We start from the raw sequence: 43351 nt of genomic DNA on the forward strand, positions 1-43351 counted from the left end.
TCGGCCAACGAGGCTTCCAGGCTCAGGCGCACCGAGGCGAGATCCGCCGCCGATGCCTGCATCGAAGCACGGCCCGCCGCGACGTTGTCGCGCACGCGACCCCACAGATCCACTTCGTACGACGCCTGCGCCGTCGCCGAGTACAGGTCGTAGTACTCCGGCGAGGTCGGGCCATGCAGCGGCGAATTCAACGACGCGCGATTGCGTTGCGCGCCCGCACCCACCGAGATCTGCGGAAACAGGTCCGCACGCACCTGCGCAAGGTAATCGCGCGACTGCTGATAGCTCGCGAAAGCCGCGGCGAGATCCGGGTTGTGGTCGATCAACTGCTGCTCGAGGCCGTTGAGGCGCTCGTCGCCGTACAAGGTCCACCAGCCTTCGCGCGGCAACTGGTCAGAAGGCTGCGCGGTGGTCCATGGGCCGGCCGACTGGTAATGCTCGGCGACCGGCGCTTCCGGCGGCTTGTACGTGGGCGCCATGGAACACGCGCCCAACACCAGCGTCGCCGCGATGATGGCTGCGAGGCTCTTAGGCTTTGTCATGGGGCTTGCCCGCCTGCGGGTTCTTGGCGATGCGTACTTCGTCGCCGTCGGCCAGGCCGTCCGGCGGGTTGATGATCACGCGGTCGTTCGCTTCCAGGCCCGAGCCGATCTCGATTGTCTTGCCATAGTCGCGGCGAATGGTGACCGTCTTGAAGTGCGCGTGGTCGCTGGCGTCGAGCGTGGCGACGTGCAAGCCCTTATCGTCGAAGATCAGCGCTTCGGCCGGCACGCGCAGGCCCAGCGCGCCGGAGCCGATCTTGAATTTCAGGCTCGCATAGCTGCTCGGCAACAGCTTGCCGTCGGGGTTGTCCACCAGCAGCTGCACCAGCGTGGTGCCGGACGTCGGCGTGATCGCGCGGGCATCCGCCTCCACCTTCGCGGTGAACGACTTGCCCGGATACTCCGGCACGGTCAGTTCGGCGTCGTCGCCCTTGTGGATGGCCGGCGCATACACCTGCGGCACGCGCACGTAGACGCGCAGCTTGCTGGTGTCGGACACCGTGAACAGCGGCGTGCCGGTGCCGCTGCTGTCGGCCGTGATCAGCGCACCCACGTCGGTGTTGCGCGCGGTCACGCGACCGTCGAACGGCGCGACCAGTTTCGCGTACGACTTCAGCGCCTTCAGCCGATCGAGATTGGCCTGCGATGCGTTGACCTGCGCCTGCTTGGCGGCAAGATCGCCGTTGTACTGGTCCACCGACTGCTGCGAGACCGAATCGGGGTCGGTCTGTCGCAGCACCTGCCAGCGCTTGGCGGTGGTCGCGGCGAGCGTTGCGTTGGCCTTGGCGGTCGCGAGGTCGGCCTGCGCCTGCAGCAGCTGCTGGTCGAGATCCGGCGTGTCGATGATGCCGAGCACGTCGCCGGCCTTCACCGGTGCACCGATGTCCTTCGCCCAGGACTTCAGGTAGCCGCTGGTGCGCGCATAGATCGGCGCGTTGGTGAACGCATCCATCTGCGCGGGCAATTCGAGCGGCGCTGAGCCATTCGCATTCTCGGGCTCGGAGATCAACACCGTGGGAATGGCCTGCTCGTCCGTCCACTGATGCAGGTTGCGCGCCTGCACGATGCGCGTCGTGGTGCCGATCACCGCGATCGAACCGAACACGAGGACGCCGATCACGGCAGCCAGGCGCAGGCGGCGCGGAGACAACTGGACCTCAGGGAGTTGAGTGTGTTCAGACATGGGCAGGTACTCCGGCATGGTCAGCCGAATCAGAGTCGGGCACGTGCTTGTGACGTGCGTGCACGATGGAGAAAACGACGGGAACGAAGATCAGCGTGGCCGTGGTGGCGAACAACAGGCCGCCGATCACGGCGCGGCCCAGCGGTGCGTTCTGTTCGCCGCCATCGCCGAGCCCAAGCGCCATCGGCACCATGCCGATGATCATGGCCAGCGCGGTCATCAGCACCGGACGGAAGCGCACGAAGCCGGCCTCGCGCGCCGCCAGCAGGGCGTCGCCGTGCAGCGCCAGCCGCTCGCGGCAGAAGCTCACCACCAGCACCGAGTTGGCGGTGGCCACGCCCATGCACATGATGGCGCCGGTCAGCGCCGGCACCGACAGCGTGGTGTGCGTGACGAACAGCATCCACAGGATGCCGGCCAGTGCGGCTGGCAACGCGGTGATGATCACGAACGGATCCGTCCACGACTGGAAGTTCACCACGATCAGCAGGTACACCAGCACGATCGAACCGAGCAGGCCGAACAGCAGGCCCGAATAGGCATCGTGCATGGTCTGCACCTGGCCGAGCAGCACGGCGTTCGCGCCCTTGGGCTTGTCCTTCGCCGTGTCGTCCAGCACTTTCTGGATGTCGCCGGCCACGGCGCCCAGGTCGCGCCCCTGCGTGGCGGCGAAGATCTCCACCATCGACTGGATGTTGTACTGGCTCACGATGGTGTTGCGGTGCGTGCGCGTGATGTTCGCCAGCGCGCCCAGCACCTGCGCATTGCCGCCCGACTTGGCGGTGATCGGCAAGTTGTTGAGCTGCGGCAGCGAGTCGAGCTGGTACTGCGGCACCTGCGCGGAGATCGGATAGGTGACGTTGTTGTCCGGATTGAGCCAGTACGTCGGCGCGACCTGCGCGGTGCCGGACAGGTCCGCGATCAGACTGCTGGTCACGTCCGCCTCGGTAAGGCCAAGCAGCTGCGCACGCGTGCGGTCCACGTCGATGCGGAAGGCCGGCTGCGCCTGCGACTGCTGCAGCCGCGCATCGACCACGCCCGGAATCTGGCGGACCTTGTTGAGCAGTTCGTTGGCGTACGCGAAATCCTGGCTGAGCTTGCCACCGCGGATCTGCAGGTCGATCGGCGCGGGCGAACCGAAGTTCAGGATCTGGCTGACGATGTCCGCCGGCGGGAACGAGAACGTGGAACCCGGGAACTCGCGCGGCAGTTTCTCGCGCAGCAGCTTCACGTATTCCGCGCTCGGGCGGTGGCCTTCCTTCAGCGAGATCTGGATGTCGCCGTCCGACTCGCCCACTTCGCCGGTGTTGTTGTAGATGGTGTTGATCGAACTGGAATACTGGCCGATGTTGTCCACCAGCGCTTCCAGCTCGTCACCCGGAATCACCTGGCGGATGGCCTTCTGGATGTCCGCGAACTCCGCCGCCGTGGTCTCCACGCGCGTACCCACCGGCACGCGCACGTGTACCAGGATCTGGCCGCCGTCCACGTCGGGGAAGAAGTTGCTGCCCAGTCCCGGCAACAGCAGGAACGACAGCAGCACGAAGCCCAGGAAGCCCGCCACGAACACCTTGCGATGCTCCAGCGCCAGGTGCAGCACGCCGCTGTAGCCGGCGCGGAACGTCTCGAAGCGGTTCACGAAGCCCTGCTGGAAGCGACCCAGCGCCGTCCTGGGCGCCGGCTGCTCGATGTGCTGGCCGTGCTCGTCCACCGTCGCCGGGTGCTCCTTCAAAAGATACTTCGCCATCGTCAGCACGAGCGTGCGCGACAGGATGAAGGAGAAGATCATGGCGAAGATCACCGCTTCCGCCATCGGCACGAACAGGTAGCGCGCCACGCCCGGCAGGAAGAACATCGGCACGAACACGATGCAGATGCAGCACAGCGACACGAAGGCCGGCACGATGATCTGCGCCGAGCCGTCCACGATCGCGGTGATGACGTCCTTGCCCTGCTCCAGGTGCCAGTTGATGTTCTCGATGGTCACCGTGGCTTCGTCCACCAGGATGCCCACCGCCAGCGCCAGGCCGCCCAGCGTCATGATGTTGAGCGTCTGCCCAATGGCCGACAGCGTGAACACCGAGCCGAGCACCGCTAGCGGAATCGAGGTGGTGATGATCAGCGTGGAGCGCCAGCTGCCGAGGAAGAGCAGGATCATCAAGCTGGTGAGCGCGGCGGCGATGATGCCCTCGCGCACCACGCCGTCGATGGACGCACGCACGAACACCGACTGGTCGCCGATCGGCGTCACGGTGAGGTTGTCGGGCAACGCGTCCTTCATCTGCGCGAGCTTCTCGCGCGCACCGGCCACGATGGCGAGCGTGGAGGTCGAGCCGTTCTTGAGGATGGAAAGCAGGGTCGAGCGCTTGCCGTCCACGTGCACGATATTGGTCTGCGGCGGGTTGCCGTCGCGCACGTGGGCCACGTCGCGCACGTAGATGGTGGTGCCGTTGACCTCCTTGACCGGCAGGTCTTCCAGCTCCTGCACGTGGATGGCGGCGTTGTTCAGCTCCATCACGTATTCGTACTTGCCGATCTTCTGCGTGCCGATCGGGCTGATCTGCTGCTGGTTGGCCAGCGCGTTGGCCACATCCTGCGTGGAAAGTCCACGCGCCTGCAGCGCGGCCGGATCCACGTCCAGCTGGATCTGGCGCGTCTTGCCGCCAAACGGATACGGAATGGCCGCGCCCGGCACCGTCACCAGCTGCGGGCGCAACTGGTTGAGGCCAAGGTCGCCCAGCTGCTGCTCCGACAAGCCCTGGCCCGACAGCGCAAGCTGCAGGATCGGCACGGTCGAGGCGTTGTAGTTGACGATCAGCGGCGGCGTGGCGCCGGCCGGCATCTGCTTGAGGATGGTCTGCGCAATGGCCGTGACCTGCGCGTTCGCCGTGGCGATGTTGACGCCGGGCTGGAAGAAGATCTTGGTGATGCCCATGCCATTGATCGACTCCGACTCGATGTGCTCGATGTCGTTGACGGTCGTGGTCAGCACGCGCTCGAACGGCGTGTTCATGCGGCCGGACATCTGGTCGGGCGTCATGCCGGTGAACTGCCAGGACACCGCGATCACCGGGATGTTGATCTCCGGAAAGATGTCGGTGGGCGTGCGCATGGCCGACATCACGCCGAAGATGAGGATGGCCAGTGCGAGAACAACAAAGGTGTAGGGCCGCGTGAGCGCGATCCGGACGATGCCAAGCATGCGGGGGATTTCCGTGCGCGAAATGATGCGTCGCGGCAAATTTTCGCATGCACCGGATACCCTCAGAAGAGTCCGATGGATGAAGATAATTTCATGTTGCGCGGAACGGGCGCGATGGACAGCAGCATGAAGATTTCTTCATGCCGCCGAACGCGCTCACACCGTCATGGGCGTGACTTCCGGCACGGTGCGCGACAGGCAGGTGCCTACCTTGTCGTCGGGGCCCGGCGTGTAGCAGTACAGCGTGAGCCGCGCGCCGCTGCTGCTCGCATCGGCGATATCGAGGCCGTAGCCGTGCAGGCGCACGATGGCGCTGACGATGCTGAGCCCCAGCCCGGAACCGCCCGTCGTGCGGCTGTTGTCGCCGCGATAGAAGCGGCGCGTCACCGCATCGCGTTCGCCGGCGGGAATGCCAGGGCCACTGTCGACCACGTCCACGCGCGGCCCGCGTTTGTCCATGCTCGCGCGCAGCATCACCTTGCCGCCCGTCGGCGTGAACTTGATCGCATTGCCCACGAGGTTGGCCAGCGCCTCGAACAGGAGGTGCGCATCGGCGCGCACCGGTGCGAGCGGCTGGATCTCGACGTCGAAGGTCTGCCCGCGATCCTCCGCCACCGGGGCGTAGAACTCATGCACCTGGCGCAACACCTGCCCGACGTCCACCTCGTCGAAACAGGCGACACGGTGGCGATCTTCCAGTTCGGACACGCGCAGCAAGGCACGGAAGCGCGTCAGCACTTCGTCGATGTCGACCACGCACGATTCCACCAGCGCAGCCTCCGGCTCGCCATCGAGCTGCTGCTGCGCGCGGTACAGGCGCGCACGCAGCCGCGTCAACGGCGTGCGCAGGTCGTGCGCGATGTTGTCGCACACGCCTTTCACTTCGTTCATCAGGCGCTCGATCTCGCCCAGCATGGTGTTGACGATGCTGGCGAGCTGATCGAGTTCGTCGCCGCGTCGGCTCACCGGCAGGCGCTTGGACAGGTCGCCCTGGCGGATGGGATCAGTCGCTTCCTGCAGTTCGCGGATGCGCTTCTGCGGACCACGCCGCAACAGGAAGCCGCCGAGCAGGCCGGGAATGATGGTCAGCGAAAGACCCCACAGCAGCGCGCGGCGGATGATCGCGCCGATGCCGTCGATGGTGCTGATGTCCTTGGCGATCACCAGGATGTCGCCGTTCGGCAGCGTGGTGGCGAGGCCACGCGCGCGCACGCGCTCCGCGTCGCGATCGGGGCGCGGCAGGCCGTGCCTGAGCAGGTGCACCTGCCCGTCGCGCAGCAGCGAGGTCGGCAGGTGGTCGATGTTGCCGGCCACCGGCTGGTGGTCCTTGTCGAACAGGCCCACGGACATGATGCCGTGCGGATCGATGGCCGCGGCATTGTCCACCGTGGTGGCAAGGCGCGCCGGGTCCGTGGAGGCGATGTAGTGCATGCGCTGCTGCAGCATCTGGTCGATGACCGTGTTGAGGTAGCGCGTGGTTTCCCACTGGATCACGCCGACCAGCACGGCGCCCCATACGACGAACAGGGCGCCGTAGATCAGGATCAGCCGCGACGTGGTGGAATGCCAGCTGTTTGGACGTCCGTTCATGACACCACCGGAGCGGTTTCGTTGGCGGCGGCGATCATGTAGCCGGTGCCGCGCACCGTGTGGATCAAGGCCGGTTGCCCGGCGCCGTCGATCTTGCGCCGCAGGCGCGCGATATGCACGTCGATCACGTTGGTGCCGGGATCGAAGTGAAAACCCCACACCGTCTCGAAGATCATCGTGCGCGTCAGCACCTGTCCGGAATTGCGCATCAGGAATTCGAGCAGGCGGTATTCGGTGGGCAGCAGGGTCAGCGGCTGGCCGCCGCGATAGGCCACGTGGCTCACCAGGTCCAGCTCGAGATCGGCCACACGCAGGCGCTGCACCATCGCCTGCGGCTGGCGACGCCGCAGCAGCACTTCGGCGCGCGCGGACATTTCATCGGGCGCGAACGGCTTGGTGAGGTAGTCGTCGCCGCCCGCGCGCAGGCCGCGCACACGTTCGTCGACATCGCTCAGCGCGCTGATCATCAGCACGGGCGTGTCGCGCCCTGCCCTGCGCAGTTCGGCCACCACGTCGATGCCATCCATGCCGGGCAGCATGCGATCGAGCGTGATCAGGTCGTAGTCGCGCTGCATGGCACGCTCCAGTCCTTCGCTGCCATTGGCTACCCACTCCGCCTGCATGCCGTGCGCACTCAACTCCGCCACGATCTCGCGCGCGGTGGTTTCGTCGTCTTCGATGACCAGCACCTGGGGCATGGCAGCCATAAACACCGGGAATCCCATGGGAGAACGCGGAGGCGGTCCTGTCCCCGCAAAGCCAAACGGCCCCGATGGGGGCCGTTTGTCATCTTACGCTGACATTGAAGATCAGGCAGCGAAGAGGCTGCGCATCTTCTTCATCGCGTTGGCCTCGACCTGGCGGATGCGCTCCGCGGAGACGCCGTACTCGTCCGCAAGATCCTGCAGCGTGGCCTTCTCTTCGTTGAGCCAGCGGCGCTGGATGATGTCGCGCGAGCGCTCATCCAGGTTGTTCAGCGCCGTGGACAGCGTGTCGAGCTGGTTGTCGGCCTGGTCGGCATCGGCAACGTTCTCGTACGGGTCCGCGCCTTCGTCGATCAGGAACGCTTCCGGCGCCGGCTTGGCGTCGTCCTCGGCGTCGGCCGGGGCCTCGAAGCCGATGTCACGGCCGGACAGGCGCGACTCCATCTCGCGCACCGTCGCTTCCGGCACGCCCAGATCCTGCGCGACCATGCGCACTTCCTCGGCGTTCATCCAGCCCAGGCGCTTCTTGCTCTTGCGCAGGTTGAAGAACAGCTTGCGCTGCGCCTTGGTGGTGGCGACCTTCACGATGCGCCAGTTGCGCAGGATGAACTCGTGCATTTCCGCACGGATCCAGTGCACCGCGAAGCTCACCAGGCGCACGCCCTGATCGGGATTGAAGCGCTTGACGGCCTTCATCAGGCCGATGTTGCCTTCCTGGATGAGGTCGGCCATCTGCAGGCCGTAGCCACTGTAGCCGCGGGCCACGTGCACCACGAAGCGCAGGTGCGACATCACCAGCTTGCGGGCCGACTCCAGGTCTTCTTGTTCGTTGTAGCGACGCGACAGCGTCTGCTCCTCGTCCTGGCTGAGCACCGGAATCCGGTGGACCGCCGAGATATAGGCATCCAGACTGCCGACGACACTCGGCACCGGCAGGTTGGCGGTCACCAAAGCTTGAGACATGTGTGGAACCTCCTGAATAGGGGATCAGCTTAGCACTCGGATAGTGAGAGTGCTAAAGGCCCCGAAAGGTTCCGGGACCTTTGATGAACTGAATAGTACAGGAATTTGAGGCACCTGTCCAGCGAGGCGCCCCGGGGAGGCTCCACTGTGCCCAGGCGGCGGTTCAGCGACCGTGAAAAGGCCGTTTCAGCCGAGTTCCGAGCGCATCGGCAGGGACCAGTCGATCGGGGCGACCCCGCGGCTTTCCAGGTATCGGTTCGCCGCCGAGAAGTGCCCGCAGCCGATGAAACCGCGATGCGCCGACAAGGGAGATGGGTGCACCGACCGCAAAATGCAATGGCGGCGGCCATCGATCAGCTGGCCCTTCTTCTGGGCATAGGAGCCCCAGAGCATGAAGACCAGCCCTTCCCGCTCCCGGTTGAGGGCATCGATGGCGGCGTCGGTGAAGCCTTCCCAGCCCTTGCCCTGGTGGGACCCGGCCATGCCCTGCTGGACGGTGAGCGTGGCGTTGAGCAGCAGCACGCCCCGATCCGCCCAGGGGGTCAGGCAGCCGTGGTCGGGCGCCGGGAAGCCCAGGTCGCGCTGGATCTCCTTGAAGATGTTCTGCAGCGAGGGCGGCGCCGGCACGCCGGGCCGGACGGAGAAGCACAGGCCATGGGCCTGGTTCGGGCCGTGGTAGGGGTCCTGCCCCAGGATCACCACCCGCACGGCGTCGAACGGGGTGTGGTCGAAGGCGGCGAAGATCTCGGCGCCAGGCGGATAGATCACCTTGCCGGCCTGCTTTTCGCTGCGCAGGAAGCCGCCCAGGGCCTGCATGTCGGGCCGGCTGAGGTAATCGCCGATGCGAGCCTTCCACGAAGGCTCGAGCTTCACGCGATCCTCGGTCACGCCGCGTCGCCCCGCTCGCGCAGGTGCTGCGACACGCGCAGCTGGAACAGCAACTTGGTCATCAGCAGTTTTTCCTCGATGGGTTTCTCGACCAAGTCGTTCGCGCCGGCACGCAGCAGCGCGGCCTGGTTGGCCGGGTTCTCGTCGCCCGTCATCACCAGCACGGGCAGGCGGCCCTTGCCGTAGCCGTAATCGCGGCGGATGCGTTCGAGCAGGTCGCCGCCGGTGAGTTCGCCCTTCAGGCTGACGTCGGTGAGCACGATGTCGGCGCCGACGCGGGACGCTTCCTTCGCCTTGTCGAGCAGCACCAGCGCATCTTCGACGCTCACCACGTGGTGCACGGTCAGGCCGTGCTTTTCCAGGATGCGCCGGGTCGCCAGCGCCACCACGCGGCTGTCTTCCACGTAGAGCACTTCGCCCTGGGCGGATTCGGGCGGCTTCACGTAGCCACGGATGAATTCCGCCAGCGCCTGGAAGCCCAGCGACTTGTCGAAATAGTCGGTGACGTGTTCGCCCAGCGTGCGGTTGTGCAGGCGGTCGTCCACGTCGCCGGACACCACCACGATGGGCACGTAGGCCTGCGCGGCGGATTCACGAACATGGCGCGCAAGCTCGAGCCCGTCCATGTCGGGCAGGCGCAAGGCGATGGTGATGAAGTCGAAGGCGCCGCCTTCCATCAGCTCCTTGGCTTCCGCGCCACTGCCGGCGCCGACCACGTCGCTGTCGGGCAGCTCGCCCTTCAGCACGCGCGCAATCAGCTGGCGTACCACCTTGGAACCATCCACCACCAGCACCCTGGGCGCCGTTCCCACCGCACGACTGCTGAAACTTCCACTCATCCCCTGTCACCCACGTGTAGGCCGGCGCTCCCTGCCGGCAACCTGTCGATGCACTGTCCCAGCGCCCGGAAACTTCGATCCGGGATGCTGCACCATCCCCACCAACCTTGCATGACAAGCTCGCCGTGGCGTGAGCCGGCGCACGCTTAGGCCGCCTTGCGCAACTGCCATGCACTGACCAGGCGGGCGCCCAGCCAGCCCAGCACCGCGGCGCCCACCGGCACGGCCGCCAGCAGCCACACCGGCAGCACGTCGACCTGCAGCTTGCCGGCATAGACCTGACCCAGCCGCTGCACGGGCTCGGCCAGCGCCAGCTCCACCAGCAGCGCGAAGCCGGCGGCAAGGATGCCGGCGAACAGGCCGTACCAGATGCCGGCATACAGATAGGGCCGACGCACGAAGGCACGGCTCGCGCCCACCAGCATCAGCACGCCGATTTCCTCGTGGCGGCTGGCGATATCCACGCGCACCGTGTTGCCGACCACCAGCAGCACGGCCACCGCCAGCAACGCGGCCAGAATCATCACGATGCGCTGGCCGACGCCGAGCAAGGCTTCCAGGCGCTGGCGCCACGTGCCGCCATCCTGCACCTGGTCCACGCCCTGCATGCCGCGCATGTCGGTGACGAGCTGGTCGACGCTGTCGGCGCTCACGCCGGCCTTGGGCTGCACTTCCAGCACGAACGGCAACGGATTGACGTCCAGCGTGTGCAAGGCGCCGGAAAAGCCCTGCATCTTGGCCAGCTCGTCCATGCCCTGGTCGGGCGATTTGACGGTGACGCCGGCGACTTCGGCGCGTTCGCGCAGCTTCTTGGCCATCATGTCCGCCGAGGACACGCTTTGCCCCGGCTGCAGGAACACGCTGATGGTCTGGTTCTGGCCCAGCGCGTCGCCCATCTTCTGCAGGTTGCCCAGCAGCAGATAGAAAGTGAGCGGCAAGGCCAGCGCGATGGCCATCACCGCCACGGTGAGCAAGGTGCCGACCGGGCGCGACATCAGGCGACGTAGGCTCGACGCCGCGCTCCAGCCGTGATGCTCGCGCCAGCTCGCCACCGGCCGGGGCTTGCTGCGAATGCCGCGCGACTGGTCGGACAGCAGCGGGCTTTCCATCGGGAATTCGGGTTGCGTGCTCATAGCACCTCCTGTGCGGCCACGTCGGCGACGAGGCGGCCGTGATCGAGCACGATCACGCGCTTCTTCATGCGCTTGATCAGCGGCAGGTCGTGGCTGGCGATCAGCACGGTGGTGCCCACGTTCTGGAATTCGGCGAACAGGCCCATGATCTCCACCGCCAGCGTCGGGTCGAGGTTGCCGGTGGGTTCGTCCGCGATCAGCAGCATGGGCTTGGCGACGATGGCGCGCGCGATGCCCACGCGCTGCTGCTCGCCGGCGGAAAGCGTGGCGGGCAGCTGGCGCTCGTAGGCGAGCAGGCCGACCTTCTCCAGCGCCGCGCGCACGCGCTTGCCGCGCTCGCCGGGCGCCATGCCGCCGATCATCAGCGGCAGCTCGACGTTGGCGAACACGGTGCGGTCCATCAGCAGGCGATGGTCCTGGAACACCATGCCCAGGCGGCGGCGCAGCTTGGGAATGCCGGCGCGGGCCACCTTGGCGAGGTTTTGCCCATCCAGCGTGATCACGCCGTGCGACGGCCGCTCGATCAGGCCCAGCAGTTTGAGCAAGGTGCTCTTGCCGGCGCCCGAATGGCCGGTCACGAAGGCCATTTCGCCCGTCGCCACTTCAAAGGAAAGTTGCGACAAGGCCTCGTGGCCGCCTTCATAGCGTTTGCTGACTTGATCGAAGCGGATCACCGCGCATCCCCGGTCCTGGATGACAGAAGGATAAGGGATGCACGCGCGAAGGTCAGTCGGTTTTGTCTCGCGGCGCTGCCGCGGATTCAGCCGCGACAGCGCTCGACAGGCGGATCGCTCAGCGCCCGGTGAAGAAGCGGCTCAGCCGGCGGAAGAAGCCGACCTTCTTGGGCGCTTCCTGCTCGGCCTGCTTGCCCGAGGTGATGGCGACGTGGCGCGACGGACGCGAGTGGTTGCTCTCGCCATTGCCGCGTTCGCGCGGCGGGCGGCGCTCGCCGCGCGGTTGACGATTGCCTTCGCCGGCCGGGTTGGCGGCGGCCTCCGCGACCGGTGCGTCACCCTCGCGGCGACGGTTGCGGCCACCGCGGCGGCGGCGACGCTTGCGCTCCGCGCCTTCCGTGTTCTCGCCCGCGGCGGGTGCCGGTGCGCGCTCGGGCTTCGCCGCTGCTTCGGCGCCCTCGGCTGCCTGCTCGGGGCGGGGCTTGCGCGGCTCACGCGGCTTGTCGCCGCGCGGACGATCGCCACTGCGGCCACCACGGCTGCGCGAACCCTTGCGCGGCGAGCCGTCCTTCTCGCGCTGCTCCACCTTGTCGCCGAAGGCGGCGCTGTCGGCGGCCACGTCGGCCATGTACTGCGCGTCCTGCTCGCGCGGCTGCGGCATCACCAGCATGTCCGCCTCGATGTTGGCCACGGGAATGCGCTGGCCGATATACGTCTCGATGTCCGGCAGGCTCATCGCGTACAGGTCGCAGGCGAAGCTGATCGCGTCGCCCTCGGCGCCCAGGCGCGCGGTGCGGCCGATGCGGTGCACGTAGTCTTCCGCGTCCTGCGGCAGGTCGTAGTTGAAGACGTGGCTGACGGCCGGGATATGCAGGCCGCGCGCGGCAACGTCGGTGCACACCAGGATGTCGAGCTGGCCTTCCTGGAAGCGCTGCAACAGCTTCTGTCGCTTGAGCTGCGGCACGTCGCCCGACAGCGCGCCCACGCGGTAGCCCTGGCGCTTGAGGCGGTCGGTGATCTTCTCGGCCGCGGCCTTGGTGTTGACGAAGATGATGCTGCGCGAGGGGTTGGTGCGATCGAGCAGGTTGAGCAGCAGCGGCATCTTCTCTTCCTTGGCGGGGAAGTAGACGACCTGGCGCACGCGGTCGGCAGTGACGTTGTCCGTCTCCACCTCCAGCTTTTCGGCGTTGTGCATGTGCTCGTAAGCCAGCTCCAGCACGCGGTGGCTGAGCGTGGCGGAGAACAGCAGCACCTGGCGCTGCTCGCGCGCCGGCAGGCGGCGGAAGATGAAGCGCACGTCCTTGATGAAGCCGAGGTCGAACATGCGGTCCGCCTCGTCGATCACCATCACTTCGACGGCGTCCAGGCTGAACACGTGCTGCTTGAAGTAGTCGAGCAGGCGGCCCGGCGTGGCGATGATGATGTCGCAGCCATCCTTGAGCTGCTGGCGCTGCTTGTCGTAGTCCACGCCGCCGTAGATGAGCGCGGTGCGCAGGCCGGTGTGGCGGCCGATGGACTTGGCGTCCTTCTCGATCTGGATGGCCAGTTCGCGGGTGGGCGCGATCACCAGGGCGCGCGGGTCGCTGTCCTTGCGCTCGGCCACGGCCGGCGTGGTCAACAGGCGATTCATCATCGCCACCAGGAAGGCGCAGGTCTTGCCGGTGCCCGTCTGGGCCTGGCCGGCGACGTCGCGGCCCGTCAGCGCGACCGGCAGGGTCAGCGCCTGGATCGGCGTGCAGCGGGTGAAGCCCGCCTCGTCGAGGCCTTTCTGAAGCAGCGGATGGAGATCGAAATTGGTGAAGAAGGTATCGGTGAGAACGGTTTGGGACATTGCTCTTGGGATATGAATGCAGGCAGCGCCCGGGGGCGGCCGCCTGGCTCCTTGCCGGTGAGACGCAAACAAGGAACGGGTGGATGGTCGGCGCGGCCGGGACATGGCGGCAGTGTCCCAGGCAGGACCGGCGGGAGCGGCGGCGTGCGACAGCTCCGCTGGCATAGGTCAAAGGACTACCGGCTTTAACCCTTTGGCAGTCAAGGGAAAACCCTTTCACCTATGTCAACGGAACCGTCCCTGGCCACCCGTGGGAGGCCAATGCATCCAAATAGGCCGGATGCACCGACAGCCTCCCTTGAATCGCTTGAATCGCGCCCCGAGTTACGTTGCAATGGAGGCCTGCCGCAATGGCACCAGACTTCCTTTTGGTACGACCCCGCGCTTCATGGGCGCCCCAGTGTAGCCGATGCTGGGCGCGCGGTCGTGAAACCCTACCCCGCCTATCTTCGGAGATCCCGGTGAGCGACCTGATTACCCATGTGAGCGATGACGCCTTCGAGCAGGAAGTGCTCCAGTCCGATACCCCTGTCCTGCTCGACTTCTGGGCGGAGTGGTGCGGCCCGTGCAAGGCCATCGCCCCGATCCTGGACGAGCTGGCCCAGCAGTACGAAGGCAAGCTGCGCATCGCCAAGATCAACATCGACCACAACCAGAAGACGCCCCGCAACTACGGCGTGCGCGGCATCCCGACCCTGATGGTCTTCAAGAACGGCAAGGTCGAAGCCACCCAGATCGGCGCGGTCAGCAAGGGCGCGCTGACCCAGCTGATCGACAAGGCCATCGCGCAGACGGCCGGCAACGCCGCCTGAGACAGCATCGCGCTTCACCTCGCTTCGGAAAATTTTTCTGAAGTTTTCCCGCCGCGGCGCTTTACGGCGCCGCGGGCCGGGTGCTAGATTTCCTGCGTCCGTCGGGACAGTCCTGTCCCCCGCGCCGTCCGCGCAACGCAACCTTCCCTCCTGTCATCAACGGCGCCCCGCAGAGGTTTGCCCGTGTCTGATATCGAAAGCAAAGAAACCAACGACGCCAAGAGCGCCGACGCCAAGCCTGTGGCTGAAACCCGCACGCGCGCGCCGCGCAAGTCCGCCGCCGCGGCAGCCGCTGCCGCCGAGAAGGCCGAGAAGCAGCCGCAGCTCGACATGCCGCCGCTGCCTCCCGTGGAGCGCGCCGCGCCGCCTGCCTCCGAACCGCCCGCCCCCGCTCCTGCCGCCGAATCGGCGCCGCAGAACGACGGTGGCCAGCGCCAGCCGCAGGAAGCCCGCGAGGGCGGCCAGCAGCAAGGTGGCGGCAACGGCGGCAACCAGCAGAATTTCAACCGCAACGACCGTGACGGTCGCGGCCGCCGCCGGCGCCACGAGCGCAACCAGCAGCGCGGCCAGGGCGGTGGCGGCGGCAACCAGCAGCATCCGCGCAACAACAACGGCCTGCCGGTGGACGACGAGTACGCCGACGCCGGCAGCAACGACCGCCTGATCAACCTGACCGAACTCAAGCGCAAGAACGCGTTCCAGCTGCTGGAATTCGCCGAGTCGCTGGGCATCCAGGAAGGCGTGGCGCGCGCCCGCAAGCAGGACGTGATCTTCTCCATCCTCAAGGCCCACGCCCGCTCCGGCGGCGGCATCTGGGCCGAGGGCGTGCTGGAAATCCTGCAGGACGGCTTCGGCTTCCTGCGCTCGGCGGACGAGTCCTACCTGGCCGGCCCCGACGACATCTACGTGTCGCCCAGCCAGATCCGCCGCTTCAACCTGCGCACCGGCGACTACATCACCGGACGCGTGCGCCATCCGAAGGAAGGCGAGCGTTACTTCGCGATGCTCAAGGTCGACGACATCAACGGCGATCCGCCGGAGGCGTCGAAGAACAAGATGCTGTTCGAGAACCTGACGCCGCTGTTCCCGCGCAAGGCATTCAAGCTCGAGCGCGGCAACGGCTCGACCGAGGACATCACCGGCCGCATCCTGGACCTCGTCGCGCCGATCGGCCGCGGCCAGCGCGGCCTGATCGTCTCGCAGCCGAAGTCCGGCAAGACGATGATGCTGCAGAACATCGCGCAGGCCATCCAGTACAACCATCCGGACGTCCATCTGATCATGCTGCTGATCGACGAGCGCCCGGAAGAAGTGACGGAAATCGCCCGCACCGTGCGTGCGGAAGTGATCTCCTCGACCTTCGACGAGCCGGCCGTGCGCCACGTGCAGGTCGCCGAAATGGTGATCGAGCGCGCCAAGCGCCTGGTCGAGCACAAGAAGGACGTGGTGATCCTGCTCGACTCCATCACGCGCCTGGCCCGCGCCTACAACACCGTGGTGCCGAGCTCCGGCAAGGTGCTCACCGGTGGTGTGGACGCCAACGCCCTGCAGCGCCCGAAGCGTTTCTTCGGCGCCGCGCGCAACGTGGAGGAAGGCGGCAGCCTGACCATCATCGCCACCGCGCTGACCGACACCGGCAGCAAGATGGACGAGGTGATCTACGAGGAGTTCAAGGGCACCGGCAACATGGAAGTGCACTTGTCCCGCCGCATCGCCGAGAAGCGCGTGTACCCGGCCATCGACATCAACCGCTCCGGCACCCGCCGCGAGGACCTGCTGATCGAGCCGGACCTGCTCTCCAAGATCTGGATCCTGCGCAAGCTGCTGCATCCGATGGACGAGCTGGCCGCGATGGAGTTCATGCTCGACAAGATGAAGAACACCAAGTCCAACGACGAGTTCTTCAACTCGATGAAGCGCTGATCCTCCGCGCCTTCGTCACCGCAAAGGCCGCCTCCGGGCGGCCTTTGCATGTCCGGCCTCAGGAACGCGGCGGATACACGCAGAGCGTGTTTCGCCCCGCCGCCTTCGCCGCATACAGCGCGCGGTCCGCGCAATGCAGCAAGGCTTCGCGCGGGCCCAGCTTGGAGGGTGGCAGGTCGTCCAGGCTGGTCACGCCGATGCTGATCGTCACGCAGTCGTACGGGCTGCCCGGATGCCAGATGGCCAGCGCGCGGATGTCCTGCAGGATGTGCCTGGCCACGACCTGCGCGCCCGAGGTATCGGTATCCGGCAGGATCGCGATGAATTCCTCGCCGCCATAACGCCCCACCAGATCGCTGTGGCGGCGGATGCTCTTGCGCAGCCGCGCGGCGATGGCGCGCAGGCATTCATCGCCCTTCTGATGCCCGGCGTGATCGTTGTAGGACTTGAAGTAATCGACGTCCATCATCAGCACCGACAACGCGGCGCCGCTGCGCATGCAGCGCCGTGCTTCCGCGGCGAGCGCGTCGTCGAGCCGGCGGCGGTTGGCCAGGCCGGTCAGGTGATCGTGGCTGGCGTGGAACTGCCACAGGCGGCGCGCCTCTTCCGAGGCGACTTCCATGCGCTTGCGGTTGGTGATGTCGACCAGGGCCGTGGTCATGCCCAGCACATTGCCGTCGCTGTCGCGCACGGCCTGCAAGGCCACCATGAAATGCCGGCCGTGGCAGGCCAGCTCGCGCTCCTTCAGGTCGAAGCCGGCATCGAAATCCGCGAAATCCTGTTGCAGCTGCTCGTCCGCGCCGGAGAGGTAATCGTTTACGCGACGACCCGTGAGATCCGCCGGAAGCAAGCCGTGAATGGCCGCATAGGCGCCATTGACGCCCGTGTAGCGGCCATCGCGGTCGATCACGCCCAGCGCCACGGGAATCGCGTCGTACAGAGACTGCAGCGACGTGGCCAGCGGGCCGATCAAGGTGTCGGCGTCGAAACGCGGCGACGCGTTGCTCATGCCCTGCTCCAGACCATAGGTGCGTGACGACCGTGCCCGGCCGTGCTGCGTGTCTTTGCCGAAAGCCCGGCGGCGCGAGCGCACGAGGGTCACGGCCCTGCGCGCGACTCGCGGCCAGCTTCTCTGCAGCTTGAAATTTCGCTTGACCATCTCATTCCTCCGGCCCACGCGAACGGAAGACGCTCGAGGGGAGAGCGCTCTGCGCCAGCGGGCGACGACCGCGGGGAATAGCCGGCGAACACGCCGGGAATGCGGATCGTCCAGTGACCATGGTGCTCAAGTGCTGCCTTGGCCGGAATCAGAAAAGTCCTACCGACGGGATAGTGCCGTCTCTTCTCCGCGCGCGGCCAGCAGACAATGCCGCAGGCCATCCATCGTCCCGGCCATGTGGCGTTCAAGCATGCGGCGGATGAAAGGCGACCACAGCCGGGCCAGCCAGCCTATCGGCGTGACCTGCACGGAATGGGTGAGGTAGGTTCCCTCGCCGCGCGGCGACAGTGAGAAGTCGAAAGCCACGCGCATGAAACGGCCCGCATAGACACAGGCCAGGCTGCGCGCAGGCTCGCGCGCCACGATGGCGCCGGTCAGCACGCCGTGGCGCGTCACGCCCTGGTAGACGCAGCGCAGCGCATCGCCCACGGCGTTTTCGCCGCCGTGGTATTTCTGCACGCGAATGCAGCGATCCAGCCAGCGATGCATCGAGGACACGTCATCGACCAGCGCGAACACCTCGCCCGGCTCGCGCGGCACGAACACACTCTGGCGTCGATAGAGCGCCGACAACCGTGAATCCTTCCGCATCAACCGCAAGGCACGGCTATCAATTCAGGCACTGCTTGAGCACGCGCAGCATCACCAGCAGCACGACCGCGCCCAATGTCGCCACCACCAGCGAAATGACGAAGCCGCCGCCCACGCTGAATCCGATGACGTGCGCAAGCCAGCCGCCGAGGCACGCGCCCAGCACGCCGATGAGAATGTCGATGAACAGGCCATAGCCGCTGCCCTTCACCATCAGGCCCGCGATCCATCCGGCGAGCGCGCCGATGACCAGCCACACCAGCAGACTGTGTTCCGCCATAAATCGAATGCTCCTGTGACATGACATAACGAGGGCGCGTCCCGTCCTGCGGAACGCGCCCTCATGGCTTGGCCTGTGTTGGGCCCGGATCGGACATTCCGCTGCCACGGCTTGCACCGCCTGGAACACAAGCCGTGGCGCGGACGCCCCGTACATAAATCCCGACAAACCGATCAGGGGTGGCGCGGTTTGTCGCCGGCGTGCTCACCGACACATGTCATCCATGGCATGCGGGAAACCTCATGCGGCCGGCGCACCTGCGCGGTGCGGCAACCCCATGTCGTGGGACGCATTGGACGATGTGCGGCGCGCCAGCGGAATCAGAACATTCCTACCCTGGTCACGAGACGAACGCGGTAAATCCAGGCGTTCAGAGCAAGCCGATGGAACGGGCGTAATCGTAGAGCTGCTTGTCGCTGTCCAGGTTCAGCTTGCGCATGGCGTCGCGCTTCTGCTGACTGATGGTTTTCACGCTGCGCTCCAGCCGCCGCGCGATTTCCGACACGGTCATGCCTTGCGCCAGGAACCGCACCACCTCGACCTCGCGCTTGGAGATCACCGGTTCCGCGCCGGTCGGGTACATGCCTTCGATCTGGCGGCGCATGCGCTCGCTGAGGTAGCTGCGTCCCGCGCGGATCATGTCGATGGCGAGTATCAGCTCCTTCGCCATCGCCATCTTGTCGACCACGCCGCGCACGCCGACGCTCACCATGTTCTGCACCAGCGCCGGATTGCGCAGCATGGTCAGCACCAGGATGGGCAGGGAGGGATAGGTTTCGCGCACATGCTGCAGCAGGGCCAGGCCGTCATGGCCTTCGATGTCCGCCGGCATGGAGAAATCCGTGATGAGCAGGTCGCAGGGCACCTGCGCCAGCCGTTCGAGCAATTCGCGACCGTTGCGCGCTTCGCCGACCACCTCCAGCTGGTTGCCGTAGTCGCGAAGCGAGGTCTTCAAGCCGATCAGGACGACCGGATGATCATCGGCAATTATGACCCGCACACTGCACTCCTGCTCTACCTGCACTGCAAACAGCACATAAGCTACGACATTCAAACAAAGGCGCTGACTTGATAGTGTCCATTGTTTGTGGCACCCGCGCTTCAAAGGTAGCATGAAGCCCTGACCATCCAGCCGCATGGATTCTTTCGCCGACCGGGCCTGCGCGATGCTTACCGTCGTTCGTTCCAGCCCGGAAACAGGGCCTGCCACCACCACCGCACCGGCCTGCCAGCGCCGCCTGGCCCTGGGCATGCTGGCCCTGCCCTGGCTCGGCAACGAAGCCACCGCGCTCTCGCCGATGGCCGTGGTCGTCACCGTGCTGCTGGTGGCAACGGCCATCCTTGCCTTTGTGTTGACCTGGCTGCTGCAGGCGCAGGTGCGCCGCAACCGGCAGCTGGCGCAACGGCTGCAGGCGGAGCGGGCGCTGCAGCAGGCCACGCTCGACGCCTTGCCGTTCCCGGTGTTGCTGCACGGGCTCGATGGCGAGCCCGTAGCCGGCAACCCGCCGGGAAAGGCGCTGCCCGATGGCGAGGGTGCCGTCGCCGCGCTCCGCAGCCCCGCGTTCGCGGAACAGAAGGACAGCGTGCTGCAAGGCGCGACGCTGCGGCGGGAAGTGACCATCACCACCGGGCAAGGCGACACGCACGCCGCCCAGTTGTGGATACGCGCCCTGCGCGAAGGCAAGGCCCCCGCGCAAGGCTACGCCAGCACCCTGCTAGACCTGGCCGAATTCGGCGATGCCGAGCAGGCCGCGCGGCAGACCGAGCAGCGCCTGGGCGACATGGCGCAGGGCATGCCGGTAGTGGTCATGGCCCTGCGCATCGAGCGGGGTGTGGCGCAGCTCTCCTTCATCACCGGCGATGCCCGCGCTCTCTTCAACCTGGACACGACCGAACTGCGCGATGCCGAAGGCACGCTGCGCCTCGATGCCTTGCGCGAACGCATCCACCCGGACGACCTGCCGGCACTGCTGCCGCTGTTGTTGCCCGCGGAACATGACGCCACCCCGCGCACGCTGGATTTCCGCGCTTTCGGCCAGGGCGGCCTGCGCTGGGTCCATGCCACCTTCGCCACCCGCACGATGGGCGACGGCGCGCTGGGCGCGATGAGCTGCTTCATCGACACCACCGAACAGAACCTGCGCAACGAAGCCTTGCGCATCGCCCGCGACGTGGCCGAACGCGCGTCCAAGGCCAAGGCGGATTTCCTCGCCGCCATGAGCCACGAGATCCGCACGCCCATGAACGGCGTGATCGGCATGCTGGAACTGCTCGGCCGCACGCCGGTGAATGGCGAACAGCGCGAGATGCTGCGCGCGGTAGAGGAATCCGCCGGCTCGCTGATGCAGATCCTCAACGACATCCTGGATTTCTCCAAGCTCGAAGCGGGCGACCTGCGCCTCGACGCTGCGGCGTTCGACACGCGGCAATGGCTGGACGGCGCGGTGGGCACCATGGCGATGGCGGCGCGCGCCAAAGGGCTAGGGCTGCACCTATGGGTGGACGCGGCGGCGGCCGGGCAACTGCGCGGCGACAGCCAGCGCCTGCGGCAGATCGCGATCAACCTGCTCAACAACGCGATCAAGTTCACCGACCGCGGCCATGTCGGCGCCACGCTTACCGTGCTTGGCGACAGCGGCGGGCAGCAGCAGCTTGCGCTGAGCATCACCGACACCGGCATCGGCATCGCGCCGGACAAGCAGGCCACGCTGTTCAAGCCGTTCGCGCAGGCGGAATCCTGGACCAGCCGGCGCTACGGTGGCACCGGCCTGGGCCTGGCCATCTGCCAGCAACTGGTGCAGCTGATGGATGGCAGCATCGAATTGCAAAGCGAGGAAGGCCAGGGCACCACCGTCACCGTGCAGGTGCGCCTGCCGGTGGTGAGCCGCGACGCCGACGCACCCGCCGCCCTGCACGGGCGCCACGCCATCGTGCGGCTGGCCGCGCCCGCCGTGGCGGGCGCGCTGGAACAATACCTGCGCGCCGCCGGCATGAGCGTCGAGCGCATCGAGCCCACCACGCCCATGCGTACCGGCATGGCCGCCAGCCTGCTGTTCATCGATGCGGGCGATCGCGAGAGCGCGGACCAGGTGCACGCACGCGTCGTCGTGGTGGGCGATGACGCCACCGCGGACACCGAAGCCACCTGGCTCGCCGCGCAGCCACTCACCTGGCGATCCGTCATCGGCGCCTGCCTGCGCGCGTTGGAGCTGGAAGCCCCGGGACACTGGAGCGAACCGCCGCCCACCGGCGACACGCCCGCCTTGCGCGGCCGCGTGCTGGTCGTGGAAGACCATCCGGTCAGCCAGCGCCTGATCGCCCGCCAGCTCGCCCTGCTCGGCATCGCCAGCGAAGTGGTGGACAACGGCGCGGACGCCTTGGAGATGCTCGCCGGCGGCGGCTACGCCCTGCTGCTGACCGACTGCAACATGCCGCACATGAGCGGCTACGAGCTGGCCACTGCGTGGCGCAGGCACGAGGCCGAATCGGGCGCCACGCAGCGGCTGCCCATCCTCGCCATGACGGCCAATGCGCTCAGCAGCGAAACGGTGCGGGCCAGGGACGCGGGCATGGACGACGTGCTCAGCAAGCCCCTGCAGCTGGCCACGCTCGGCCGCAAGCTGGGCGAGTGGCTGGGGGAACTGACGGTCGCCGACGGCGCCGGCCCCACGGACGACCTGCGGGACCTGCTGGTGCAGGAAACCGGACGCGACCTGGACGCCCTGCGCCACCACGCGGCCCGGCAGGATCTTGCGGCGGCCCGCCAGTCCCTGCATCGCCTGATGGGCGTGCTGCCCTTGCTGGGCGACGAGGCCCTCGCCCGGCAGGGCGAGCAGCTCGACGAGGCGCTGCATGGCGCCGAGGGGCTGGACGCCTTGCCGGAGGTGGCCTCGTTTACCGAACGGCTGGCCCGGCGGCTGTCAGCCCCGGCCCGTCCCGGCCCCATTTCGTGATGTAGTTGGCATTTCGTCGATTCGTCCACGACAATAGTCGGGCTGCAAGTCACTGCGTCGGCTCGGGAAAAAGGAATCCCGGCAGGCGGCGCGGGCGGAAGTGACGGCGGCGCGGGGGTGCTAAAGGAGTATCGACGCTTTATGTCTTACCGGACCTTCGGGCCTGGCCAGTGCTGGCGCTGGCTATGCATCACCGTGCTGTTCGCCTTTGCCGCTTACGCTCCCCTCGCCATCGCCGCCGCGCCGGCCGACTGGAATTACCGGGTCAGGCCCGGCGACAACCTCTGGGACCTCGCCGCGCGCTACCTCAAGCCCGACGTGCCCTGGCAGAAATTGCAGGACTACAACCACGTCGCCGATCCGCTGCACCTGCCGCCCGGCTCGACCATGCACTTCCCGGTCGGCTGGCTGCGCCAGGGTCCCGCGCCGGCCACCGTGGTCGCCGTGATCGGCAACGCCACCGCGAAGGCGCCCGGCAATGCCCCCGTCGTTCCCGTCACCACCGGCATGTCGGTGGGTTACGGCACCGAGCTGGATACGGAAGCGGACACCAGTCTTTCGCTGCAGCTGGCCGATGGTTCGCGCGTGCTGCTGCAGGCCAACAGCGCGCTCGTGCTCGATCGCCTGAGCGCCTATGGCCGCACCGGCATGGTGGACACGCGCATGCGCCTCAAGCGCGGTCGCCTCAACAGCGACGTGACGCCGCTCAACGGCAGTGCGGCGCGCTTCACCGTCGCCACGCCCAACACCATTTCCAGCGTGCGCGGCACGCATTTCCGCGTGGTGGCCGACGACAGCGACGGCAGCGCGCGCACCGAAGTGGTGGGCGGCCACGTCGACGTGGGCAACAACGCGCGCCACGTCATGGTGAATGGCGGCCACGGCGTCGCCACCGCCTCCGCCGGCAAGCCCGGCGAACCGCAGGCGCTGCTGGCCGCGCCGGCGGTGGATTGCCCGGTGCAGCCGCTCAGCCAGTCGCCCGCGCAGATCCAGTGGAAGCCGCTGGACCGCGCCACGCACTACCGCGTGCAGGTCGCGCCCAGCGAGCGCTTCGAGGCGCTGGTGCTCGATGCCATCGTGGACGGCACGCAGGCCACCCTGCCCTCGCTGCCCGACGGCGCGCATGCGTTCCGCGTGCGCGGCATCGACGGCGACCGCATGGAGGGCCTGGACACCACCTGCACCTTCGTCATCGCCGCGCATCCGCAGCCGCCGCTGATCATCGACCCGCAGCCGGGCGCGAAGGTCCGCGGCACGCGTCCGGAATTCCGCTGGACCGAGAGCGTCGAAGCGGAAAGCTATGCGTGGCAGCTCGCCGCCGATGCGGACTTTGGCCAGTTGCTCGGCAGCAACGACAACGTGCGCGGGGATCATGTCCGCGCGCCGCAGAACTTGCCCTACGGCCATTACGTGTGGCGCATCGCCAGCCGCGACAAGGACGGCAAGCTCGGCCCCTACACCAGCGCGATGCCGTTCGACCTCGTGCCCGAACCGCCGGCTCCCGCGCCGGGCGAACCGAAACGCCAGCACGGCGACTTCGTGCTGAGCTGGCCGGGTGGTGCGCCGGGACAGCGTTACCACATCCAGCTGGCGCGCAAGCCCGACTTCTCCGACGTCAAGGTGGACCAGACGCTCGACACGCCGGAACTGAGCCTGCGCAAACTGCCCCACGGCAAGTGGTACGCGCGCGTGCAGACCATCGACACCGACGGCTACGCCGGTCCGTGGGGCGCCATCCAGCGCACCCGTGTACCCTGCACGGCATGCCGCTGGGTGGCCGCCGGCGGTGGCGTGGTACTGCTGTGGCTCGTGCTGTGACGCATCCGTCGCGGAGGTTCTGGCGCCCGTGATCATCGCCGCGTTGCCCCTGCTCAAGCGTGCGCTCGCCTGGGTGGCGGGCTTCGCCGCGGCGTTGCTGCTGATCGCCAGCGGCGTCATGCAGCCGCTGGACAACGCGCTGTACGACGCGCACATGCGGCACTGGCCGTACGCCACCAGCGACCAGGTGGTGATCATCGCCATCGATCCGCAGAGTCTTGCCGGCCTGGGCAACTGGCCGCTGCCGCGCTCCGTGCATGCGCAGCTCATCCGCAAGCTCACCGCGGCCGGCGTGCGCGGCGTGGGCATGGACGTGACCATGGCCGAGGCCGACGTCGGCCATCCCGAAAACGATCTTGCCTACGCACAAGCCATCCACGACAACGGCCACGTGGTGATGCCGGTATTCGCCGAGGCGCCCGAACTCGGCGGCGTGCTGGAAGAAGTGCTGCCCACGCCGGACATCGCACGCAACGCCGCCGCCTTCGGCCACGTCGATGCCTCCAAGGATCCCGATGGCGTCACCCGCGGCGTGTATCTGAAGGCCGGCCTCGGGCAGCCGCAGTGGTCCGCCCTCGCGCTGGCGCTGTACGAGCTGGGCCAGTCCTCGCCGCTGCATCCGCTGCCCGGCCTGCACCAGCCCGAAGGCATGGCGAAATCGCCCTACGAGTGGATACGCGACGACTACGTGCTGATCCGCTTCGCCAGCAGCGCCGGCGCATTCAACCAGGTGTCGTACATCGACGTGCTGCAGGGCCGCGTGCCCGATGCGCTGCTTCGCGGACGCTGGGTCCTGATCGGCGCGACCGCGGCGGGGCTGGGCGACCAGCTGGCAACGTCGGCGTCGCGTCCCAACAGCCCGATGCCGGGCGTGGAATATCAGGCCAACATCCTCGAATCGCTGCGCGACGGGCGCCTGATCACGCCGCTCAATCTACCCGCGCAACTCCTGTTCGGCTCGCTGGTGCTCGCGCTGCCGCTGGCGTTTCATGGCGTGCCGGGCCTGCGCCGCACGCGCGTGCTGGCCGTGCTGAGCCTGGGCGTGATTCCGCTGATGAGCCTGCTGTTGCTGCGCGCAGGCAACCTGTGGTGGCCGCCGACGGGATGGATGGCGATCGTGGCGATCGGCCTTGCGCTGCACCTGCTGATGCAACGCCTGGAAGCGCGACACGAACGCCGCCTTGCGCCACTCGCGGATAGCGGCTGGTGGCAACCCGCCCCCCACGACGCGGCGACTCCACGCGCCACATGAAACGAAGGCCGCCCAGGGGCGGCCTTCGTGGTATCGCGCACCCATCGGGCGCAATCAGGAATTGCCGGCGAAATCCGTCACCAGCGACACGCGGCGGTTGGGCATGCCCTGGTCGCCGGTGGCGCCCTTCACCACCTGGCGGTTCCTGGCCTTGCCATAGCCCACCGCACGCACCTGGTCCGCGTTGAGGCCGCCGTTCTGCACCAGGTAGTCGCGCACCGCCTGCGCGCGCTTGAGCGCCAGCTGCTGGTTGTAGGCCGCGGAACCCGCGGGATCGGCAAAGCCTTCCGCGGTGATCACGGCCGTGGCGTGGTGATCGCGCATCACTTTCGCGAAGTCGTCCAGCCGCTGCCTGTCCTCGTCGCGCAACGTGCTCTGGTTGGTGTCGAAGTGCGCGATGGTGTCGACGCTGATGCGGCCCTGCATGGCCGTGATCTGCGTGTCGTACTGCGCGAACTTCTGGTGCATCTCCTGCGTGATCGCGTCGATCTCCTGCTGCTGCTTCTGATCGTTGCTACGCAGTTCCGCGATGGCTGCATCGAAATCGCCCTTCTTGACGTAGCCGGTGCAGCCGCAAAGCGCGACCACGAACAACCCGACGACGCCACGACCGATGCGAGAGCTGGTACTGGCCATGTGGTTTCTCCTCTCGTTGGCGGCGCGCAGACGCTGGCCGCGCCAGCGGCCCGCGAATTCGCCCAAGGAGTATGCACGGCAGGCGCCGGACCGGCGCCGGTGCGTTCAAGCCTGCATTTGGACGTCCATACGCCAAATGCGGACGCAGCAAACCCGCAGCCCGTTCATGACGCGCCGCGACCTCTTGCACCATGCGCCCAAAAGCCAAAACAACGCATGAACATGGACGCCAGCGCTGCACGGGAAAAACTCAGGATCGCGCGGCCACCTTGCGGAATCGGCGCTCCTGCACCATCCACATGCCGATGCCGTAGCCCGCGCCGGCCAGCACCCACCACAGGAAAACCGACTGCACGGCGCTCAGGCGCGGATGCGGAAGGACAAACGTCATCAGGACGAACATGGGCAGGCCGTAGCACAGCAGCCCGCGAAACAGCACATACCTGAGCATCCCCTGCTCACGGACCTTGGCCCAACGGTCGAATTCCTGGCTTTGCATGCGCCCCTCGGCGGCCTCTTTCCCTGGATGGAACACGCATGGAACGCGCGAGCGCTCCATGCGTTGATACGCCGGCCGCAAGATGTCGGAAATCAGAACTCCGTCCACATTTCCTCGGCCGTGGCCAGGGCCGGCGCCGGGCGCTGGCTAGCCGGCGGCCGCGCCGGAGCCGCCGCACGGGGCGGAACGGCCACGGCGGGCGGCGCGGACCGAGCCACCGCCGGCTCCCGGGCCGCCTCGCCCTGCAGGGTGAAGTAGGCGACCTCGTTCATCAGCACCTGCGACAGGTCCAGCGTGTTGCGGCTGGCGGCGCTCGCCTCTTCCACCAGCGCGGCGTTCTGCTGGGTCACTTCGTCCAGCGTGACCACCGCGTTGTTCACCTGCCCGATGCCCGCGGATTGTTCCTCCGAAGCCGCCGCGATCACCTCGATGATGGTGCTGACCTCGCGCACGTCGCCCGCGATGTCGTTCAAGGCCGTGCCTGTGCGCTGCACCAGCTCCGCACCCTCGGCCACCTTGTCGGTGGTGTCCTGGATCAGGGTCTTGATGTTCTTCGCCGCCGCGCCGCTGCGCTGGGCCAGGTTGCGCACCTCGGTCGCCACCACCGCGAAACCGCGGCCCTGTTCGCCCGCGCGCGCCGCTTCCACGGCGGCGTTGAGCGCCAGCAGGTTGGTCTGGAAGGCGATCTCATCGATCATCACCACGATCTCGCCCACCTCCTTGCTGGCCTGCGTGATGGCCTGCATCGCGCCCACCGCGGAGCCGGCGACGTCACGCCCTTCCTCGGCGCGCTTGCGCATGCGCAGCGCCATCTCGCGCGCCTGCACGGCACCCTCGGCGTTCTGCTTGACCGTGGCCGACAGCTCCTCCATGGAGGCGGCGGTTTCCTCCAGCGAACTGGCCTGTTCCTGCGTGCGCTGCGAAAGGTCGTCATTGCCTTGCGACAGGTCGCGCGCCGCCGACGTCACCTGCTCGGCCACGTCGCGTACCTGGGTGACGATACCGGCCAGCTGCTTGTCCATCTCGTCGAGCGAGCGCAGGGTGTCGCTCAGCTCGTCGTTGCCGGTGACCACCGTGGCGTTGTTGAGCCGGCCCTGCTGGATGGCGCCCGCCAGCGCACGCGCCTGTTCGAGCGGACGCGTCACCGCGCGGATCAGCGCCACGGCCACGCCGACGAGGATCGCGATGGCGATCACCAGCACGCCCAGCGCCACCTGCCAGGTGCGATGAAAGCTGGCCTCGGCGTGCTGCGCGGACTGCGCCGCCTGCTTCTCGTTGAGCACCATCAACTGGTCGATCGCGTCCGTGGCCTTGCCCATCGCATCGGCCACCTTGCTGATGTGCAGCTGCCGCGCTTCATCCGTCTTGCCCGCGTCGAGCAGTTCGGCTTCGTGGCTTACGTCCGATCCGGATGCCTTGATGAGATCGTCGAACTGCTTGGCGACCGCGCGCTCGTCATCGGCCGACACCATGCCGGGGTAATAGCGGTTCCACGCCGACATCAGGCTCTCGTGGCCCGCGTTGATGCGCTTCACCGCGTCGCGCCGCGACGGATCGATGATGGAGCGATTGAGCGCGAGGCGATCCTCGATGATGGCTGCGCGCGCCGCGCTGACCGAAGCCATCGCCTGCACGTTGTTCCGATACATGTCGTCGACCAAGGCATACGTGCTGCGCACGCCATACAGACCGACCAGGCCAATGATCGCGGCGAGCAGCAGGGCAAGGCCCATGGTCGCGACGATCTTCAAACGAATGGTGAAGCGCATGATGCTGTTTTCCCGGCAAAGGAGCGGCTGCTCCCCGTGTGGGAGGTATCGGCGCAGGAAAGGCTTCCTTGACAGGCAAATTCTTGCGTTCGGCGTGACGCGTTTGGCAATCCATCCACGGCGACGTCCCATTCGAAATGAGACGTCAGCCTGGCGTCATGTTGCGCCGCGCGCGGTCATTCGGTGTGTTCGATACCGTCCGGCAACACGACCCAGGGATGCATGCATTCCTCGAACACGGAAATGCTGGGCGCGGGAAAATCCGTGCGCGAAAACGCGCCCACCGGCACGCCGATGAGCCCTTCCACCGAATCCAGCCGGTAGTACACGGTAGCGCCGCACACAGGGCAGAAGTGGAACGTCGCGGACCGGCCGGTATCGCCCTTGCGCACGAACGCGGTGGACTGCCCGCGAATCACCACCGCCTGCTCACGGAATCGCGCCTGCACACCGAACACGCTGCCGGTACGGCGCTGGCAGGCATGGCAATGACAGATCGACACGCGCAACGGCTCCTCGGTGGTGCGAAGCATGAGTTGGCGGCAACTGCAGGTGGCGACGCGTTGAGGCATGAGTGGCGATATCGGCGTGAGTGACGTGAGGCGCGATCAAGAAGGCCGCACGCGAGGGCATGCGCGCTTCCAGAAGCAGGAGGCGCGCACTATACGCGCCTTGCTCCATCGCAACGCGGCGTTTGCCAAAACATCGGAGGCGCTCGCGTGTTACGGTCGGCGTACCGACATCAAGGAGCCCCCACCGTGTCTCGTCCCTGGCGCACCGCCCTGCTGTCCCTGGCACTGGCCTTTGCCAGCCTGCCGCTTGCCGCGCAGACACTGCGCGTGATGAGCTTCAACGTACGCGTTCCCGTGGAATCCGACGGCCCCAACCGCTGGGAAGCGCGGCGCGACATCATGGTACGCACCATCCGCGAACAGCATCCCGATCTGCTCGGCACGCAGGAGCTGCATCAGGAACAGGGCGACTACATCGTGGGCAAGCTGCCCGCGTATACCTGGTTCGGCATCGACCGGCGCGGCGGCCACAGCGACGAACACATGGGCGTGTTCTATCGCAAGGACCGGCTGACTCTCAAGGATTCGGGCAACTTCTGGCTGTCGGACACGCCCGATGTGCCGGGCAGCATCAGCTGGGGCCACCCGCTGCCGCGCATGGTGACGTGGGCGCTGTTCGAAGACAAAGCCACGCATCGCACGTTCTACTACTACAACACGCACCTGCCTTATCGCGAACAGGACGAACCCGCACGCACCAAGGGCGCGCAGGAGATCGTCGGCAAGCTCGCAAAGCTGCCCGCCAATGCACCCTTTATCCTCACCGGCGATCTCAACACCGAGCCGACCAGCCCGACCTATGCCGTACTGGCGAAGGCGCTGACCGATACGCGCACGGTCGCGCCGAAGGTGGAAGGCCCGGAGAAGACCTTTCACAACTTCACCGGCCAGCCGACGGATCACATCGACTTCATCTTCGAGCGTGGTTTTTCACCGACCTACTTCGCCACGGTGACCACGCAGCAGGATGGACGCTATCCGTCCGATCACTTTCCGGTGGTCACCGATCTGGAATGGAAATAAGGGCTCGACGTCCGCGCCGTTGAGGCGACGGACGTCGATGGACACACGCGGGGCGGCCGCTCACCGCCCCAGCCTCTCGCGCTTGGCGCGCATCGCTTCCTTGGTGAGGGCGCCGAACTGCCGACTGCGCTCACGCTGCTCGCGTTGCGTCTGCTGCGCATGCGATGCCTCGCGTTGCAGCTTGCGGTAGTTCGACAGGCGCCGCGCATCCAACGTGCCGTCCGCCACCGCCGCCTCCACCGCACAGCCCGCGTCGCCGTCGTGCTGGCAATCGCGGAAGCGGCAGCGTGCCGCCAGTGTGTCGATGTCGTCGAATACCGAGCCCAGTTCCAGCGACGTGGAAGCCAGGCGCAGCTCGCGCATGCCCGGCGTGTCGATCACCCAGGCACCCGATGGCGTGGGGAACATCTCGCGCGCCGTGGTGGTGTGGCGTCCTCGCGCATCGTCCTCGCGGATGCCGGAGGCGCGCTGCGATGCACTGTCCACCAGGCGGTTGGTCAGCGTGGACTTGCCCACGCCGGAGGAGCCCACGAACGCCACCGTCATGCCCGGCGCCAGCCAGGGCTGCAGTTGCGACACCGATGCCTCGTCCAGTGCATTCACGGCGATCACGGGAACGCCAGGCATCAGCTGTTCCGCCGCGGCGACGCAGGCTGCCACGTCTCCGCCCACGTCCGCCTTGGTGAGCACGATGACGGGAGCGACGCCGGCATCGGCCGCCAGCGCGAGATAGCGCTCCAGACGGGAAGGATTGAAATCCTCGTTGCACGAGGACACCACGAACAACACGTCGAGATTGGCGGCGATGGATTGCCGGCGGTGGTCGCCGCCGGCCGCGATGCGCACGAGGGCCGATCGCCGCTCGAGCAGGCGCAGCACGCGCCCGGCCTCATGCTCGACCAGCACCCAATCGCCCACCGCCACGCCATCGCCGGCGTCGGCCAGGTGGTGCGGCAACACCACGGCATCGTGTCCGCGCGATGACATCACCATCAATCCGCTGCGATGCGCGGCCATGACACGCGCGGGATAACCCGCCTCGAAATCGGCCAGCGCCAACTGTCGTGCGTACTCCGGCTGCCAGCCGAGCTGGTGCAGCGAAAACGTCTGAAAAGGCATGGAAGCACCCTGGAAACAAGGAAAGCGACGGCCACACGAAACGGGGCCGAGCGAATCGCCGGGGTGCGAAGCGGGGGATGTGAAGCGCGCCAGCGGGAGGCTGGCAGGACAATCAGAAGCGCGACGACCCGGCGGAGGCTGCTACGACAACAATCATGGTTCTATTCCTCCTCTTGGCTGGGTTGACGGGACGCGCAGAGTAGCCACGCATCGCATTGCTTGCAAGTGCTGATTTTCGTCAGTGGTAACGCATGAGCGCTGCGCATGGGCGAGCGTGCACGCTACCGCGCAACGAAAAAGGCCGGCGATATCGCCGGCCTTTCGCATGCAGTGAATCCGGAACGTCAGCCCGCGAGATTCGGCGGCAGGGTTCCGCCATTCGCCGCGAGCGCCTTCAGCACTTCCTTGTGCAGCCAGATGTTCATGGTGGCCGAATCGTTGGTGTCGCCTGTATAGCCCAGTTCGCCAGCGAGTTGCTTGCGGTGATCCAGGCTGCTGTCCAAGCCCAGCGCCTTCATCATGTCGACGATGGACACGCGCCAGTCCAGCTTCTGGCCGCTTTCGCTGACGAAGCGATCCATCACGGCCGCCACGTCCACGCCCGACAGCGGCGCCACGGCCGGCGGCGCTGCCGGTGCCGCGGCGGCAGGCTGGCTCGCGGCCGCATCGGGTTGTGCCGCCGCCGGCGCGGCGGCGCCCGTGTCCGTGTTCGCCGTGGCGTTGGCCTTGCCGAACAGCTTGTTGATGATGGTTCCAAAAATGCTCATGGCTATCGCTCTCCGTAGTGAGGTGACACGCTTGCGGACGCGGCCGGATGTTCGACCGGCCTAAGCTTGCTGATATTCGCGCAACTGGGCCAGCGCAACGGTCAATGCCGCGCCACCCAGTGTCTTGATGAGCGTCGCGTGTTGGGCATAGAAGTGGCCGACCTTGTCCACAACGCCCGGATTGGCGCGCTCGGCCTGACCCGCAATCTGCTCTACCTGCGTGACGCTGAGATGACCGGCCTGCTCCGCGGTGAGCTGGCTGGCGCCCGGCGACATCAGGCTACCGAGCACGCCGCCTGCCGACGACGACAGCAGCGCCGGGCCGGCGGAGGCCAGCAACTGGTTCAACAGCCCCGCGCGCTGGTCGGCGTTGGACTGTGCAAACAGCTGGCTGACCTGGCTGGCGAAGGGCGCCGTCTCGGTCGACCGAAACATGGAGGCCAGGCTTTGCCCCAGCGCCTCGCTGGACGTGGACTGCACCGCCGCGTCGAAGTGGTTGCCCACTTCGGGGCCGAGCATGGAGGCGGCCTGCTTTAACAAGGTATCCATCATGTTCATGCTACGCGCTCTTTTCAGCGCTTGCCGGCGAGCAAGCGGCCCAGCGCGAGCAGCACGACCGCACCGCAGACCGCGCCGACGAAACCGGTGGATTCCCCGGCCGAATACCAGTGCAGCGCCTGGCCAACATACGTGGCCAGCACCGCGCCCGCGACGCCCAGCGCGGCCGTCAGGAAGAAACCGAACGCATGGCGTCCGGGCGAGATCCAGCGCGCGATGACGCCAGCCAGAAAGCCGATACAGATCGTCCAGACAAGATGCATGGGTAAAAACCTGCCAAGGCAACAAAAAGTGCCGGCAGACTACGAGTGCCTGTCCTGCCGCGAAATCGGATCGCTCTGAACTACCGAATGCCGTCCCCGGCATCGAAGGACACGATGACGCCGTGGCGTGATCCAGCCTCGTCGCGTGTTCACGCACGCGCCGAATGGCGCGCAAACGCCATCGCTCCCTATTGCGGAATGGCCAGGCACTCCATGACTTCGATGGAATCGCCCGGAAAGATGCTGAAGTGCGGATGGCCTTCGAACAACCTGGCCGCGGCCTCATGCGATTCCGCCTTGACCACGGTGTACGCGGTGAGCTCGTTCCTGGCGTTCTCGACGCCCCGCGACGACACGCGCAAGGTCTTGCCCAAGGGCGTGCCCATCTCGACGATGGCGTCGCGGTGAGCGTTCACCCAAGCGTTCCACGCCTCGATGCCGGCGCGCTCCCGCTCCTTGCGCTCCGCCTCGTTCAGCGCAGCCCAGCCCGACGCCTTATAACTGGCCTCGTTACCGATGAATACCGCCAGGAAGTTCTTCATGATCCACTCCGACTTGGGTTGAGTGGCAGGAAGGTAGCGCGGCGCGCGTCAGCTCGCGGTGCACGCGGCGCGGTTCAACCCCGCTCGTTTCCGCGATGCAGGTGGATGCCCAGCTCGGTCGCCAGCTCCCGCATCGGCTCCACGTCGCGCGACAAGGTCATCCAGCCCGCGACGCTGTCGTCGTCGGTATCGAGCACCCACAAGGTGTAGCCGTGCGGCGCGAGATTGTCGTAGGCCGTGGTGAGCAGGTCGTCGGCGTCCACGCCGGCATGAAACTCATCGTCGTCCGCATCGCCGTCCCAGTCGATGGAAAGATTCCAGCGCGCGGCCAGCTCATCGATGGCCTGCACCAGGGCGCGGGTGTCCTCGGCATCGACATGGAAGGCCGAACGCCAATCGGCCACCTCGCCCACCGTGCGCGCCACGTCGATATCGTCATCGGCCGTGTCGCCCACCGCCTCGCGATAGGCGGCGAACTGCTGGAACGCGGCATCGTCGTCGCCAGGATTGATCAGCAGGAACAACTGCCAGACATACGCATCGAGCGAGTCGTCGTCACCGTCGAAGGCGTGCTCGTGGCTGTGATCGTCGCTGGAATAGCTCATGGCTGCGGCACCTGGGAACGGACAGGCCCCATTGTCGGCCTCAGCGACGACGAGCGGAAGAGCGGCCATCGGTGCATGCAAGTCGACACGGATAGCCCGTAAAGCTGCGGCCGCGCTAGCAGGCCGTGCCGCCCTCCACGCGCAGCGTCCGGGCCACACCCCGATAGGTGATGGTCAGCGATCCGCTCAATGCGGTGCTATCGGAGTTCTCGTTCGTTTCGCCGGCCTTGACCTCCTCGACCACGCGCAGCGTATGCGTGGCGTCTTCGAAGTCGAGGGTGACGCCATCGGCCTGGCTCTCGGCGTGCACCAGCGTCAAGCGGATAAGCTCACCGTCGACGCGGATAAAGCCCACGCCTTCGGTCGCGGAGCTGCTTTCGCGGAACGTGTCGCCCGCCGATGCGCCAGCGCCGATTTCCACGAGGCTGGTCGTGCACCCTTGAAGTTCCTTGTCTCCATCGTTCTCCGCAAGCGTGCCCACCACGAAGCTGTGCGTCGGCGCGGTGTTGGCCGATGCCGCGGGCGCGTGGCGCGCGTCTTGCGCGGCCCTGTGGTCGTCGCAGGCGGCGATGGACGCCACGCCCATACAAAGCATGATGAGCGGCGGCACACTCTTCATGATCAAGCCGGCTCCTTGCCGAAGATGACGGCCAGGGTGGCCAACAGCGAGACGACGCCGAGCAGCATGCACACGGGCCCGAAGAAATATTTAGTCAGCTTCATCGCGCGCTCCTTGCCGAGCAGCGAGATCCAGATGCGCGCACGCCCATGGCTGAGCCCCCACTCGGCAACCTTTTCCCGGGTCGACAGCAGGAAGCCGAGCACAAAGAAGGCGACGCCCACCAGCAGCATCACGATGTTCTGGGTAACCATGGTCCGAAGTCCTCACTTGAGCCTGCAGCGGCGCGCGATGACGGTGGATGTTCCACCGCCGGTGCATTCTAGGCGGGCCTTCCTGCCATCGGATGCACCTGACCCGGCATATCGGGCAGATCGGGGCATAGTCCGCCGAACGTTTCAGACTTTTCCTACATTCGCGTGAGGGGCGGTGGCCTGAAAGGAACATTCCAAGGCCCGCAGCTGACCTTGGGCAAGAAACTGCGACACTTCGCGGCTCGCCAACACAACGCCAGCAGGCATGGTGGAGATGCCGGCATGCTCGTGGCCGGCGCAGCCCCTTTTCACATGGAAGGCCCGCCATGACCCCAGCACGTTATGCCACGCCCCAACGCCTGCTCCACTGGCTTATCGCCGCGCTGGTGATCCTTGCGCTCGCGCTCATCGAGATCAAAGGATGGCTGCCCAAGGGCTCGCCCGAGCGAGCCGCGGTCAAGCTGGCCCATGCGCAGTTCGGCCTTGCCGTGCTCCTGCTTTCCCTGGTTCGCGTGGCGGCGCGCTGGCGTAGCACCGTGCCGCCGATCTCGCCGCCGCCTCCGCGCTGGCAGATGCTCGCGGCCCACCTGATGCACATCGCGCTTTACCTGCTCACCCTGCTGGTGCCGCTGCTCGGCGCATTCATGATGTTCTACGCGGGCAAGCCCTGGGGCTTCCTCGGCCTGTCGCTGCCCGTGGCGGGCACACCGGATGCGTCCCTCGCCCACGCCATCGAAAGCGCCCACGAAACCGCCGGCAATGTCCTGCTGTGGCTGGTGGTGGCCCATGCCGTTGCCGCGCTGTATCACCACGTGGTGCAGCGCGACGACACCTTGTTGCGCATGACCAAGGGCGGCCGCCCCCACGCGGATTGACACACCGTAGCCCCGTAGCCCGGATGAAGCCAACGGCGTAATCCGGGAATACCCGTGCACCACGCGGAACCCGGATTCCGCCGATGGCTCCATCCGGGCTACATGATTACGTTACGTGGAAGGCTCTCGCCCAAGCGGTTAGGATCGCTGGCGGGACGTCGAAGACTCACCAGGGCCGGCGTCGTCATTGCACCGGGAAGGATACTGAGTGAGCAAGCGAATCTTGTTGTTGAGCGTTTCCGCGGGAGCCGGCCACGTGCGCGCGGCCGAGGCTTTGCGTGCCAGCGCGGAAGACTACCCCGACGTGTCGACGCTGCATCTCGACGTGATGGATTTCGTGCCGGACAGCTTTCGCAAGCTCTACGCCGACTCCTACATCAAGATGGTCAACGCGCATCCGGCGCTGTGGGGCATGCTGTACAAGCGCAGCTCCAACATCAAGCCGACGGCGCTGGTGCAGAAGATCCGCCGCACCACCGAGCGGCTCAGCACGCGCGACCTGCTCAAGGCCATCAAGGAATTCCAGCCCGACGCCATCGTCTGCACGCATTTCCTTCCCGCCGAAATCCTGATGCATGAAATCCGCCGGCAGCGGCTGCATGTGCCGGTGTGGGTGCAGGTGACGGATTTCGACCTGCATCGCATGTGGGTGATCCCGTTGATGACGGGCTACTTCGCCGCCAACGACGAGATTGCCTACCGCATGCGGGCCAATGGCCTGCCCGCCGAGCAGATTCACGTCACCGGCATTCCGATCATGCCGGCGTTCTCGCAGCCCTTGTCGCGCGAAACCTGCGCGGCGCAGTTCGGGCTCGATCCGTCGCGGCAGACCTTTGTGCTGATGGGCGGCGGTGCCGGCGTGGGCGGGCTGGAAAGCGTGGCCGAGGCGCTGCTTGCGGCGGGCGATGATTTCCAGCTGATCGTGCTGGCCGGCAAGAACGCCAAGGCGCTCGCCACGCTGAAGACGCTGGCGGAAAAATACCCGACACGCCTGTTCCCGCAGGGCTTCACCAAGGAAGTGGAACGCCTGATGGCCTGCGCGGACGCGGTGATCACCAAACCCGGCGGCCTCACCACCTCCGAATGCCTGGCCATGGGCCTGCCCATGATCGTCAACGCGCCCATCCCCGGCCAGGAAGAACACAACGCCGACTATCTGCTGGAAGAAGGCGCCGCCCTGAAAGCCATCGACGAGACCGGCCTGGTGTATCGCGTTCGCCACCTGGTGCGGCAACCGGAGCAGCTCGCCACCATGGCGCGGCGAGCGAAGGCGCTGGGCCGTCCGCACGCCGCCAGGGCCGTGCTGGACGTGGTGCTGGCCGACCTCGCCGCCCGATGATCAAGGTCTTCCCACCCCGAGGGGCGCTTGTCCCCACCGTGCTCTGGACGCTGCTGCTCGCCTGTTTCTTCGCGAAGGTGGAAGTGCAGATCGAAGGCGCCGCCGGCTGGGCCGCCAACCTGCCCACGTGGCGCATCGAACACCACTGGGCGCTCGATCTGTTCTGGGGCGGCCGCCCGATGACGGGCTACCACGCCTGGGTGTTTCCGTTCATGGCGCTGTTCTTCCACTTTCCGATCCTGTTTGCCGGGCAGTGGTCCTGGCGCGCGGAGACGCGCGTCATCGGATGCATCATGCTGTTCTGGGTCAGCGAGGATTTCCTCTGGTTCGTGCTGAACCCGGCCTTCGGCCTGTCGCACTTCGCACCGCAATGGGTGCCCTGGCACAAGCACTGGTGGGGTCCGGCGCCCACGGATTACTGGGTGTACCTTGCCGTTTCCGTGGTCATGTTCGCGCTGTCCTGCCGACACAAGCGAACATCGTATTTCTGAGCACGCGGCGCGCCCGCACCGACATCGCCGCGAGCATCCCCACTCCGGCGATCTGTTCCTGCCGACGAGACATCCATGACAACCGAACGCAACCCCCGCTGGGCGTCCGTGGTCGATCAAAGCGGAAATCTGCACCGCATGACCGAACGGCTGTACCGCAGCGAGCAGCCCATCCAGGGCCATATCGAACTGCTGAAATCGCTGGGCATCCGCACCATCATCAGCTTCCGCGCCTTCCACTCCGACCGGCGCATGCTGCGCGAAGCCGACATCGGTTATTTCCGGATACCGATGCACACCTGGCACATCCGCGACCGCGACGTGGTCGAAGCCCTGCAACGCATCCGCGAGGGCGAAGCCTCGGGCGCCGTGCTCATCCACTGCCTGCATGGCGCCGACCGCACCGGCCTGATTTCCGCGGCCTACCGCATGATTCACCAGGGCTGGAGCAAGGAAGAGGCGCTGGACGAACTGCTGCACGGCGGCTACGGCTTCCACTCCATCTGGAAGAACATCCCCACCTACATCCACAAAGTGGATCTCGCCGCGCTGGCCTCGCAACTCAAATAGCCACGTAGCCTAACCATGTAGCCCGGATGCAGCGCAGCGAAATCCGGGACAACCTTGCGGCAACGTATGGGAAACCCGGATTCCGCTGCGCTCCATCCGGGCTACTGATCTACGCCGCATCCCTGGGCACATGGCCCTCGATCCATCCCACGATGAACGCGTCCAGCGGCATCCGCGCCGGCACCTCGATATCCGCCTCGCGCACAAAAACCGTCGCTGCCTGGATGAGCGACTGACGCGCAATACTCGTCGCCTGCCGCGCCGCCGCCTGCCGCTGCCGCAACTGCACGATATGCGCCGAGGGTTTCCCCGGCTTCGCGTACTTCTGATAACGCCGAAGCTCATCCGCCGCCAGCGTGGTATCGAACGCCGCCTGCAACGTCGCCTTATAGGCTTTCAGCAATGGAGCGAGCGAAGCCGAAGCCTTCGCGCCAACCAGCGTCGCACCGCCGGATCGCTCCAGCGCATCGAGAAAACCAGCGTACGGAAATGGCGCAGTCGTATTCATCGGAAAACCGGGCATGAAAGCAGGACCATGCTACCCGCAACCCACACATTGATCACCCCGTAAACCCGGAGCCCGGATGAAGCCAAAGGCGTATTCCGGGATCACCGCCACGCGCAAACGCCCCGGAACCCCAACGCCACGCCACCCCGGATTACGCTGCGCTCCATCCGGGCTACTTGGTTTCCGCTCGACCGTACGCGGTATATCGAAGCTCGCTGCCGGCCTTTATCCTGAGCGAATCAAGGGGGGAGCCATGGATGCAGCGAAACTGACCTTCAAGGCGCTGAACAAGCGCATCGACGAACTGCCGGCGCATGCGAGCATTCAGTTCACAACCAGCAAGCGCGAGTTGAGAGGCTACTTCATCGGACTTGGCGCTGGGTTTCTTGCATTTACGGCTGGGAAGTTGCTTCCCAGCAACATGACCACCGTAGTCATTACGGCAACGCTACTGGCCGTGGAGTTGATTGCCCTGGCTATCGCCATGATTCCGCCTCGGCCATGGCGGATTCCAGGTTTTTTATCGGAGCGAAGTGCTTATGCCGATCAGCTCGACCACGACATGCTGCACTACGAAGAACTTCTCGCATGGCTGCGGACGTTCCCGAAGGAACAGCTGGAGTTCATGGCGGGCTATGTCGCCGAGCGACGTGAGTTTCTCCAAACGAAGCAGCCGCTGCTAACCGGCAGCATCGACAAGCTGGGCGCGCTACCGATTGTCGTTGCCGTGTTTCTCCAGTTCAGCAATCTCCGTTGGCCACTTCAGATCACGTGGCCGGAACTTATCTTTGCCCTCGTGTTGGCCTGGATGTACTGGACCTGCCTGTTGACCGTGAGCCTGCAGTTTCGGGCGCGACTCTACGAACTTGTATTGAAGCGGGCGATCGAGCCGCCTGGCACATTGACGTAACTGGGCAGGGCAGGCGCGCTTTGGGATAGATGGAAGCCTCGCCTGGCCCTGCCCTTCGTGTTTCACGCTTATGGATGCGCATTCACCGTATGCATCGGATGGCACTTCCCGCCATCGCAATCGATCACCACGTCATACGAGCCACATGACGCAGTAAACGTGGTGTCGCCGTTCGGGCGAACCGCGTTGCAGTGCAGCTGGTTTGCAACACCCTGTGCAGCGGTCAGCATACCGGCATTGGCCGGCGCGGGCTGTGCGTCGGTGGCAGCCGGAGTTGTGGCTGCGGCGAGAGTGGCGGAGGTGGTGGCGCTTATCACGTTTGACTGCGTGGCACGGGATGCCGCCGTGCTGTTGCCATCGTAGTGGGCGAGGTGGTTCTTGATAGCCAGTTCCACGCCGTCCGCCAGCGGGTTTTGGTCGCCGTGCGGTTTCATGGAGGCTACGGTGCGGGTAAAGACTTTCTTGCCGTCGATGTCCGTGTCGATATAGATCACATACACCGAGGCGTTGTCCGGGTTTTCCCAGCCGTTGTACTGCCCGCGCAGGTATTCGTCGGATACGGAATTGAAGCTCATCTCATCGTAGAGATGGGTTTGCGAGGCGGCATCGTGGGATGCGATGGAATTGCCGACCACCGCGCCCAGCGCGCCACCCAGGCCCGCACCGATGGCGCCGGCGCGTAACTGCGTGCGCATGTTCTGGTAGATCACGAAGTGATACACCGTCACCGTGTGCGCGCTGCCGTCCGCGGCGAACTTCTGATAAGCCTCGTGTTGCAGCAGGCGGACGGGCGGCGGCGACAGGTGGACATCACCCGTGCGGATCACGCCGTACTCCTTGCTAGTGATCAGCAGGCTGAAGATCTTGTTTTCCTTTTCGGACGCCGGCCGCTTGTCGGTGACCTGCAGCGCATCGGACTTGGCAATGTCGGCCACGTTGAGCTTGGTCACGGCTGGCGTGCAGCCGGCGCACGCCAGCATAAGCAATGCAAAGAAATGACGTTTCATACTTCCCCTGTATGGTGCGGTGGTACATCCCCCGGCGACTTCCCATTGCGGGGCCGCCATTCAAGCCAGGGCGCCCAAGCGGGCACTCCCCTGCCCCTCATACCCTTGCTTGCTGACGCCCGAGTTTCAAAAGCGGCGGCGTGTATCTCCCCGCTAAACGAAACCGGCCCCGCTCTGCCTTTTTTGCGCCGTCGGCAATTTTTTACGACTTCTAAAGATTCCTCTGATGGGAAACCAACAAGTGCTCGCTTAATCTGGCTCTGCTCCCGAGAGATAAGCAGCACTCCCTGGAGCCAGCGACCGCCCTACTGGCGGAGCACCGCCAGCCTACTCACGATGGCTGGATGGACACAGATGGGCGGCCACGCGAGGGGCCGCCCATTTCCTTTTTGGGGGCCCGGTCACAGGGCATGGGCGCTGACTGCCCACTCTCCCCGGTCGCCATCAGGCGCACTTTCAGTACGGCACTTGGAACCCTTGATCCAGGGGCAGCTTGAGGCCTCTGCGAATCCGCAGATAGCGCAGGAAACGCACAAAGGATTGGGACTGACCCTATTGCCCGCCCGCATTTGTCGATGTGATCGTCGACTTTTCGGAAGGAGCGCGGCGCAATGACATGCGGCAACCCTGAGTGCATTCCATGCCGTCGAAAGAAGGAGCTTGCGGAAGAAGCTGCGCGCCCCAAGCCGATGCCGTCGCCGTACGATCCGAATCTCTATTACGCAAGACTTCGCCTTGTTTGCGAGGCGGATGGAAGCGCGGTAGTAAACGTCAACTACGCAGCGTTGCTGGATGATGGCTCGCGCCTATGCGGGACGACCGATGCGGATGGGCTGACAGAACTGTTCTGCACCACACGCCAGCAGGCTGTTGTCCGGCTTACCTTGACGCCGCGGGCAGACCCTCCTGCATGTTGTAGTGCTCCCGTGGGGGCGGGGGATAGCGACCGTGTCTATATTGGCGAGGGCATGCCCCTTGCCACGACAGTGCGAACCACCACGACGCTTTCGATTACGCCCATCGCAGTGCCTAAAGGAGGCGACCGCGGTTTGACGGCTGGCGAGGAAGCCATGGCACGAACCGTGTTTGGCGATGGCGTGGACTATAAAAGCATACGCATAAATCACCACGGCTATCGTTTGTTCTTCGGCTTTCAGGACCCAAATACAGCTGTCACGCCGAACGGAAGCATGTATATGCCGCACCCGATCTACCGGGATGACTACTCGCTGGGGGATGACGCCGATAGACGGCTATTCATGCATGAAATGGTGCATGTATGGCAAAACCAGATGAACTATCCGGTGAAGACGAAAGGCTTGACCGTGACCAGCCGTGGCGATTCGGCATATGCGTACACGCTGACGCCCACAAGTCGCCTGAGCGATTTCAACATGGAACAACAGGGCAACTTGATGTCGGATTACTACATGATCTGCATCTATGGTCATCCGCAAGGCGCTTATAGCCCACACATGCACCCGGTGTGGCTCCGCCACGTCATGTTGCCATTCGTGAATCCACGAGACCCTCAACATTTGCCGAATAAAGACCTATGAGAATCCGCGATTCGTGGTCACTCATCGTGGCGTTGTGCGCGGCAGGCGTGGCTTATGGGCAGGATGCGCCGATAGGGCTGCCGACCCTTGCCATTAAGGACATAGGAGGCCAGCCAGCCGCGTGCTTGCCTGCCGGGGAACCTCCGTTGGAAATGCTGGGCGTTACGGTGGCAACGCTGGATGGCGACTGGCCGCCCGACGAGTGGGCCATGGTGCTGCAAGACGGCGCAAAGCCCATCGTGTTGAAAGCGGGAGAGTGCGTGTCATATCGGCAGGCGTTGCCCGGCTACAAGCAGGAAGGCGCGGATAAGCCGCTTAAAGTGGGGGAAACCTACGGTTTTGCCATTCGCCGCACCAACAGCCTCGCCCATTGGGCCGAAGGTTTGCATCTTGGTGTTTTCTGCATCGAGCAGCAGCCCGGTGGCCCGCGTCGCTATTTGGCCTACGTCCAACACGAAGATGGCAGCGGGTCGTATCCGCCGTGTGGTCGGTACATTGGGTGGAAGCCTGCAGCCGATGGCATCGTGCCGCCGGGTTATCCGGCGACCGTGGGACAGCCGGGCGGATAGCGACGCACCGCGTCCCGTTCCCCGCCCCTTCGTCAGTCGCCACTCAAGGCTTTGACACCCCAGGCGCCCCACCCACATTCGACGCCACCAGCCCCAGCCCCTTCCAGAACTCCGGTGGATACGACAGCGTGGGCTGGCCGACCCAGCCGCGGGTGATGTCGAGTTGGTAGCCGTTGCCTACGCGGCGGTAGGTGACGGAGTTGAGGGCGATGGTGTCCCAGTCGCCGGTGAAGGTGAGGTCGTGGAGGGTTTCGGGGTAGCTGCCGTGGCGGAGTTTGTAGAGTTCGATCAGGGCGATGGTGGTCTTGAAGTTCTGGTCGCCGAACTTGGCGTCGGCCTCCTGCTTGAAGTTGCAGGCGGTGGCGAGCGCGATGGCGCAGAGAACGGCGAGCCATCGGGTGACTTTCAGTAGGCGCATATCCCCTTCCCCGTGAGGCCCCTGTGCGGGGTGACGTCGGCACGTAGCAGCGGAGTGGGCTTCCCACGCGGGAGAAGCGTCCCGACCCTGTCTGGCAGCGATCGACCGGGTGCACTTTAGCAAAGCGCTTCACCCTCTCGGGCTGCGTCGCCGTTGCACTCGCCGGCGTCGCCGCGCGGGGTGCGTGCCCAGCTGTCCTGGCGGCGGCTGCATTCGATACGCAGCAGGTCGTAGCGCGCTTGCAGCGCGAGCCAGTAGAACGGGCTGGTGCCCAGGGCGGCGCCGAGGCGGAAGGCTTCCTCGGCATAGAGCGGGGCACCCTGCATGATGCTGCGCAAATGCCATACGGGGATGCCGCTGCGTTGCGCCAGGCCGCGCGTTTTCCAAGCCATGGGGCGCAGGTAGTCTTCGCGCAGCACGGCGCCGGGGGCGCGCACGGGCGCGGTGGGGTCCAGTTGCATCTGCGGGTGCAAGGGCACCGG

Annotated in this window: 44 protein-coding genes (1 of these 44 running past the window's edge); 13 read left to right on the forward strand and 31 right to left on the reverse strand. The window is 66.1% G+C overall.

What is annotated here, in order from left to right:
* From BDW41_RS13665 to BDW41_RS13715, 11 genes are all read right to left on the reverse strand, one after another.
* Positions 1–542, reverse strand: partial view of an efflux transporter outer membrane subunit gene (locus tag BDW41_RS13665; RefSeq protein WP_074548862.1) — the beginning only. 922 nt of this gene lie to the left of the window's left edge; only the first 542 of its 1464 coding nucleotides appear in the window; it begins with the start codon at positions 540–542; its stop codon lies off the left edge, out of view.
* A complete protein-coding gene (locus BDW41_RS13670) occupies positions 529–1725 on the reverse strand; it encodes an efflux RND transporter periplasmic adaptor subunit (RefSeq protein ID WP_074548864.1) in 1197 nt (398 codons plus the stop codon). Before BDW41_RS13670 ends, BDW41_RS13665 begins: the two co-directional genes overlap by 14 nt.
* Positions 1718–4927, reverse strand: coding sequence for an efflux RND transporter permease subunit (locus BDW41_RS13675; RefSeq protein ID WP_074548867.1), 3210 nt, complete (start codon positions 4925–4927; stop codon positions 1718–1720). The genes BDW41_RS13670 and BDW41_RS13675 overlap by 8 nt, the downstream gene beginning before the upstream one ends.
* 156 nt (positions 4928–5083) lie before the next feature.
* The gene (locus BDW41_RS13680; protein ID WP_074548869.1) at positions 5084–6517 is read right to left on the reverse strand and encodes a HAMP domain-containing sensor histidine kinase; all 1434 of its coding nucleotides are present in this window, start codon (positions 6515–6517) and stop codon (positions 5084–5086) included.
* The gene (locus tag BDW41_RS13685; protein ID WP_074548975.1) at positions 6514–7215 is read right to left on the reverse strand and encodes a response regulator transcription factor; all 702 of its coding nucleotides are present in this window, start codon (positions 7213–7215) and stop codon (positions 6514–6516) included. Before BDW41_RS13685 ends, BDW41_RS13680 begins: the two co-directional genes overlap by 4 nt.
* 111 nt (positions 7216–7326) lie before the next feature.
* The gene (gene rpoH, locus BDW41_RS13690) at positions 7327–8184 is read right to left on the reverse strand and encodes an RNA polymerase sigma factor RpoH (protein WP_074548871.1); all 858 of its coding nucleotides are present in this window, start codon (positions 8182–8184) and stop codon (positions 7327–7329) included.
* Between the two features lie 186 nt (positions 8185–8370).
* Entirely contained in the window at positions 8371–9072 is a 702-nt protein-coding gene (gene ung / locus BDW41_RS13695) for a uracil-DNA glycosylase (RefSeq protein ID WP_074548873.1), read from the reverse strand.
* Positions 9069–9911: a response regulator gene (locus BDW41_RS13700; RefSeq protein ID WP_074548875.1), complete on the reverse strand. Its 843-nt coding sequence runs from the start codon at positions 9909–9911 to the stop codon at positions 9069–9071. The genes ung and BDW41_RS13700 overlap by 4 nt, the downstream gene beginning before the upstream one ends.
* Before the next feature lie 146 nt (positions 9912–10057).
* Positions 10058–11044, reverse strand: coding sequence for a permease-like cell division protein FtsX (gene ftsX, locus BDW41_RS13705; protein WP_074548877.1), 987 nt, complete (start codon positions 11042–11044; stop codon positions 10058–10060).
* A complete protein-coding gene (gene ftsE / locus BDW41_RS13710) occupies positions 11041–11718 on the reverse strand; it encodes a cell division ATP-binding protein FtsE (protein WP_074548879.1) in 678 nt (225 codons plus the stop codon). Before ftsE ends, ftsX begins: the two co-directional genes overlap by 4 nt.
* 118 nt (positions 11719–11836) lie before the next feature.
* The gene (locus BDW41_RS13715; protein WP_074548881.1) at positions 11837–13549 is read right to left on the reverse strand and encodes a DEAD/DEAH box helicase; all 1713 of its coding nucleotides are present in this window, start codon (positions 13547–13549) and stop codon (positions 11837–11839) included.
* A 461-nt stretch (positions 13550–14010) separates the two neighbouring features.
* Here BDW41_RS13715 and trxA point away from each other — a divergent pair, with 461 nt between their 5' ends.
* The gene (gene trxA / locus BDW41_RS13720; RefSeq protein WP_074548883.1) at positions 14011–14361 is read left to right on the forward strand and encodes a thioredoxin TrxA; all 351 of its coding nucleotides are present in this window, start codon (positions 14011–14013) and stop codon (positions 14359–14361) included.
* A 183-nt stretch (positions 14362–14544) separates the two neighbouring features.
* Positions 14545–16284, forward strand: a complete 1740-nt coding sequence (gene rho, locus BDW41_RS13725; RefSeq protein ID WP_074548885.1) for a transcription termination factor Rho — start codon at positions 14545–14547, stop codon at positions 16282–16284.
* 58 nt (positions 16285–16342) lie between these two features.
* Here the strand turns inward: rho and BDW41_RS13730 are convergent, their stop codons facing one another.
* From BDW41_RS13730 to BDW41_RS13745, 4 genes are all read right to left on the reverse strand, one after another.
* Entirely contained in the window at positions 16343–17293 is a 951-nt protein-coding gene (locus tag BDW41_RS13730; protein WP_074548887.1) for a GGDEF domain-containing protein, read from the reverse strand.
* A gap of 309 nt (positions 17294–17602) precedes the next feature.
* Positions 17603–18076: an SRPBCC family protein gene (locus BDW41_RS13735; RefSeq protein ID WP_074548889.1), complete on the reverse strand. Its 474-nt coding sequence runs from the start codon at positions 18074–18076 to the stop codon at positions 17603–17605.
* Between the two features lie 37 nt (positions 18077–18113).
* Positions 18114–18374: a GlsB/YeaQ/YmgE family stress response membrane protein gene (locus BDW41_RS13740; protein ID WP_074548891.1), complete on the reverse strand. Its 261-nt coding sequence runs from the start codon at positions 18372–18374 to the stop codon at positions 18114–18116.
* A gap of 370 nt (positions 18375–18744) precedes the next feature.
* Positions 18745–19374, reverse strand: coding sequence for a response regulator transcription factor (locus BDW41_RS13745; RefSeq protein ID WP_074548893.1), 630 nt, complete (start codon positions 19372–19374; stop codon positions 18745–18747).
* A gap of 136 nt (positions 19375–19510) precedes the next feature.
* On the opposite strand from BDW41_RS13745, the gene BDW41_RS13750 reads away from it, so the two are divergent.
* The 3 genes from BDW41_RS13750 to BDW41_RS13760 all read left to right on the forward strand — a co-directional run bounded on the left by BDW41_RS13750 (position 19511) and on the right by BDW41_RS13760 (position 25397).
* Positions 19511–22327: an ATP-binding protein gene (locus BDW41_RS13750; RefSeq protein ID WP_074548895.1), complete on the forward strand. Its 2817-nt coding sequence runs from the start codon at positions 19511–19513 to the stop codon at positions 22325–22327.
* Positions 22328–22468: 141 nt separating this feature from the next.
* Positions 22469–24145, forward strand: coding sequence for a FecR domain-containing protein (locus BDW41_RS13755; protein ID WP_083337649.1), 1677 nt, complete (start codon positions 22469–22471; stop codon positions 24143–24145).
* A gap of 28 nt (positions 24146–24173) precedes the next feature.
* On the forward strand, positions 24174–25397 hold the full coding sequence (locus tag BDW41_RS13760) for a CHASE2 domain-containing protein (RefSeq protein ID WP_233496871.1): 1224 nt from the start codon (positions 24174–24176) through the stop codon (positions 25395–25397).
* A 54-nt stretch (positions 25398–25451) separates the two neighbouring features.
* Here BDW41_RS13760 and BDW41_RS13765 read toward each other — a convergent pair whose 3' ends face one another.
* From BDW41_RS13765 to BDW41_RS13780, 4 genes are all read right to left on the reverse strand, one after another.
* Positions 25452–26033, reverse strand: coding sequence for an OmpA family protein (locus BDW41_RS13765; protein WP_074548897.1), 582 nt, complete (start codon positions 26031–26033; stop codon positions 25452–25454).
* Between the two features lie 250 nt (positions 26034–26283).
* On the reverse strand, positions 26284–26532 hold the full coding sequence (locus tag BDW41_RS13770; RefSeq protein WP_233496872.1) for a hypothetical protein: 249 nt from the start codon (positions 26530–26532) through the stop codon (positions 26284–26286).
* 92 nt (positions 26533–26624) lie between these two features.
* Positions 26625–28301, reverse strand: a complete 1677-nt coding sequence (locus BDW41_RS23385) for a methyl-accepting chemotaxis protein (protein WP_074548899.1) — start codon at positions 28299–28301, stop codon at positions 26625–26627.
* A 176-nt stretch (positions 28302–28477) separates the two neighbouring features.
* Positions 28478–28834, reverse strand: a complete 357-nt coding sequence (locus BDW41_RS13780) for a GFA family protein (RefSeq protein ID WP_199535338.1) — start codon at positions 28832–28834, stop codon at positions 28478–28480.
* A gap of 225 nt (positions 28835–29059) precedes the next feature.
* Here BDW41_RS13780 and BDW41_RS13785 point away from each other — a divergent pair, with 225 nt between their 5' ends.
* On the forward strand, positions 29060–29896 hold the full coding sequence (locus tag BDW41_RS13785; protein ID WP_074548903.1) for an endonuclease/exonuclease/phosphatase family protein: 837 nt from the start codon (positions 29060–29062) through the stop codon (positions 29894–29896).
* Between the two features lie 60 nt (positions 29897–29956).
* On the opposite strand, the gene rsgA is transcribed toward BDW41_RS13785, so the two are convergent.
* The 8 genes from rsgA to BDW41_RS13825 form a co-directional block, all read right to left on the reverse strand.
* Positions 29957–31015, reverse strand: coding sequence for a ribosome small subunit-dependent GTPase A (gene rsgA / locus BDW41_RS13790; RefSeq protein WP_074548905.1), 1059 nt, complete (start codon positions 31013–31015; stop codon positions 29957–29959).
* A gap of 344 nt (positions 31016–31359) precedes the next feature.
* Positions 31360–31782 (reverse strand): DUF3597 domain-containing protein, encoded by a 423-nt coding sequence (locus tag BDW41_RS13795; RefSeq protein ID WP_074548907.1) that lies wholly within the window; start codon positions 31780–31782, stop codon positions 31360–31362.
* Between the two features lie 60 nt (positions 31783–31842).
* Positions 31843–32340: a hypothetical protein gene (locus tag BDW41_RS13800; protein ID WP_074548909.1), complete on the reverse strand. Its 498-nt coding sequence runs from the start codon at positions 32338–32340 to the stop codon at positions 31843–31845.
* A gap of 14 nt (positions 32341–32354) precedes the next feature.
* Positions 32355–32603, reverse strand: coding sequence for a GlsB/YeaQ/YmgE family stress response membrane protein (locus BDW41_RS13805; RefSeq protein WP_074548911.1), 249 nt, complete (start codon positions 32601–32603; stop codon positions 32355–32357).
* A gap of 188 nt (positions 32604–32791) precedes the next feature.
* Positions 32792–33145, reverse strand: a complete 354-nt coding sequence (locus BDW41_RS13810; protein WP_074548913.1) for a hypothetical protein — start codon at positions 33143–33145, stop codon at positions 32792–32794.
* 74 nt (positions 33146–33219) lie between these two features.
* Entirely contained in the window at positions 33220–33750 is a 531-nt protein-coding gene (locus tag BDW41_RS13815) for a hypothetical protein (protein WP_074548915.1), read from the reverse strand.
* 115 nt (positions 33751–33865) lie between these two features.
* Positions 33866–34369, reverse strand: coding sequence for a hypothetical protein (locus tag BDW41_RS13820; RefSeq protein ID WP_074548917.1), 504 nt, complete (start codon positions 34367–34369; stop codon positions 33866–33868).
* Positions 34370–34371: 2 nt separating this feature from the next.
* Positions 34372–34623 (reverse strand): hypothetical protein, encoded by a 252-nt coding sequence (locus BDW41_RS13825; protein ID WP_074548919.1) that lies wholly within the window; start codon positions 34621–34623, stop codon positions 34372–34374.
* A 326-nt stretch (positions 34624–34949) separates the two neighbouring features.
* Between BDW41_RS13825 and BDW41_RS13830 the strand changes: the two genes are divergently transcribed.
* The 4 genes from BDW41_RS13830 (at position 34950) to BDW41_RS13845 (ending at position 37898) form a co-directional block, all read left to right on the forward strand.
* A complete protein-coding gene (locus BDW41_RS13830) occupies positions 34950–35498 on the forward strand; it encodes a cytochrome b (protein WP_074548921.1) in 549 nt (182 codons plus the stop codon).
* Between the two features lie 208 nt (positions 35499–35706).
* The gene (locus BDW41_RS13835) at positions 35707–36837 is read left to right on the forward strand and encodes a glycosyltransferase (RefSeq protein WP_074548923.1); all 1131 of its coding nucleotides are present in this window, start codon (positions 35707–35709) and stop codon (positions 36835–36837) included.
* Positions 36834–37328: a hypothetical protein gene (locus BDW41_RS13840; RefSeq protein ID WP_074548924.1), complete on the forward strand. Its 495-nt coding sequence runs from the start codon at positions 36834–36836 to the stop codon at positions 37326–37328. Before BDW41_RS13835 ends, BDW41_RS13840 begins: the two co-directional genes overlap by 4 nt.
* 75 nt (positions 37329–37403) lie before the next feature.
* Entirely contained in the window at positions 37404–37898 is a 495-nt protein-coding gene (locus BDW41_RS13845; protein ID WP_074548925.1) for a tyrosine-protein phosphatase, read from the forward strand.
* Between the two features lie 109 nt (positions 37899–38007).
* On the opposite strand, the gene BDW41_RS13850 is transcribed toward BDW41_RS13845, so the two are convergent.
* Positions 38008–38406 carry a hypothetical protein gene (locus tag BDW41_RS13850; RefSeq protein WP_074548926.1) on the reverse strand — a complete coding sequence of 133 codons (399 nt, stop codon included), beginning with the start codon at positions 38404–38406 and terminating at the stop codon, positions 38008–38010.
* A 253-nt stretch (positions 38407–38659) separates the two neighbouring features.
* On the opposite strand from BDW41_RS13850, the gene BDW41_RS13855 reads away from it, so the two are divergent.
* The gene (locus BDW41_RS13855; RefSeq protein ID WP_074548927.1) at positions 38660–39316 is read left to right on the forward strand and encodes a hypothetical protein; all 657 of its coding nucleotides are present in this window, start codon (positions 38660–38662) and stop codon (positions 39314–39316) included.
* 68 nt (positions 39317–39384) lie between these two features.
* On the opposite strand, the gene BDW41_RS13860 is transcribed toward BDW41_RS13855, so the two are convergent.
* On the reverse strand, positions 39385–40383 hold the full coding sequence (locus tag BDW41_RS13860) for a hypothetical protein (protein WP_233496873.1): 999 nt from the start codon (positions 40381–40383) through the stop codon (positions 39385–39387).
* A gap of 551 nt (positions 40384–40934) precedes the next feature.
* Between BDW41_RS13860 and BDW41_RS23040 the strand changes: the two genes are divergently transcribed.
* Complete coding sequence (locus tag BDW41_RS23040) at positions 40935–41882, forward strand: hypothetical protein (RefSeq protein ID WP_146217352.1); 948 nt, start codon at positions 40935–40937, stop codon at positions 41880–41882.
* Between the two features lie 146 nt (positions 41883–42028).
* Complete coding sequence (locus BDW41_RS13870; RefSeq protein ID WP_146217353.1) at positions 42029–42451, forward strand: hypothetical protein; 423 nt, start codon at positions 42029–42031, stop codon at positions 42449–42451.
* A gap of 43 nt (positions 42452–42494) precedes the next feature.
* On the opposite strand, the gene BDW41_RS13875 is transcribed toward BDW41_RS13870, so the two are convergent.
* Both BDW41_RS13875 and BDW41_RS13880 read right to left on the reverse strand, forming a co-directional pair.
* Positions 42495–42869: a hypothetical protein gene (locus BDW41_RS13875; RefSeq protein ID WP_074548935.1), complete on the reverse strand. Its 375-nt coding sequence runs from the start codon at positions 42867–42869 to the stop codon at positions 42495–42497.
* A gap of 116 nt (positions 42870–42985) precedes the next feature.
* On the reverse strand, positions 42986–43351 hold a 366-nt coding region (locus BDW41_RS13880; RefSeq protein ID WP_146217354.1), incomplete at its 5' end, for a HigA family addiction module antitoxin.

Source organism: Dyella sp. AtDHG13, assembly GCF_003201105.1.
Lineage (GTDB): Bacteria > Pseudomonadota > Gammaproteobacteria > Xanthomonadales > Rhodanobacteraceae > Dyella > Dyella jiangningensis_B.

What these genes read in the sequence shown, in the direction of transcription:
- BDW41_RS13670 (WP_074548864.1), bottom strand. Translation starts at nt 1,725, where the DNA reads ATGTCTGAACACACTCAACTCCCTGAGGTCCAGTTGTCTCCGCGCCGC.
- BDW41_RS13675 (WP_074548867.1), bottom strand. Translation starts at nt 4,927, where the DNA reads ATGCTTGGCATCGTCCGGATCGCGCTCACGCGGCCCTACACCTTTGTT.
- BDW41_RS13680 (WP_074548869.1), bottom strand. Translation starts at nt 6,517, where the DNA reads ATGAACGGACGTCCAAACAGCTGGCATTCCACCACGTCGCGGCTGATC.
- BDW41_RS13685 (WP_074548975.1), bottom strand. Translation starts at nt 7,215, where the DNA reads ATGCCCCAGGTGCTGGTCATCGAAGACGACGAAACCACCGCGCGCGAG.
- rpoH (WP_074548871.1), bottom strand. Translation starts at nt 8,184, where the DNA reads ATGTCTCAAGCTTTGGTGACCGCCAACCTGCCGGTGCCGAGTGTCGTC.
- BDW41_RS13700 (WP_074548875.1), bottom strand. Translation starts at nt 9,911, where the DNA reads ATGAGTGGAAGTTTCAGCAGTCGTGCGGTGGGAACGGCGCCCAGGGTG.
- ftsX (WP_074548877.1), bottom strand. Translation starts at nt 11,044, where the DNA reads ATGAGCACGCAACCCGAATTCCCGATGGAAAGCCCGCTGCTGTCCGAC.
- BDW41_RS13715 (WP_074548881.1), bottom strand. Translation starts at nt 13,549, where the DNA reads ATGTCCCAAACCGTTCTCACCGATACCTTCTTCACCAATTTCGATCTC.
- BDW41_RS13730 (WP_074548887.1), bottom strand. Translation starts at nt 17,293, where the DNA reads ATGAGCAACGCGTCGCCGCGTTTCGACGCCGACACCTTGATCGGCCCG.
- BDW41_RS13740 (WP_074548891.1), bottom strand. Translation starts at nt 18,374, where the DNA reads ATGGCGGAACACAGTCTGCTGGTGTGGCTGGTCATCGGCGCGCTCGCC.
- BDW41_RS13750 (WP_074548895.1), top strand. Translation starts at nt 19,511, where the DNA reads ATGGATTCTTTCGCCGACCGGGCCTGCGCGATGCTTACCGTCGTTCGT.
- BDW41_RS13755 (WP_083337649.1), top strand. Translation starts at nt 22,469, where the DNA reads ATGTCTTACCGGACCTTCGGGCCTGGCCAGTGCTGGCGCTGGCTATGC.
- BDW41_RS13765 (WP_074548897.1), bottom strand. Translation starts at nt 26,033, where the DNA reads ATGGCCAGTACCAGCTCTCGCATCGGTCGTGGCGTCGTCGGGTTGTTC.
- BDW41_RS13770 (WP_233496872.1), bottom strand. Translation starts at nt 26,532, where the DNA reads ATGCAAAGCCAGGAATTCGACCGTTGGGCCAAGGTCCGTGAGCAGGGG.
- BDW41_RS23385 (WP_074548899.1), bottom strand. Translation starts at nt 28,301, where the DNA reads ATGCGCTTCACCATTCGTTTGAAGATCGTCGCGACCATGGGCCTTGCC.
- BDW41_RS13780 (WP_199535338.1), bottom strand. Translation starts at nt 28,834, where the DNA reads ATGCTTCGCACCACCGAGGAGCCGTTGCGCGTGTCGATCTGTCATTGC.
- rsgA (WP_074548905.1), bottom strand. Translation starts at nt 31,015, where the DNA reads ATGCCTTTTCAGACGTTTTCGCTGCACCAGCTCGGCTGGCAGCCGGAG.
- BDW41_RS13795 (WP_074548907.1), bottom strand. Translation starts at nt 31,782, where the DNA reads ATGAGCATTTTTGGAACCATCATCAACAAGCTGTTCGGCAAGGCCAAC.
- BDW41_RS13800 (WP_074548909.1), bottom strand. Translation starts at nt 32,340, where the DNA reads ATGAACATGATGGATACCTTGTTAAAGCAGGCCGCCTCCATGCTCGGC.
- BDW41_RS13805 (WP_074548911.1), bottom strand. Translation starts at nt 32,603, where the DNA reads ATGCATCTTGTCTGGACGATCTGTATCGGCTTTCTGGCTGGCGTCATC.
- BDW41_RS13810 (WP_074548913.1), bottom strand. Translation starts at nt 33,145, where the DNA reads ATGAAGAACTTCCTGGCGGTATTCATCGGTAACGAGGCCAGTTATAAG.
- BDW41_RS13815 (WP_074548915.1), bottom strand. Translation starts at nt 33,750, where the DNA reads ATGAGCTATTCCAGCGACGATCACAGCCACGAGCACGCCTTCGACGGT.
- BDW41_RS13820 (WP_074548917.1), bottom strand. Translation starts at nt 34,369, where the DNA reads ATGAAGAGTGTGCCGCCGCTCATCATGCTTTGTATGGGCGTGGCGTCC.
- BDW41_RS13825 (WP_074548919.1), bottom strand. Translation starts at nt 34,623, where the DNA reads ATGGTTACCCAGAACATCGTGATGCTGCTGGTGGGCGTCGCCTTCTTT.
- BDW41_RS13830 (WP_074548921.1), top strand. Translation starts at nt 34,950, where the DNA reads ATGACCCCAGCACGTTATGCCACGCCCCAACGCCTGCTCCACTGGCTT.
- BDW41_RS13840 (WP_074548924.1), top strand. Translation starts at nt 36,834, where the DNA reads ATGATCAAGGTCTTCCCACCCCGAGGGGCGCTTGTCCCCACCGTGCTC.
- BDW41_RS13845 (WP_074548925.1), top strand. Translation starts at nt 37,404, where the DNA reads ATGACAACCGAACGCAACCCCCGCTGGGCGTCCGTGGTCGATCAAAGC.
- BDW41_RS13850 (WP_074548926.1), bottom strand. Translation starts at nt 38,406, where the DNA reads ATGAATACGACTGCGCCATTTCCGTACGCTGGTTTTCTCGATGCGCTG.
- BDW41_RS13855 (WP_074548927.1), top strand. Translation starts at nt 38,660, where the DNA reads ATGGATGCAGCGAAACTGACCTTCAAGGCGCTGAACAAGCGCATCGAC.
- BDW41_RS13860 (WP_233496873.1), bottom strand. Translation starts at nt 40,383, where the DNA reads ATGGCGGCCCCGCAATGGGAAGTCGCCGGGGGATGTACCACCGCACCA.
- BDW41_RS23040 (WP_146217352.1), top strand. Translation starts at nt 40,935, where the DNA reads ATGACATGCGGCAACCCTGAGTGCATTCCATGCCGTCGAAAGAAGGAG.
- BDW41_RS13875 (WP_074548935.1), bottom strand. Translation starts at nt 42,869, where the DNA reads ATGCGCCTACTGAAAGTCACCCGATGGCTCGCCGTTCTCTGCGCCATC.